Source organism: Streptomyces sp. S186 (assembly GCF_051603415.1).
Taxonomy (GTDB): domain Bacteria; phylum Actinomycetota; class Actinomycetes; order Streptomycetales; family Streptomycetaceae; genus Streptomyces.
The window spans coordinates 56,611-112,880 of sequence record NZ_CP193932.1 but is presented as its reverse complement, the minus strand read 5'-3'; the positions used below and the strand labels follow the sequence as shown (position 1 = coordinate 112,880).

The window sequence follows — 56,270 nt, the reverse complement described above, 5'->3', positions numbered from 1 at the left end:
CCCCGCTGGGGCGGTTCACGGTCGGCGACAGCGGCACCGTCCGGCGCGACGGCGAGACGGTCGCCGAACTCGGCAGCTGCTGCAACTTCGTCCTCCCCGTCGCGGGCACGGTCGTCAGCGGCGGCCAGCTCGGCGCCCTGTACGACGCGACCACCGGCACGATGCTGTACCAGCACCGCTCCCCGCTCAACTGCGCCGCCGTGCACGCGACTTCGGACGGCGAGACACTGGTCGTCGGCACCTACACCGGTGAGGCGCTGGTGCTGCGCGACGAGGCGGGGGCCGGGCTGAAGCTGGTCGGCGAGCACCACATCCAGGACAACGCCATCAAGGGCCTGGCCATCCAGGGCGAGGTGCTCTTCAGCGTGTGCGCCACGGGAGCCGCACGGTGGCACTCGCTGCCGGATCTCGCACTCGTCGCCGGCAACGACGAGGCACACGCGCGCATCGCCAACGGCGCGGCGGCACTACCGGACGGACGGTTCGTCAGCGTGAGCCGCGATCTGACCCTGCGGATCTGGACCGCGTCCGGGGAACGCCAGGCAGTGGTGCCGACTCCGCACCGCAACAGCATCAAGTGCGTCGCGGTCGACCCGCACACCAGCCTGATCGCGACCGGCGGCTACCACGGCCGGGTCGCCGTCTACGACCCCGCCTCAGGACAGTGGGTGCGCGACGAGCGGCCGACGACCGCCGGCATCTCGGCCCTGACCGCGGCCGGCGCGCCCGGGCGGTTCCTGGCCTCCTCCTACGACGGCCGCGTGTACGAGATCGCCGCGCCGGCCGCCGTGAACTCCCGCCGGAGCAGGTGAGCCACCCGATGACGCCCTCTGAGGAGACCGCGAAGGAGACCGTTGTGGCACGCCTCGCCAGTGCCCCCGTCCCGGTCGGCTCCACCCTCATGCAGCTGACGGTCTTCGGACACGTCGGGGCGGACGGCCGGGAGACCGAAGAAGTGGTCACCCTGCGAACCCTCGCCCCGCGGAGCGAATCCGCCGCCCCGCCGCTGGCACGGATCCACAGTGCCTGTTTCACCGGAGACGTCCTCGGCTCCGAGAAGTGTGACTGCGGTCCCCAGCTGTCCGCGGCCCTGAACGCCATCGTCCAGTCCTCCAACGGCGTTCTCGTCTACATGCTCCGCCAGGAAGGCCGGGGCATCGGCCTGGCGAACAAGATCCGTGCCTATGCGCTGCAGTCGGCCGGGCACGACACCATCAGCGCCAACCTCGCCCTCGGCTTCCCCGCGGAAGGCCGGAACTTCCGGACGGCCGCCGACTGCCTGCGGCATCTGGGCATCACCCGGGTCCGGCTGATGACGAACAACCCCGACAAGGTCGGACAGCTCACCGCCGAGGGGATCGTCGTCGAGGACCGCGTCCCGCTCGGAGGCTTCCGCACCCCCTTCAACGAGTCCTATCTCGAAGTCAAGGACCGGCTGATGGGCCACCTCGACGCACTGGGCACCACGCGTCCGCTCACCGGACTGCCGCTGGGCGTCGCGCCGCAGGGGGCACCGTGACGGCCGACGCGTCCGAGGACGCACCGACCTTCACCCAGGGGGAGCGGGCCGCGATGCGCCGCGCGGTCTCGCTGGCCCGGCGCGGGCTGGGCACCGTGGCACCGAACCCCGTCGTCGGGGCGGTGATCCTCGACCGGGAGGGCCGGCCGGCCGGCGACGGCTGGCATCGACAGGCCGGCGGTCCGCACGCCGAGATCCACGCGCTGCGCGCCGCAGGGCCACTGGCCGCGGGCGGCACCGCCGTGGTCACCCTGGAGCCCTGCAGCCGGCAGGGACGCACCGGCCCCTGCACCCGGGCCCTGCTCGACGCCGGGATCCGCCGGGTCGTCTACGCCGTCGCCGATCCCACCCTGGCGGGCCAGGGCGCGGCAGTGCTGCGCCGGGCCGGAGTCGAGGTCCGGTCCGGGCTGCTGGCCGAGCAGGCCGCGGAGGTCAACCATGCCTGGCTGGCCGCCGCGGTCACCAAGCGGCCGCACGTCACCCTGAAACTCGCGGCCACCCTCGACGGGCGGATCGCGGCACGCGACGGAAGCAGCCGATGGATCACCGGTCCCGCGGCCCGCCGGGACACCCATCTGCTGCGGGACCGGACCGACGCGATCGCCGTCGGCAGCACCACGGTCCTGGCCGACGATCCCCAGCTCACCGCCCGCGACACGGCCGGCCGCCCGCGGCCGCGGCAACCGGTCCGGGTGGTCTTCGACCGCCGGCTGCGCACCCCCGCCGACGCACGCCTCGCCTCCGACGGCGCCGCCCCCACCTGGATCCTCACCACACGCACCGCGGGGGAGGAGCGCCATGGCACGGCCGAGCTGATCACGGCCGATCCCGGGGAGCGCTTCCTCACCGCGTCCCTGCACGCGCTGTACGACAGGGGGATCCGGTCGCTCCTCGTCGAGGGCGGAGCCACACTGGCCGGTGCCCTGCTGGGCGAGGCGCTGGTGGACCGCATCATCTGGTACAGCGCCGCCCGACTCCTCGGACCGGACGGCGCGCCCGCCGTGCGCGGCCTCGACATCCCGACCTGCGCCGCAGCGCCGAACTTCCGCATCATCGCCGCCCGCCGGCTCGGCGACGACCTGCGCACCGTACTGGAACCGGAAACCGCCCGCGGCAAGTAGGAGCGACGTGACGTCCCACATCGCGCACACCAACCTGGTCGACGCCGACATCAACTCCCTCACCGACAGAGCGGCGATGGGGCTGCCCGAAGGCTATGTGGAACCCAGAGCGGAACGCCTGGCACACTTCGCACAGGTCGCCGGCGATCCGCCCGCCCGACTGGCCGACCTCGTCGAGGATCCGGCACTCCCGCTCGAACACCGCCTGGCGGCCGGCACCGCCCTCGCCCTCGCGGGCGACCCGCGGATCCACTGGGACGCCCCGGAGATGCTGCCGGTCCCCGCCGGCCGCGCGCTCCTGGGCACACCGGACAGCGAGGTCGACGCACTGCACGCCGACTCGGCGCAGTTCGGCGTGCAGCGGTCCTGGGTGGCGAAGGAATGCCCCCGCCACACGCTGCCGATCGCGGCCTTTAACATCGCCAAGTACCCGGTAACCAACGGGGAGTTCGCGGTCTTCCTCAAGAACACCGGCCACCCGGAGCTGCCGAGCAACTGGAACTACGGCCGCTTCGACCCCGCCGCCGCCAACCACCCCGTCTACACGGTCACGGCCGAAAGCGCCGACGCCTACGCGCACTGGCTCAGCCGCCGCACCGGCCGTCGCTTCCGGCTCCCCACCGAACAGGAATGGGAGTACGCCGCGGCCGGACCGGAAGGACTGCGCCACCCCTGGGGCGACACCTTCAGCGCACAGGCGGCCAACACCCTGGAGACCGGCCTGCTGATGACCAGCCCCGTCGGCGCCTTCCCCGAAGGCCGGTCGTGGTGCGGGGCCCTGGACATGGCCGGCAACGTCGAGGAGTACACCAGCAGCACCTACGGCCCCTACCCGGGCGGGGAAATCGTCCACGACGACCTGTACCGCAGACTGGGCGCCTACCGCATCGCCCGCGGCGGGGCCTTCAACCGCTTCCGCGACCTGGCCAGATGCCAGCGCCGGCACGGCCCCTACCCGCGCTCGCTGTACGCGATGGGCTTCCGGCTGGCCGAGGACACCCAGGCATCCGGAAAGGAGTGACGGGCGGTGCGCATCCTCCATGTCCACTGGACCGGACTGCCGGTCACCGGCGGCGTCGAAACCCATCTGCACGCCGTTGTCCGCCAGCTCGGCGCCCTGACCCGCGAGGTCCGGGCCGTGACCGGCACCCGCCGGTCACCCGGCTGCGACTACGACCCCGCCCTCGACATCGCCGAGCCCTTCGCCCCCGACCGCGCCGCCGCACTCGCCGAACGGTGCCTGGAAGCGGACCTCGTGCACTGGCACAACCCCCAGTGGCACAAACCCGAGGTCGTGACCGCCGTCGTGGCACGGCTGCGGGAGCGCCGATGGCGCGGTCGCCTCGTCCTGGACCTGCACAACATCGACGAACAGCCGGAACAGTGGGAGTTCCTCGCCACACTCCCCGGGCCGGTCATCACCCACTCAGCCTTCGTCGCCGACGAGGTCCGCAACCGGCTGCCCGACGCCGACGTCACCACCCTCGCGCTCGCCCTGCCCCTGGAGGAAGAACCGTTCCGGCTCCCCGGCGAAGGACACCCGACCGTACTGCAACCCAGCCGCATGACCCGCTGGAAGGGCTCCCACCTGAGCCTGGAGGCGTCGATGACCCTGCTGGACGAGGGCTCCGAGCTGCACTTCGTCCACGCCGGAACCCAACACCTCGTCTGGCCCCCGGGCATCCCCCGTGCCCTCCTCGAACGGGCCGAAGTCTGGCAGGAGAAGGGACGCGTGCACTTCACCCACTACCGTCCCCCGCAGAGCTGGGCCGCGATCCGCGCCAGCGACCTCGTCATCCACCCCACCATCGACCGGGGCGCACACGGAGAGCCCTTCTCGCTGTCCGTCGCCCAGGCCGTCATCTGCGGACGGCGCATCCTCGCCAGCGACTCCGGCAACCTGCCGCTGCTGTTGGCCGACTACTCGGCCGCCACGCTCGTCCCCGCCGGCGACGTCCAGGCACTGACCGGCGCACTCAGGGACGCCCTACACCGGCCCCCGGTCGTCCCGACGCCCGGCGACCGCGCACTGGCACAACGCCTCCGCGACGACTTCGCCACCGCCGGCCACCGCCACCTCGCCTACTACCGCACCCTCACCGACAAGGCGTGACGAAGCCCCCGCGCCCCCGCGACACCGGTACCCACCCGCCACAGTCTCCCGACCGCACACCTGGAGCCCCCATGCCCACCCCCATCATCCTGGACTGCGACCCCGGCCACGACGACGCGATGGCCATCCTGCTCGCCGTCGGCGACCCCCGCGTCGAGCTGAAGGCCGTCACCACCAGCGCCGGCAACCAGACCGTCGAGAAGACGGCCCTGAACGCACGACGCATGTGCTCCCTGGCCAAGGCATTCGACGTGCCGGTCGCCGCCGGATACCCCAAGCCGCTCACCGGCAAGCTGCTGATCGGCGACGACGTCCACGGCGAAACCGGCCTGGACGGCTGGGACTTCCCCGAACCGGAGGTGCCGCTGCGCTCCGCACACGCCGTGGACCTGATCCACCACCTGCTCTCCGACAGCCCCGAACCCCTCACCCTCGTCGTCACCGGACCCCAGACCAACATCGCCGGACTCCTCGCCCGCCACCCGCAGGACAAGGAAAAGATCAGGGAAATCGTGTGCATGGGAGGCGCCACCCACCGCGGCAACACCCAGCCCTACGCGGAGTACAACATCCTCGTCGACCCCGAGGCCGCCCACGAAGTGCTCGCCAGCGGCGTCCCCCTGACGTACTGCGGCCTCAACGTCACACACCAGGCACCCGTCACCCGCGACGTGCTTCAGCGGATCACTGACGTGGGCACCCACATCAGCAAGGCGTCCGCGGCCCTCCTCGGGTTCCGTTCCAGCACCTACGACCAGATCTGGGACCTGCCCGACGCGCCCCTGCACGACCCCGTCGCCGTCGCCCGCGTCCTCGACCCGACCCTCGTGGAATGCGTCGAAGCCCCCGTCTCCATCGAACTCCACGGTGAGTTCACCCGCGGCGCCACCGTGATCGACCTCTACGGTGTCACCGGAAGGACCCCCAACGCCCGGGTGGCGACGCGCCTGGACACCGAACGGTTCTGGGACGTGTTCATGACGGCGCTCACCGCCCTGGGCTGACCCGCCGACCTACGGAGGCTGACCGACCGTGCCTGTTTCCCCCGCTCCGACGCCCGGTGCCCGCTTACTGACGGCACTGGCCGGGGCACAACTCCTGGTGGCGCTCGACTTCTCCATCATCTACGTCGCGCTGCCCGGCATCGGGACGGGCCTCCACTTCTCCGCCGTCGCCCTCCAGTGGATCGTGAGCGCCTACGCCATCTTCTTCGCCGGATTCCTGCTGCTCGGCGGGCAGTTGGCGGACGTCTTCGGCGCCGGCCGGATCTACCTCACCGCCCAACTGCTCTTCGCCGTCTCCTCGACCGGTGCCGCACTCTCGACCTCCGCCGCGGTGCTGATCGCGGCACGCGTCGGCCAGGGCGTGGCCGCGGCCCTGCTGGTACCCGCGACACTGGGGCTGCTCAGCTCCGCCTACCCGGCAGGGCCGCGGCGCGACCGGGCGGTGAGCGTCTGGGGCACCACGGGCGCCGTCGGCCTCGCCCTCGGCGTCACGGCCGGCGGCGCCCTCCTCGCGGTCGCCTCCTGGCAGTGGATCTTCTGGCTCAACCTCCCCATCGTGGCGATCTGCCTGCTCACCGCAGGGAACGCACTCCGTTCCCGCGCGGCCGGAGCACGCACCCCCGTCGCCACCGCCGCCACCCTCTCCGCCTGCGCCACGGTCGTCGCCCTCGTCCTCGCCTGCACCGAACTCTCCCGCATCCACCCCGCCCTCCCCGTCGTCGCCACCGCGCTGGCCGTCGCGGTCCTGGCCGGCGGCCTCCTCGCCCTCAGCCAGACCAGGCGCCGGCCGCTCGTCCCCCGGCCCCTGCTGCGCGTACGGACCCTCCAAGTCGCCTGCCTGGTCGCCGCGTTGTACATGGCCAGCTTCGGCGCCGAGTTCTACCTCGTCACCCTCTACCTCCAGGAAGTCCGCGCCTACCCCGCGCTCGCCGCCGGTCTGGCCTTCCTCCCCCTGGCCGGCGCCATCACCGTCGGGAACACGGTGGCCGGCCGGCTCGCCGGCCGGATCCCGCTGCGGCGGCTGCTGTCCACGGCCTTCCTCACCGGCGCGGCCGGCCTGCTGGCACTCGCCCCGGCCGTCGGATTCGACGCCGGATACCTGCCCGGCATACTGCCTGGCCTGCTGCTCAGCGGCTTCGGCCAGGGCATGGCGTTCACCGGCCTGTTCATCACCGGGACCCGCGACCTCCCGCAGGCGAGCAACGCGACCGGGAGCGCCCTGGTGACCACGGCGCAGTACATCGGCGGCTCCCTCGGCCTGGCACTGCTGGTCCTGCTCCACGGGGAGCACCCGACGGCCCCGGACTTCGTCCTGACGTTCTGCGTCACCGCGGTCATCGCCACGGCGGCCGCGCTGTCGGCGCTGTCCCTCCTCATCCGCACCGGGCGGGCCCCCGCCCCGATCTCCCGATCAGACCAGACTCCAGAGCCCAGGACCGGAGGCCGCCGATGACCGCTGCCCGCCTACTCGACCGAACAGAGCTCCGCCCGCAGGCCCGGCGCATGGTGGACGACTTCGAGAAACACCACGACACCTGCTTCAGCCACCTGGTCCACTTCGACCCCCACCTGCTGGAGTCGCTGCACGTCCCGGGCACGCTGCCGGACACCGTACGCATCGCCTCCACCGGCCGTCCCGGAGTGATCGAGCGGATGGCCGCCGTCACCGCGGTCGCCAACCTCCCGCAACAGCGCGACGCCGACCGCAGCCGCTATCTCCGGGCGCTGCTCGACATCTACGGAATGCTTCCCGTCCAGGCACAGCACAGCGCATCCGCCCCCGGAACGACCGTCCTCGCACCCGAACGCGAGGGCCGCATACTTGCCGAGCGCCTCGGCGTCCTTCCCCACAGGCGGGGCTGGACACCGCACGCCAAACGCATGCCGGTGGACGGCGGGCTGCTCGTCGGCGTCGATGCCTGGCTGCCCTCGCCGACGGACCGACTGGTCATCGTCGACGGCGTGGTGGCCAGCGGCGTCACCCTCATGGCGATGCTCCAGCTGACCCTCGCACCCGGAGCCCACGCCGAGATCTTCACCTGCCACGCCACCCGACAGGGCGCACTCGCTCTGGCCAGGTACGCCGAACAACTGGAGGTCACCCTCACCCTCCACGTCGGCCACGTCTCGGGGACACTGAACGGAAAGTTCTACGCCGTCCAGCCCGACGACCCCGACCAGGTGCTGCTCGGCGACGTCGGAGACACCATCAGCCCCCTCACCCCCGCCTTCCCGCCCCGCGGACCGCGACGTGACCACGCCTGAACAGCCAGGACTGCGCCCCGAACTGCCCCCGCTCGCCCCCGAGTTCGCTGCCGGAGCCGTCGACCGGTACTTCTCCCTGAGCGCGCGGGGCTCGACCTGGCGCCGCGAGATCGTCGCCGGCATATCGACCTTCCTGGCACTCTCCTACATCGTCGTCGTCAACCCGGCCGTCCTCGGTCAGGCAGGCATTCCGCACGCCGCCGCCTTCTTCGCCACGGCGGCCGTCGGCGGCCTCGCCACCACGACCATGGGCCTGTGGGCCAGGCTCCCCTTCGCGGTGGCACCCGGCATGGAGATGAACGCGATGATCGCCTTCTCCGTGGTCGGCACCCTCGCCTACACCTGGCCCCAGGCACTGGGCATGGTGTTCTGGTCCGGCATCGCCATGCTCGCGGTATCCCTGCTACGGCTGCGCGAAGCCGTGATCAACGCCATTCCGCCACCGATGCGTTCGGCACTCGCCGCCGCGGTCGGCACCTTCATCGGCCTCATCGGCCTGCAGATCTCCCACCTCGTCACCACCTCCCACGGCCGACTCTCCGGACTGGGCGACTGGACGGCGCCACCGGCCATCGCCCTCTACCTCGGCCTCGCCACCGCCCTGGTCCTGGACGCCCTGGGCGCACGCGCCGCAGCCGTCCTCGGCGGCATCACAGCCGCCGCCGTCTACTGCGCCTTCGCCGGCATCCGCGCCCAGGCACTCCACGAGAGCATCCACGGCAGCGGGGCCGCACTGCTCCGCTTCGACCTCACCGTGATCGCCGACCCCAGGGCCTGGAGCGTGGTCCTGGTGCTGTTCGCCCTCGACTTCTTCGGCAGCATCGCGAAAGTCGTCGGCCTGTCCGCGCACACCCCCTTGCAGGACGGCAGCGGAAAGGTGCCCGGTATGCGCCAGGCACTGCTCGTCGACGCCGGCGCCACCGTCGCCGGATCCGCAGCCGGATCTACCAGCTTCGTCGCCTTCGTGGAGAGCGCGGTCGGTATCCGCGCCGGCGCCCGCACCGGGATCGCGGCCCTCGTCACCGGACTGCTCCTGCTTTCCTGCCTGTTCCTCAGCCCGCTGCTCGCCCACCTCCCCGTCGAGGCCACCACCGGCGCGCTGGTCTTCGTCGCGGTCAGAATGCTCACCGCACCCCACCCGGACCGAGCGGACCGGCCAGTCCGATCGGGCCGCGCGGACCGCCTGGGCCCGGCCGTCACGGCGACCGCCGTCGGTGTCACCCTCGCCACCCTCGCGATCGACCAGGCCATGGCCGCCGCCTTCCTCGTGACCACGGCCGCGAGCGTCCTCAGCCGCCGCCCACCCCACCCCGCCCTCTGGGTGACGACAACGGTCCTCACCGCAAGCGTCCTCCTCCAGTACCTCAACCACTGAACAGTGCACGCCCGACCCGCCAAGGAGCTCCCCGTGCCCAACGACGACACCGCCCGGCTCGCCGCGTCCGTCACCCAGCCCGACGGCACCCCCGAACGCCTGCGCCGTCAGATCGAGTTCATCATCGAAGTGGACCGGCTCAAGGACGTCTTCCGCCAGAGCCCCCTCCTCGCCGCCAACCGCAAGGAGAACGACGCCGAGCACTCCTGGCACCTCGCCCTGATGACCCTCGTACTCGCCGAATACGCGGACGAGTCCATCGACACCGGCAAGGTCCTCGCCCTCGTCGTCCTCCACGACCTGGTGGAGATCTACGCCGGAGACACCTTCCTGTACGACACCGCGGCCGCCGCCGACCAGGCCGAACGCGAACGAGCCGCGGCGGACAAGCTCTTCGCCCTCCTGCCCCCCGACCAACAGACCCACTTCCGCTCCCTCTGGGACGAGTTCGAAGAACGCCGCACACCCGAAGCCCGCTTCGCCAAGGCCATGGACCGCCTCCAGCCCCTGCTCCTCAATTACGGCAATCGCGGCGGCACTTGGCGCACGCCCGGAGTGACGGAGCAGGACGTCCTCACCCGCAAGTCCGTGATCAAGGACGCCTCCGCGGACCTCTGGCACTACGCACAGGCACTGATCCGCACTGGAGCCGACAACGGCTGGGTCCCGCGCGCCGACCCCACCACCTGACGAGAGCCGGGCCGGGCCCCGGTCACCGGGAGGTGGCTCCGGAACGGGGAACGGTCACCTTCATGACGCGGCCGGAGGCTTCGGAGACGAACAGGGCGTGCTGCGCGGAGTGTTCGCCGAAGCCACGGGCGACCCGCACGCTGGTGGGCATGCGCAGGCCGCCGACGAAAGTGCACGAGCGGCCGGTGGCCGGATCCACCTGGATGAGTTCGCCATCGCGGAAAGACGCCACGAGAAGCCTGCCGTCGTAGGAGGTGAGGTCGTCCAGGAGCTTGGTCCCGAGAAGGTTCGAGCTGAGGTCGGCGACCGTGACGTGGTGTGCCGGGGCGTCGAGGGGGACGCGTACGACCGGGGATGTGGCGCTGACGAGGACGCTCGCGTACAGCTGGTCGCCGACGAGCGCCAGGCCGTTGGCGCCGAAGACGTCCGCGGCCCGGGTCCACCGCTCGTCCTTGGTTCCGTTCGGGCGGATCTTGAGGATGCCGGTGGCCAGTTCACGGCTGACGTAGAAGTTGCCGGCGTGGTCGATGGCCAGCCCGTTGATGCCGGACAGCCCGCTCACGACCGTCCTGGGCCTGGGCGTGGCGGCGGCCGGATCGAAACGCATGATGCCGCCGCCGGAGGCCCACGACGTCAACGGATTCAGGCCGAAGTTGACATACATCATCCCGTCGGGACCGCGCCGGATTCCGCCGGGGCCGTTCACCGGGAAGCTCGTACGGAGCCTTCCGCTGGGCTCGTATCCCTCGACCCTGTGCTGCATGACGTGCGAGACCCACAGCGTGCCGTGCCCATCGAACTCCAGGTTCTCGCGCCAGTCGAGCAGCGGGAGACCACCCTTGTGGAACACCTCCACGCGCGGCTGCCGGCCCGCACACCTTGCCCGGGGCGATGCGGCGGTGGCGGATGACCGGGCCGCCTTCACCACACCCGGTGCGGCGGCCGGCGCTTGGGACGCGGCAGCCGGGTGCGGCGTGGTGGCGAGTGCCAGGGCGGAGACCAGACCTGCTGTACCGGCAATCCGGCGCAGGACCCTCCCCACCCGTGACCGCGGTGCCGCGCCGTGGCGACGACCTGAGACGTTCCGGGACGAAGCCCGGTGCGGTAAGCCGTGGGGGTGGGTCACTGGTTTCCCTTCCGACGTTGTCGCCGGCCCTCGCCTCAGGACCGGTCCTGCGCGCGGGCGATGAGAAGAGCGACATCGTCATGGTTGTCGGGGTGGCGCAGCGCTCGTAGGAGATGGTCGCACGTGTCTTCGATGGAGCGCTGGGGATCGTCGAACAGGCTGAGGAGTTTCTTCAGCCGGTCGTCGAGGTGCTGGTGCCGGGTTTCGACCAGACCGTCGGTGTAGAGGACCAGTTGGTCCCCGGGGGCGAGGTCGAAGGTGGTGGTGCGGAAGGTGACGCCACCCACCCCCAACGGCGCGCCGGTCGGCACCTCAAGCAGCTCCGGATCCCGGCCGGCGCGTACGCGGACGGGCGGCAGGTGCCCGGCGTTGGCGATCTGGCACCGCCGGCGGTGCGGATCGTAGATGACGAACAGACACGTGGCGATGTAGTGGACGAGACGGGCAGTGATCTTGTCGAGCTGTTCGAGCAACCGGTCGGGGGCCAGCTCCAGTTCCGCCAGGGTACTGGTCGCGGTGCGCAGCCGGCCCATGGTCGCGGCGGCGGCTATGCCGCTGCCCATCACATCGCCGACCACGAGTGCGGTCTTGTCGCCGTCCAGCGGAATGACGTCGAACCAGTCACCGCCGACCTCGCTGGCGGCTCCGGCCGGCTGGTAGCGGGAGGCGACCGCCAAGCCCGCGGCGTGCGGCGGGTGTTCGGGCAGCAGGCTGCGCTGGAGGGTGACCGCGGTGTTGCGTGCGTTCTGGTACCAGCGGGCGTTGTCGATCTGCACGGCCGCCCGCGCTGCCAGCTCGCGCGCCAGGACGACGTCGTCCGGGGTGAACGGCAGCGGATTACGGGTGCGTTTGAGATCCAGTGCGCCGAGCACCTCTCCGCGGGCGGTGAGTGGTACCGCGAGATAGGAGTGCAGCCCCGCCCGAGAAAGGAGCGCGGCCTCCTGGTCGTTGCGGGCGATACGGCCCAGGTCCTGCTCCTCCACGTGGCGCACCAGGACGGGGCGGCCGGTGTGCACGCACTGGGCGACGAGGCGATCGGCGGCGTACCGGGCGATGTGTCCGGGCGGATCGGCGGCACGAAGCTCCTCCGTGGGGTGGTCGATCTTGACGGCGAGGGCCCGGATGACGATCGGGCCGGCGGGCGACACCTGGGCACGATCCCCTTGCAGGACGTCGTCGAGCAGGTCCACGGCGGCGATGTCGGCCAGGTCGGGCACGGCGACGTCGGCCAGTTCGCGGGCGGTCCGGTCCAGCTGCAGGGTGGTGCCGATGCGGGCGGAGGCGTCGACGAGGAGGGAGAGCCGGCGGCGGGCGCGGTCGGCCTCGATCTCCGCGAAGTACCGCTCGGTGACGTCCATCACGGAGATGACCACGCCCAGGACCGTTCCGGCGGCATCCTCCAGCCGGTGATAGGAGACCGACCAGGCGTGATCCTCGTCCGGAGCCGCCGGAGTGCGGCCGACGGCGGGCTGGTCGATCAGCGGGGTCCCGGTGTCCAGGACCTGGCGCGCCGCGGACTCGATGACGTCGGCGTCCAGGAACGGCAGGACCTCGCGGACCGTATGGCCGAGGTGTGCCTGGGCGGGGATGCCGTTGATCCGCTCCAGGGCCGGGTTGACCGCGACATACCGCAGATCGGTGTCCATGACCGCCAGGCCGTAGGGCGACTGCGAGACCATCTGCACCGACAGTGCCCGGTCCCGCTCCACCCTCCGCACGGTCGCCCGGTCACTCGCGATGCCCAGCGCGTAGAGATCCCCACGGTCGTCCAGGAGGCGCATGTTGCGGAATTCCACCACCCGCGTGCTGCCGTCCTTGTGCCGGACCGGAAAGGCCCCGGCCCACCCCTGACCGGTCGACATGACCTGGTCGAACAGCTTGATCACCGTGCCGAAATCCCGCTCGTGGACCATGAGCCGCGCCGCGTACTGGCCCAGCGCCTCCTGCGCGGTGTAGCCGAACAGCTCCTCGGCCTGCGGGCTCCACAGCACGATGCGCCCCTCGGCGTCCAGAAGGACCGCCGCCACGCCCAGCACGTCCAGCAGCCCACTGGGCTCGAACGGCCCGGAGGCCGACGCGCCGCCATCCGCCCACAAGGATCCGGCAGTGCTCATCCCAGGCCCGCCTCCGCCGTCCGCTACGAACTGTCCACTCGCCTCGTACCGCTCCGGTCGGCCGCATTCCCCGTCCGCGGTCTTGGCTGACTCCATCGTCGCCCCGGACCGGCCGGTAGCCCAGTCCTTGCATGCCGGTCCACGCGCGACAGGCATAACGCCGAGCAAGTGAAACGTCACGCAAAGTGGCCGCACGCCACGGCCCCCGCGCTGACGAGGACTTGGGCGCCGTGGCGGCGGGAGGGGTGGCCTTCGTGGCCGGGGAGTCAGCAGCCGGCCGGTGTCATGGCGTCAGCCGGGGAGGAACTGCTGGCCCGCGTCGTAGATGAGCACACGGCGTTCGGGCCACAGCCGTGCCTCCGGACTGGGCAGGTGCGGGCGCAGCGTGCCGTCGTGCATCAGGTGCAGCACCTTGACCTGGCGGGCGAGCACCAGGAAGTCGGCGATCATTTTCCGGTGGCAGCGCCACCACACGGTTTCCGCGCACATCACCGCGGTGCGCTCCGCGGCGGCGTCGGCGAGCAGGTCGTCGACTGCGGTGAGGAACTCCGCGGAGCGCATGTGCGCGGCGTACCCGGCGAAGGCCCGGTTGCGCAGTGCGGTATCGGGCGTGTCCGGCCGTGCCGCCCGCCGGCCGCCGAGCCGCTGCTCCCAGCGGTAGGCGATGCCGCCTCGCGGCAGCCACCGCTCCATGGCGTGGCGCCCGGCGTCGGGATTGTGCCGACTGCCGGGCGCCCTGCGCACATCGACCAAGCGGCGCACCTCGGCGCCCTGCAACAACCGCGTCATCTCTGCGGCGTCGGCAGTGCCATGCCCGAAGGTCAACAGGAGCATGGCGGCGCCGGGCCCAGAGGGGAGTGCCGACGCGGTGCCGTCGGCATCGCCAGGCCGGGCTTCGGGTTCGAACTGCGTCATGGACGCAGACTCGGCCGACTTACTTCTCGTCGTGGTCGGACTTGCCGGCTCCGAAGGAGTCGTTGCAGCCCATGTCCGAGCCCATCGTGGTGGACTGGGCGCCGGGGGAGCCCTCGCCGCCGAGCGCGGAGCCCAGCAAGCCGTTGACAATCCCGACTTCACCGAGGACATCGACGTTCAAGTCGTGCGACCGGCACTGGTTTCCCATGCTGACGCCGGATTGACTCTCGCCATGTCCGCCCGCGTAGGCGGTGCCGGCGCCGAAGGCGCCAAGAGTGCCGAGGGTGGCGAGCACGACGGCGGCCTTGTGAAGCTTGCGCATTTCTTCTCCGTAGATTGAGGCGGATGCGATCGACGATTGGTCGACTCCCTGCGCTGCGAAAGATTAGTGGGTCTATCGTTTAACCATGGTGTGACTCGCCGGATTCCGTGATTGTCGGGAAAATGCCCGCCGATGCACCTGCTGAATCGTTTAATATTATCGATCCGATTTATGGCGGGCTGGGCTTCCCGGGATTTGAACTCACGGCTTTCTGCGGGTCGGCGTCCACTCCGATCGCTGCGGAGTGAGTGGCGAAGCTGCGGATGCAATGCTGCAGGCATATGCGTGTCTTTGCCTGCAAGGTGTAAGGCAGGCCCTAGAGTTGGCCTGCGGCCCGGGCTTGGTCGTCGTCCCCATGGGTCGTGAGTGCCTGCTGGACTGTGTACTCGGGGTATATCGCCGGCACAAAGGCACTTATGCAGTCCCCGGCTGGCGCTGGAATCTCCCGAACAGGGCGAGTCGGGGACTGCAGTACCGGAGCAATACCTGACCGGGCCGCTCTCGGCATTGATCGCGCAACGAGGAAGAAATTCCCCCGCGCTGCGCCCGGCGCGCGCCGCCGGAATACGGTGGGCACAGGGCAGTAGGTGGTTCTTCTTCCCGCCCCTCGATCCGATCGCACCGATCGAAGCGTCTCGTCTCCCTGAACCGGAAGTGCCGCGCCCGCTCCGCCGAGCGCACCCACGCCTGAACAGTCCACACAGACACGGCCCGAAGTTGCCGAGTGTGTCGTCCCAGGCAAGGCTGACAAGCGCACGCATCCTTCTCCAGGGTGTTCTCCCCGCCTCCGGCCCCGAACCGCAGGCGGGGAGAACACTGTGCCTGGCTTGGCGATCGCGTGCGGATCACGGGGAGACTGGCGCCCGTTCTCCGTTGTCCACCATGTCGCGCAGCAGCTTCGCGGCCACCGTTGCCCCGTCGGTACGGACGGTGCCGGCCACACGCTTCGCTTGCGCGCTTGTCTGCGGCGAAAGCGCCGTCTTGAGTGCGGCGGACAGGGACTCGAAGGTCAGGGTCGGGCCGTCGTGCGCCGCGCCGATGCCCAACTCGGCCACCCGGGCGGCCCAGTACGGCTGGTCGGCCATCTGCGGTACGACCACCTGAGGCGCGCCGGCCAGGGCGGCCGTCGTCGTGGTGCCTGCGCCGCCGTGGTGCACGACGGCGGCCACCCGGCCGAACAGCGCCTGCTGATTGACCTCACCGACGACGAAGCAGTCGTCCCCTTCATCGGCCAGTGCCAGATCGGCCCAGCCTCGGGAGACCAGTGCGCGGCGGCCCTGTGCGCGGACTGCGTGGATGGCCGCTTGGGCGACATCCCGTGCATCGCGTATGGGCATGCTGCCGAAACCCACGTACACCGGCGGTGTGCCGGCGTTCAGGAACGCCTCCAGGTCGGCCGGCAGCGGGCGTTCGTCCAGGCGGATCCACGCGCCCGTCTGCACCACGTCAAGGTCCGCCGGCTGCAGCCAGGGGCCCAGGTTCGGGTCCGCTGCCAGCCACGGGCGGTCGGTGAAGATGTGGTCCCGGACGTTGTCCACCGGGGGCAGGTCGATCGATGCGCGGTGGGTGTTGATCGCCTCGCCGAACAGGGCATTCATGTTTTCCGTGTTCAGGCTCCACAGCTCTCGGTTGTCTGTCACGTCCGGCGGGAGCGGCCGGCCCGGCCACACGAGCGGTGGGTGGTGCGGCGACGGCAGGTAGGTCGGGAAGTACGCCACGAACACATAGGGGATGCCGAGCTTCTCGGCCACCGCTCGCGCGGCGGCCGCTGCCGGGATCAAGCCGGTCGCCACCACAGCGTCGCATCCCTCGGCCACCGTGGCGATCTGTTCGTACGTGGCGGCGACCATCTGGGCCGCGCGCTCGGACAGACCAACCGCCGGCGCCGGCTTCGTCGTCCCAGTCACCGCCCTGGTCGCCATCTCGCGCACCGACTGGCCGAGCGGCACCAACGGGAGGCCGAAACCGTCCAGCAGCTCCGCGAAGTCCGGCGGCGCGCACATCTGTACCTCCGCGCCGAGTGCTCGCAGACTCACCGCGAGTCCCACCATGGGTTCAACGTCCCCACGCGACCCGTACGCCAACAACAACACACGCATTTCCCGACTCCCATGCCCTTGCGTTCCGGCTTCGGTCGGTGATTCTGCGGCACCCCCCGGGCCTTGCCGCAAGCCCCCCAGTGCGCTATAGGTTGATCTTGGCAGGGCTCCCTTCGCTTCCTGTGACCGAGGTCAGGACGTCTTCCAGAACGGTGGGGTTCCCGCCTGTTCGGGAGCGCCAGGCAATGAAGCCGTCGGGCCGTACGAGGACCGCGCCGGCGCCCTCAAGTCCCATCGCCGTGGCACTTTGTGCGTCAAGGCATGTCGCACGCAGATCGATGCCGCGCGAGGCGCCGAGCTTCCGTGCGGCTTCGCACCAGTCTTCCCCCGCGGGTCCGGCCAGCACCGCGAAGCGGGAGGCGTTGAGGTGCACCGTGGAGACGTCGGAGCCGTTCAGCCACCGGTGCGGCACGTGCGACCCCGGCGCTCCGTCCAGGCTCGCCGCGACATCCTCCGTCGACGGGATGTCCGCGACCGGGTCGTACACCGCCGAGGAGTCGTACCGGTAGCCCATGGTGACCATCGGGGCGTTCCATGCGCCTGCGGCCCGGCGCTCGTCCGCGGCCGTCGGGTCCCAGTGCAGCCGCGGATTCTCCCAGCGCAACAACGCCTGACGCGTCACCAGTTCGGCGACCGCGTGACGCTCTTCGTGGTAGCTGTCGAGCAGGCGGTCGCCGGCCTGTCCGGCCAGTACCATGGCCAACTTCCAGGCCAGGTTGTGCGCGTCGGCCATCCCGGTGTTCAGACCGAACGCTCCGAGGGGCGTCACGGCCCGTGCGGCGTCGCCCACCAGGAAGGCCCGCCCGGACCGGAAGCGGTCCGCCATCCGCAGGGTCCCGCGCCACGGCAGCACGCTGAGGATCTCCACCGGTGTGTCGGCTGCTCCGACCGCCATGTGCACCGCTTCCCTGCAGCGTTCCGCTGACTGGCTTCCGTCGGAGAACGGACGGGTGTGCAACACCCAGCGCCGCTCGCCCACGGCCAGCAGCATGCCTGTCACATCGGGATGGTTGATCTGTGTCATGGCGGGCACCGCCCCGAAGCGGCCGACGAGGTCGGCGGTGAACAGGATGTTCAAGGTGACATCGCCGATGGCGCCCGGGCCCGTGGTGCCGATCCCATGCGGCGTATCGCGTCCCAACTTCGCTCCGGCGCAACGTCGTTGTACCGCCACATCGCCGGCAAGGACGAGCTGATCGAGCTTGGCGCAGCAGGGATCCCGATACCGAACTGGCCGAGCTGGAGGCTCACCACAGCACAGGCATGACCGAGGAACAGTGGCAGGCGTCTGTCGGCGCCTATGTCCAGCAGGTGGTGGACTCCGGGCGGTACCCCCCACTTCAACCGGCGCATCCTGGAAGCGGACGACCCCGACGCCGACGCCCGCTTTGCATTCGGCCTGAACTGCCTGCTCAACGGCCTCGCCGCAGCCGTCGAGAGCCGATAGGTACAGGTTGTCTCGTGGGCGAGTGCAACATCCACGATAGTTTCGGCAACTTCGACACCCTCGACAGCAAGCATTGCAGCATCCGAACCAACGGAAAGGCGAGGCATGCACCACATACGCCGGGCCCGCGCGGCTGACTACCCCACTCTCGTGGAGTGTGTCCAGCAGTGGTGGGGTGACTCCCGCACCCCCGAACAGGCACGGGAGCTGTCACTTCTTCTGCCGCGGCTGTTCCTCCAGCACTTCGCCGCGACCAGCCTGGTCCTGGAGGACGAGACCGGCATCCGCGCGTTCCTGGTCGGCTTCCACTCGGCCGACGACAACCGCCAGGCATACATCCACTTCGTCGGCGTCGACCCGCAACTGCGCCAACAGGGCATCGCCCGCAGGCTCTACACCCTGTTCTTCGACCGTGCCGCAGCGGCCGGCCGCACCGAGGTACGTGCCATCACGGCACCGCGGAACACCGGCTCCATCGCCTTCCACCGGGCCATGGGCTTCGAGTTGGACCCCGGCGACCACGAGTCCGACGGCCTGCCCGTCCACCGCGACTACGACGGCCCCGGCCAGCACCGCGTCGTCTTCCGCAGACAACTCGCTGCCCCGACCCAAGGTGACACACTGCGGCCCTTCACGATCCGCCGCGCGAAGCCCGAGGACTTCGACGCCATTCTGGCAGTGGTCGACGACTGGTGGGGCCGCCCCGCCTCCCGCGGCCTGACGCGCGTCTTCGTCAACCACTTCTTCGCGACCAGCCTGATCGCCGAGCGCGACGGTGAACTGGCCGGCTTCGTCGTCGGCTTCCTCTCACCGTCCAAGCCCGACGAGGCGTACATCCACTTCGCCGGCGTCGCCCCTGCCTGGCGCCGCTCCGGCCTCGGCCGCCACCTCTACCAACGCTTCTTCGAGATGGCCCGTGCCAACGGCCGCAGCCTCGTCAAGGCCATCACGTCCCCCCAGAACGCCCGCTCCATCGCCTTCCACAACGCCATGGGCTTCACCGACTCCACCCCGATCCCCAACTACGACGGCCCCTCCCTCGACCGCGTCACCTTCACCCGTCCCCTCTGAGCAGCAAATGCCTGGCGATCCTAGGGGCCCTAGGATATAACTAGAGCCCCTAGGAGATTGCGGGAGGACGTATGGCGCGGGCCGGGCTGACGGCGCAGCGGGTGACGATCGCGGGTGCCGAGCTGGCGGACGAGGTCGGCCTCGACCGGGTGACCATGTCGCAGGTGGCGCGGCGGCTCGGCGTCAAGGACGCGAGTCTCTACTCGCATGTGCGGAATCTGACGGACCTGCGCGGACGGATCGCCCTGCTGGCGGCGGACGAGAAGACCATCCGCATCGCCGAGGCAACCGCCGGACGGGCAGGCAAGGACGCGCTGGTCGCGTTCGCCAATGCCTGGCGGGACTACGCCCATGAGCATCCGGGCCGCTACACCGCGACGCAGACACCGATCCAGATCGACCCCGAGCTGGCCGCACAGGCACCCGGGCCGCGGCGCGCGATCGAGCTGACCTACGGCATGCTGCGCGGCTACGGACTGGCCGAACCCGACCTGACCGACGCGGTCCGACTGCTGCGCAGCACCTTCCACGGGTTCGTCGCCCTGGAGGCCGTCGGCGGATTCGCGCACGAGCGTACGCCGCAGCAGTCCTGGGACCGCGCCCTCGACGCCCTGCACAACCTCCTGGAGCACTGGCCCCCGTCCCGAGAAGGAGACCCCTCATGACCACCCCGACCATCGGCAGCCTGCCTGTGTCCGGCGCGACCCTGCACTACCAAGTGCGCGGCCACGGACCGCTGTTGCTCCTGATACCCGGAGGTGCGGGCGGCGCCGCCGCCTTCGACGGCATCGTGGACGACCTGGCCGCCGAATACACGGTCGCTACGTACGACCCGCGCGGCATGTCCCGCAGCACGCTGGACGACCCCGACGCCGAGCAGCGCGTGGCCGTGCACGCCGACGATGCGTTCCGGATGTTGGAACTGCTGTCGCCCGACGAGCCCGCCCGGGTGTTCGGCGCCAGCTCGGGCGCGATCACTGCCCTCCATCTGCTCACCGCCCACCCCGAACGCGTCGAGCGTCTCGTCGCACACGAGCCGCCGGTGGTGGAGGTCCTGCCGGACGCTGCCGAACACCGCGCGCTCATCGGTCGCGTGCAGGAGACGTTCCGCGCCGAGGGGCTCATGCCGGCGATGGCCGTGTTCGCCGCGGGATTGAAGAAGGGGGACGCGGACACCGCCGAACCGGAACCGGAGCCGCAGGCAGAACTCAAGCTGCCGCCGCAGGCAGCGGCACGGGCCGAGCAGACGATGGCCAACCTGCCGTTCTTCGTCAGTCGCATCGTGCCCAGCTTCATGCCCTACTCCCCGGACATCGACCGGCTGCGGACACTGTCGGGCCGGCTCGTGTTCGCCGGCGGCCAGGACTCGCGCGGTGAGCTGCCGTACCGCACGGCCGCTGCCCTGGCCGAGCGTCTCGGCGCGCCGCTTCTGCACTTCCCGGGCGGGCACACCGGCACGACCACACACCCCGTCGAGTTCGCCGAGCGCCTTCGCACGGCCTTCCGTGCCTGAACATGGGCCCCTCACCTGCACTGAGACGGGGGAGAGGGTGTGGTGGCGGCCGGGGTCAACTACCCATCTGGCGAAGGGTGTTGGGCGGCCCTGACGACGGCCGCCAGGTCCGTGCCCGCTTCGAGCAGTGCCACGGTCCGCGCCGCGATCTGGTCCAGGCGTTGCTGCAGGACGCCTTCGGTCTCTCCCAGGCCGGTGAGACTGCGCAGGCTGCCGATGATCTCGCGCACTGCGGGAATACCGTAACCGGCGTTGCGCAGCGCCACGACGATACGGGCCGCTCTGATATCGGACAGTCCATAGCGGCGCGCTCGCAGTGAGGTCACTCGTTCGGGACTGACCAGCCCTTCCTGCTCCCAGAACCGCAGGGTCGAGGGACGCACACCGAGCGCACCGGCGAGCTCCGTGATCGTCATTGTGTCGCGCCCCGTGGCACCCTCCGTGGCACTCCTCGCGTCACTCACTGACCGGGACGTGGGCGCGTGTTCCTCTGCCTGTATCGCGCGCAGTGCCTGCTGGGCGCGCAGGGCCTCGTCGCGTTCCCGTGCGAGCCGGACATGGACCGCACTGACCGCCGAGGCCGCCTCCGCGATCGTCGCGGTCCGCAACTCCGTCAGCAGCTGCCTGGCCGCGACGGGGCCGACGGCACGTGCGAGTCCTCGATAGGCGCGAAGGGCCTGCACGTGAAGGGGCGTGTAGGCGCGGTAGCCGTTGCTCGACCGGGCGGTCGGCGGGATGACCCCCAGCCGCTCCAGGTCGCGAACCTGTTGCAGTGAGTACCCCGACGCCACGGCGACATCCACCGTGCGGAGCGATGCCTGTTGCGCACGGCCCATCTGCTCGTCCAACGCCAACCCCACATGAGCACTTGAAGATGATGCTTGAACCATGAGTATGGAACAGATCATCGCGACCGTGCGAGGCTTCGACGGTGCACTCGTGGTTGTCCCCGAGCCGGGAGGCGCCTTCCCGGAGCTGGTGTGGGGAGACGCGTTCTTCTACTACGCACCGGACGGGAAGGTCCCCCGGAACGTCCAGCCCTACGGGACGATCGTCACCAAGAACTACCCCGGCGACGACGCGTCCGACCTGGACGCTCCAGGCCGCTGGCGGGTCAACATCCACGTCGACCGCGCGACGTTCGCCGAACTCACCGGGGAGCAGCCGCGCCACCGCACCCTCCACCGCGACCACGCAAGCACCGACACCGTGCTGCCGCACCCGGTATACGGCGACCTCGGCTGGGTCTGTGTCGTCAGTCCCGGTGAGAGGACGAAGGACATGGTCGGGCAGTTGCTGCGCGGTGCCCATGACGCCGCCCGGGCCCGCTTCGAGCGGCGGCAGGGATACGGGAAGGGCACTGGAGACTGACGCCTGCCGACCGCTCAGGCCCGGGTGGGTATTCCGGCGACCAGGCTCGATCGGATTGATGCCGCGGTCTGAAGCAGCAGGAGACGGTAGCGGATGGATTCGGGAACAGCCGGGTCAAGGAGGTCGGACGGCCCGGTCACGCTCAGTGCGGCGGCGCACTCCGGTGCTTCCGGGCACGGCACGACGGTCGCCAACTCGGCGGTGCGCGCGTTCGGTTGGCGTACGAACGCGCAGCGCCCGTCGTGCGGTGCGGTCAGCACCCGCGCGGCCGCGGAGTCGCGCGGCAGTACGTCACCGGTGGCCAGTCGTTGTGGACTGTTGTCGGGTCGGAAGACGTGGTGGATGAGCTGCACGCCGCGCGGATGAGCCACCGCGAGCTGCGCGCTCATGCCGCTGAGTGCGGCCAGCTCGTCGGTCCAGATCATGGCTGCGGCCCGCAGGCAGTTGAAGTCCTGTGATGGGGCGGCGGTCCGTTCGTCGATGTGCTGGGGCGCCAGTCGCAGGGACGAAAGGGCGCGGTGCAGCACGGTGGAGGTGCGATCCATGGCAACAAGCTCCTCACCTGGGATCAAGGGGGATTCCGTTTGTTGACCGGCCTGCCCTGTCAACAGTACAAAACGGACAGCGTTTGCGTGTCGGCTGTGTGGTGGGTCCAGAGGAGGACCAAAGGGAGGAGAGCGGCGGCCAGGCGGTCCGCTGATCGGTGGAGGCGCGGGTCCACCGGACCGCCCGCACCGGGTTGACCGGGCCCGACGCCGGTCGCGGCCCACCGAAAGCCGCGCCAGTCATCGGGCGCGGCTCGCGGCGGGCCACAGCCGGCGATGCGCCAGCACGGCGAGCAGACCGCCCAGCAGGTTGAGCGCCACCCGCACCACCGCCGCGTACCAGGGCATCGGCTTGTCGAAGTCGCTCAGCAGCAGGAGCAGCACGGGCGAGGCCAGTGCCCAGTAGGCGTAGTTGGCAGGTCGGAAGGCGTAGGCCACCGCGCCGGCGACGCCGACGATGGCCGTCACCGCGTACGCGCCCGGACGAGCCAGCAGCAGTACGGCCGCGACGACTCCGCCCAGGCTGTTGCCCAGCACCCGCTTCTCGGACTTGCTGCGGGTGCCCTCGGGAGTGGGCTGCAACGACAACAACAGCGAGGTCACCAGCCAGTGGCCCTCGCCCCACAGCGAGCCCTGCCAGCCGGTGGCCACGGTGGCAGCCCCACTGAGCAGCGCCAGCCGACCGGCATGTCGGACGGCAACGGCAGATGAGCCGACCGTGTGTGCCTGGCCGGGAGCGTCGCTCCGGTCCGCCTCCGGCAGCAGTGGCAACAGCAGGGCGGTCGTCCACAGACATCCCACCAGCTGGGGCAGTCCCGGCAGCAGCGCGGGATGCCCACGGTCACCCGTGATGCCCACCAGCAGCACGGCCAAGGCGGCGGTGGTCCCCATCCGGGGCACCAGTGCGCCTATGAAGGCCGCCATCGCCACCCCAGGCGCCAGAGCCGCCACCGCGCTCCCCGCCAGGGCCACATAGATCCCGGCCACGGTCACGCCCATCGTACGGACCGCCAGGCAGCGAGCCCGTTCGGCGCGGCTCGCGCCGGCCGGGAAGGGCATTGCCACCAGCACCGCGGGCACGGCGACGGACGCTCCCGTGGCCGCATGACCGGCCCAGGCACCCACCGCGAGCGGGCCGGCCAACGCCACTCCGGCGGCGATCCCGTCGGCATACCGTGGCCGGCCCTCGGGTCTCAGCAGCGCGGTGACCACGTCCGACACCGCGCGAACTCTCGAACGGATCACCACGGCACCACGGTACGAGTACAGTCGCGACACCACCTGGCAGGCGCCTTGCCGGGCGTGGCCACGCCCCGGTCGGCAAAGTCCGTGGCGAGGGCGGGAGCGACACCGCCGCCAACGAACGTCCCGGTCACATACAGTGACACCATCGTTCCCCGCACGTGCGGCAGCACGGTGGCTGCCCGGGTGGCGAGCGAGGAGCGGTCACTCCAGCAGATGTCGTCGCATCGCCTCGGCCACGGCGGCTGCCCGGTCGGAGACGCCCAGCTTCTCGTACAGCCGCTGGGTGTGGGTCTTGACGGTGCTCGCCCCCAGGTACAGTTCCGCGGCCAACTGCGGGATGCTCTTGCCCTCGGCGAAACCGCGCAACACCTGCCGTTCACGCTCGGAGAGAACCGGCGCGTTGCGGTCGGCGCGCATCCTGATCTCCTCGGCCAGGCCCCCGGACACGTCCTCCGAGATCACATGACCACCCCGGGCGATCTTCACCACGGCATCCACGATCCGCGAGCGCGGCGCGTCCTTGGCGAGATAGCCGTACGCACCCTCCTCCAGCGCCCGGTACACGACCGCGCTGTCCGTGGTGGCGGTCAGCAGCAGCGCCCGGGACGGCAGCCCGTCCCGGGTCATGGCATGGGTGACCGCGATGCCGTCCATCCGCGGCAGCCGGTAGTCCAGCACGGCAACCTGAGGACGCAGGTCTCGGACGGCCTGGAGAGCCGACTCGCCGTCCGCGCACTCGGCCACCACGTCGACCTGTCCGCTGAGTTGGAATCCCCGGGCGAGTCCCTGGAGGTAGACGGGATGGTCGTCGGCGATCACCACGGTGACCGGCGTACCGGAATCGGTCTCCATGGCGTCCACTCCCGTCAGGTGCGGAAACCGGAAACAAGCCCTCGAAGCACAACGTAACCGTCGGCCATGGTGATCACAAAGGCTGGACGGGGGAGGGGCCGTCGACCGTCGGATGGTCCAGTCGGCCGATCCGCGCGGGGCCGAGCCGTTCCTATCGTGGAGTGCGGCGAGCAAAGGACCCGCTAGGGACCCCCAAGGAACCCGCAAAGAACGAGGAAGGAGCGCCGACGATGAACACGATGACTTCGGTGCGCCGCGTGGTGGTCGGCGTGAACGGCTCGGCCGGAAGCTCCCGCGCCCTGCGGCGGGCCGCCGACGAGGCACGCCGCCACCAGGCACAACTGTGCCCGGTGATGATCTACTCCTCACCGCAGGGCGACTACATCGACATGCTCTGGCCCCCGGACGCCGACATGGAACGCGAACTCGCCAGCGATGCCAGGCACCGTCTGACCTGCATCTGCGACAGCGTCCTCGACGATCAGCACGACTGTGCGTCCTGTGACCCCGTCGTCGCCCGCGGTCTGCCGGGCCCGCTGCTGGTGCGGGCCGCCGACCGGGAAGGCGACCTGCTGGTCATCGGCGGTGGCTCACGGGGCGCGCTCAGCCGCCTGGTCAGCGGCTCGGTGGGACGGTACTGCCTGCGGCACGCGGCGGGACCGGTGCTGGTTGTACCCGACGGGGAATCCGAGCCTGCGGCAACCCAACCCGCCCCGTGAACGCCCGCCCGCACGGGAGCCGGCAGCACGCCGGCCCGGCGCCCGTCCGCTCAGGCGGGAAGGCGCACCTCGATCGTGGTCGGGCCACCCGGCGAACTCTCCACCTGCCACCGCCCGCCCGCGCTCTCCACCCGCGCACAGTGACTCGCCAGGCCGATATGCCCTTCACGCAGCCGCTGTTGGGCCAGTGCCGGGTCGAACCCCGCCCCGTTGTCGTGCACGGAGAGCACCGTCTCACCACCTTGCGTGGTACGCAGGCGCACGGAGACCTCGGTGGCCCGTGCGTGTTTGACGACGTTGGTCAGCAGCTCCCGTGCCACGGAATAGAGGAGTTCCCGGTGGGCGACGGGCTCGGATGCCTGGATGTCATATGCGACGTGGAAACCACCGCGCTGGGCGCATCGCCGGCCCATGGCTTTCAGCGCCGGCCCCAGGCCCTTCGTGGACAGGACCTGCGGGTGGAGGTCGACGATGATGCCCCGGATCTCCCCGATGGTCCCGCGCAGCTGTGACCGCACCGGCGCGAGCAGGTGACCATCGGCCCGTTCGGCCACCTCGTCCAGATCCTGTACCGCGACCGTCAGGGTCTGTACCGGCCCGTCGTGCAGCGCATCCGCAAGGTCGCCCCGCTCGCGGCTTTCTGCCTGCAGTGCGTCCTCCAGCAGCATTTCACGGGTGCGGAGCAGTTCATGGATCCGGTTGGTGCGGCGCCGCAACAGCCTGGCGATGACGATGGATGCCAGCACCGTCCACAGCAGGTACGTCTCGTCCGACACCATCGTGCAGGTCCAGTCGGCGTACCGCGACGGCAGTCCCGGGACCGACATCACGGTGTACCCCACCACACAGATGAGGCCGTACACCGCTGTCACCAGCGGAAGCTGCCACAGGACCGTCGCCATCGGCCACATGAAGTAGGCGTAGCGCACAGCCGAGTTCCGGCCTCCGGACACCGCTGCCAAGGCAGTGATCAGCGTGAGGTCGACAACCAGCGCGGCCGCCGCCCCGCGTATATCGGTGACCGGCCGCCGGTACACCCACAGCAGACGGACCCCGGCCCACAGTCCATAGCCCACCGCCAGCAGGCCGAAGGGGAGCGCCGCGATGGAACGGCCTGCCTGCAGCCCGGCAGGCACGAGCGGCACCAGCATGAGCAGACGGACCCAGGCAACGTGCCGGGAGGCTTCCGCCGCCATGTCACCGGCCGTACCCCGGGACCACGGTGGCGGCAGCGGAACCAGGCGACCATGCGGGCGGTCGCTTCTGCGACGGTGCATGCAGCGACAGTAGCGAACAGCAGCCCCTGGAAATGGCGATGACGGGCCGTCGGTTCTATGGACGCCTGCCGATTCTCTCGGATGCCCCTGCCGTACGACGCGGGCCGGCGTCCGCTGCCCTCCGGGCTTCGCTTGCCCACCGGCATCCGCCGGGGCCCGCCCTCCAGCGCGCAGGCACAACCGGCTACCTCATGGCTCGTAGCGCAGCAACAGTGCCGCGGCATCATCGTCGAGCGAGCCTCCCGTATGCGCCCGGACATCCGCGTGGAGCCGGGCCGGCAGCTGGTCCGGGTCGCCCCTCTGCAGCGTGGCCAGGCGTTGCCGCAGCCCGTAGAACTGCCTGGCGGCGTCGCGGGCCTCGGTGATGCCGTCGGTGTAGAGCAGCACCGTGTCGCCGGGCCGTACCGGATGGTGCAGCACCGGTGGACGCACGTCCTCGGGCAACAGCACGCCCAGCGGTGGCACCGGCTCCGGAGGATCCAACGCCTCCGGTGACTGGCCCGCACGGAGCAGCAGGGGAGCCGGGTGCCCGCAGTTGACCACCTGAAGGTCTGCGGACCGGCCGCTCGGCGAGGACGGCAGGCACAGCACAGCCAGAGTGACGAACTCCTCCGTGCATGGCGAAAGGCTGCGATCCAGCGAGAAGGCGATACGGCGGACGAGCGCCGACGGGCAGCGCTCGTCGTAGGCCGCCTCACGGAAGGCGCCCAGCACCACGGAGGCGGTGGACACCGCCGACAGGCCCTTGCCGCGCACATCACCGATCAGCGCCCGGACACCCCACCGGGTCAGTGCCACGTCGTACAGGTCGCCGCCGATGCGGGCGCAGGCCGCCGCGGCCGAGTAGTCCACCGCGATCCGCGCCGGTCCCAGCTGTTGGGGCGGCGGACGCAGCAGGACCTGCTGGGCCACCTCGGCGGTGACGCGGACTTGGGACAGTTCCCGCTCCTGGCGCGCCCGCGCCCACGCGGTGGCGCAGCCGATGACCGTGGTCAGCGCGATCGCATCCAGCGTGGCCAGATGGCCGACGACGAGGACCCCGCCGCTGCGGGAGGCGCCGATGAAGCTGGCGGCGGCGGTGACCACGCCAAGCTCCACCGGGTACCACACCCGACGTCCCACCGCCGCGGCCAGTGCGGGCACCGCCGCCAGCGCGGGAGCGATGATCACCCAGTCAGGGAGCGCCACGTCGACGGCCACCAGCACCACCAACAGTGCCCAGGGCAGGAAGGGCGCCCATGCCTGGCGCGACAGCACCACGCCGTCCGCGGGCGCCCGGCGTGCAAGCCCGCCGCCGGTGGACAGGCCGCCGCCGAGGTGCCGGCGTTGCGGCCGGCTGATCGTGTCGTCCATCGCACCCTCGGGACCGGCAGGTGAATCGCCTCGCTCCCCGTTCACGCGCGTTCCGTCAGCGGGAGCCATCGCCCGAGGGGACAGGGCCGGCCTCACGGCGGCTCACGTCTCGTCGTCGGTGGAGTGCACCACAAGCACCGGGCAGTGCGCGTGCCGAAGGCAGTAGCGACTGACCGAGCCGTGCAGCAGCTGGTGCACGGGGCCGTGCCTGTTGTCACCCACCACCAGCACATCGGTGTCCTGGGAGGCGTACGCCACCAGGGCCATTCCGGCGGGTGCGCGGACGGTCCTGGGGCGCATGCGTGCCCCGTTTCCAACGGTTCCGAACGCCTCCTGGCAGGCCCGTGCCAGTCGGCCGTCGGCGTCACGTTCCCAGTGCGCGCGCACGTCCGCCGGCGCCGGATAAATGGCGTCCACCGCCTCGCCGCCCGGGGGTGCCCAGGCATGTATCGGACACAGCAGCGCCTTGTGACGTGCGGCTTCCTGGGCACCCTGCCGAAGCGCGGCAATGCTGCCGGGCGAGCCGTCCACGCCGACCACCACGCGCTTGACCACTGTCGACACAGCACTGCACTCCTTCTTCTTCATCGTCTTCTTCCGGCTCGGCATCGTCATCGGGGAATTTCGACACTAGGAGGCCGCGGGGCCCGGCAGCATCAGCCGGATAGCCGATGCAGCGGACGACAGCAGGGTCGACCGGAAGCCGGGGGCTCGGACAGCATCGGCGTGCCAGGGCGGGAGCCGCTATCCGGACGCTCCCGGCTGTGGGCCGCCTGCTCGCCGTATGGTGGCGATGATGGTCCGGGCCCAGTCGGCGGGGGACGGGGTGGTGAGGAGGGCGGCGAGACGTGCGATGTGTGTCTGTCGTTGGGCCGGGGTCATGTCAAGCGCCTGGCGGAGGGTGTCGACCAGGTTCTGTGGACTGCGCGGGTCGGTCAGGAGTGCGGCCGTGCCGAAGTGTTCGGCAGCTCCTGCCTGACTGGACAGAACGAGGGTGCCTGGGCTACCGGTGGCGGACTTGGCGGCGATGTATTCCTGGGCGGTGAGGTTCATGCCGTCGGCGAGAGACGTCACCCAGAACACGTCGGCTGCCAGGTAGTGGCCGACGACTTCGGGGAAGGGCAGGGACTGGGGGCGGTAGTCAACGGGTAACCAGTCTTCCGTCCCCCAGCGGTTGTTGAGTGTGCTGATGGCATCTTCGAGGGCTGCGCGGGTGGTGTCGTAGGCGTGGATGCCTGGTTCGGGTGGTGGGCAGATCAGGCGGAAGCGGAGCCGCCCACGTAACCCGGGGCACTGTTCAAGGAGTGTGGACAGGGCGCGGATCTTCTGGACGGGAGCCTTGGCGTAGTCGAGGCGTTCGACGGAGAGCACGAGCATGGTGTCGCCGCCGGGAGTGGGTCGGTGGGGCCGGCGGGAGCGGGCTATGGCGGCGACGGCCTGGCGGTCGATTCCCAGGGGATGGACGCCGATGCACGGCAGGCGGTCGCAGTCGCCGGAGTGGTCGGAACCGCCGGAGAGAAGATCCTGGAAGTTGCGCGCGGAGGCGGCTGTGTGGAAGCCGACCCAGTCCAACTGGCCGAGGGAAGCGCGCAGTTGTCCGGCCACGGGGAGCCGTCGGAAGGTGTCGGGGTCGGGGAAGGGAGTGTGGTGGAACAGGCCGATGCGCAGGTCGGGCCGTTGGGACCGGAGGATGCCGGGGACCAGCCAGAGGTTGTAGTCGTGCAACCAGACTGTCCCGCCGTGTTCCGCGTGCGCCCCGATGTGGTGGGCGAAGTCCTGGTTGAACGCCTCGTAGGCGGCCCACTGAGGCGTCGTGTGCCGGATCAGCTGCGGCTGGGACATCAGCGCAGGCCACAGGGTCTCCTTGCAGGCACCGTGGAAGTACCGTGCCCACCGTTGGGATGGTACGGGGAGTAGCGCCATGGGGAGGTTGGCGGGAGGCTCGGGGACACCGGCCGGGCTGTCGTGGACGAGGGCGGCGGCCCAGACCGCGGCGGATGCGGGGGCGCTTTCGTCGGTGAGGGCGGAGGTCAGGGCCGGCAGGATTCCGTTGGGGCTCAAGGGGCGATGCCACTGGCCGCGGGACCACTGCGCGGGTGGGCGGTGGTAGGCGATGACCACCGGTGAGGGGGTCCGTAACCACCCCAGGCGTTCCAGGGCGGCGAGGACCCCGGCGGCTCCGTGTCGGACGGTTCGGTGGACGCGGGCGGTCGTGGGCGCTTGGGCGGACAGGCCCGGTTCGGCGTTACCGACGATCACTCCGTGGGTGCCGAGGCGGAACATCGACAGGTCGTTGAGCGAGTCACCGGCCACGAGGATCCCGGAGGCGGGCCATTGGAGTTTGCGGGCGAGTTGCTGGACGGCCGGACCCTTGCCTGCCTGGGGTGGGAGGACATCGAAGAAGCGACCGTCGGAGTACGACCACGAACACCCCAGGTCGTCGACGGCCGCCTTGAGGCGCTCGGTGAGGTGGTGCGGGGACAGGAAGAAGGAGCAGCGGCCGTCCTGTGCCACTCCCTCCTGGTATCTGAGCCGGGGGAAGTGGCGGGAGAGGACCGTGCGGACGTGGTCGTGGCCAGGCCAGCCCGCCCGGAGTTGGGTTTCCAGGACGTCGACGTGGCTCATGTCGGTGGCGTCGACGACGCTCGCCCCGACGTCCGAGATGATCCACCGGGGCGACGGGACGAGGCGATCACGGTCCAGGAGCGCCTGGACGGAGGGCAGGCCGCGTCCGGTTGCGAAGACGACGGTGATTTCCGGGTGGCGGTCCAGTGCCTGGCGTAACCGTCTCCGCCCGTCCTCGTCACCGCCGAGCAGGGTGCCGTCCAGGTCGGTCACCAAGATCTTGATCTGCGTACCCGCCGACCGCACACCGGCGTCGGCCTGGCTCGTTTCGTCGGCCATGGGACCCTTTCGTCGTCGGTGTGTCGTTGTCGGTACGGCCGTCGGGCCTCGCCATCAGGATGCCAGGGCGGAGCGCGGGGGCGACAGACCAGCCCGCATCCGGAGCCATGGCGAGGGGGAAGGCTGAACAGGGGCCGTAGCTGCGCTGCCTGGGATCCAGGCCGGCGAGAGTGAGCTTGCCGACCAGACGTGAACTCCACAGTGCCTGGGTCGGGCGGCATCGACGCCTCAGGCTGAAGGTCTCGCCAGGCACAGGCAGCGTACTGCTCCACCGCGTCGTCGAGTCCGTACCGGCCGGCTGCCTGCCGAGCAGCCCGGCCTCCAGCAGGCGGCGGTAGCGGGACGGTGACCGACAGTCCTATTGCTGTGTGAGGTGAAAATTTCCCTGAAGCGAGCTGGGCAGCGCTGCGCTTCATCTGGAGGGAGGGGAGCCCTTGGAGCTCTTGGAGTCCCTGCGCAGGTCAAGAGGAAGCAGCGCTATTGGCAACGCCGGATGTCCAGTTCGCCACCCGATCCGAAACCGATCCGAAGTGCTTCAGTGTTGCTCGCCTCAGGGTCGGCACACTCGGCGAGGAAGCCCACCAGGGCGCTTGTAACCGCGTGTTCTTCACGGTCTCTCTCCTTTGGAAGGAATACGTTGAGGGCCTTGGCAGGTGTTGAACATCGGCGAGTTGCTCCACGCGGTTTCCACGGACGCCCCATCCTGAGCTGCTCAAACCACTGCGGGACGGCTGGGCCGAGGGAGGAATAACGCGATGGGCCGTGACCTCGGTACTACGCACGCCGTCACCCTCAGCGGTGTCCCGGAAACGCTGATGTGGAACCTGTATCAGCGTGCGTGGGAAGCGAGCCGCCCCCGACCGGTACTCCACGACCCCAAAGCAGTGGAACTGGTCGACACGCTCGACTTCCCCTTCGAGCGGCGCTTCGGGCGTCCCAACAGCCTCATCGCCCAAGGCCATGCATTGCGCGTCAGCATGTTCGACGAAGTAGTGAGAGACTTCCTCGCCGCCCATCCCCACGGCACCGTCGTTCAACTGGCCGAAGGGCTGGAAACGCAGTTCTGGCGCTGTGACAACGGCCATGCCCAGTGGCTCGGCGTCGAACTCCCCGAAATCGCCGCACTGCGTCGCTCTTTGTTCCCGGACAGCGATCGCCGACGCACCCTCGCGTGTTCCGCACTCGACCTGTCCTGGCGTGACGAGGTCGACCGTTCGCGAGGAGTGCTCATCACCGCCCAGGGGCTGCTGATGTACCTGCGGCCCCGCCAAGTACGTGACCTGCTCGCAGGCTGCGCCGAAGCTTTTCCCGGGGGCGCGCTCGTCTTCGACACCGTGCCACGCTGGTTCAGCGCCCATACCTTTACCGGCGCCGTCCGCACGGCACGAGGATATCCGGCACCACCCATGCCGTGGGCGATCAACCGGAGTGAGCTTCCGCGGCTGGTCACCGCGCATCCCGCGATTACCTCGGTCCGTCAGCTCCTGCCGTCCGTAGGGCGGGGTCTCTACCATGGCGCGGTAGCTCCCCTCCTGAGTCACCTTGGGGTCCGTAACGCTCTGGTACTGGTTTCTGCGGTGGCGCAATTCGCGAATATGGATTCTTCGAGGTGGATTCTGCCGGCTGAAGCCGGTTGATGTGACGGGACATTGCCGAGCGGCCGGTAACTGGGAGGATCGCTGCGATGAAGGTCTTGCTGGTGTCCCATGGCACGCGCGGTGATGTCCAGCCGTATGTGGCCCTGGCCTGCCGCCTGATGGCGGTCGGACACGACGCGACACTGATGGGCCCGAACGCCTTCCGGGAATTGGCTCGCTCGGCAGGAGTGCCCTACGTTCCGGTGGTGGACGGGCCCCTTGAGCTCCTTGCCGATCCTGTAGTCCTGAGAGCCAACGAGGATTGCCGCGGGCTTCGCGGCGCGGTACGGGGCATGCGCTGGTTCAGAAGAAACCGGCCGTACTACGTGAAGCTGCTGGAAGACCTGACTGCCAAGGTCAAAGGACTGCCTCGTCCCGACGTCGTGGTCTTCGCGCCCTGGGTGCAGGCGCATCACCTCGCCGAGTGGCTCAAGGTGCCTGCTGTGCCGGTGTGTTTGCAGCCTGGTTGGGTGCCCACGCCCGACTTCGTCAATCCATTGGTACCCGTGAGCCTGCCCGCCTCGCTGAGCGGGGCTTCCTATGCCTACGCCGAGTGGCTGGTCCGTTTCCTGTACGGCTCGTCGGTGACGCGATTGCGGCGCGAATCGCTGGGATTGTCGATTAGGGCGCGTGGCCCCGGCATTCTGTCCTGCCCCGATGGAGGGCCGGCCACCGTATTGCAGGCATTCGACCCCGATGTATTGCCCGGTGCACCTCGGTACCCTCCGACCACGCACACCACGGGTTTTTGGCATCTGCCGAACACAGGCGAGTGGCGCATGCCTGCGGACCTTCGCTCGTTTCTGGAGGCGGGTGATCGGCCCGTGTACATCGGATTCGGCAGTATGGTCGTGAGCCGTTCTGCCGCGAGAAGCGGGGCCGTCCTCGCGGCGGTGCGCAAATCCGGGGTCCGGGCTGTGATTGCTGCCGACTGGGGTGGGGAAATGGCCTCTGAACGGGAGCGGTGCCGGGGCTCCGACGATGTCTTCTTCGCCGACGAGGTACCGCACGACCGTCTCTTTCCCCACATGGCCGCCATCGTTCACCACGGCGGCGCCGGAACCACGGCGTCGGCCCTGCGATCGGGCCGCGCGCAAGTCGTGTGCCCGTTCACCTTCGACCAGCCGTTCTGGGCACGACGTATGCATGCCCTCGGCCTCGCGCCAGCGCCTCTGCCGCAGAACGATCTCACGGCGGATCGTCTGGCCGCCGCACTCTGCCGAGCAGTCAGTGACCTCCAACTGACAGAAAAAGCCGAACAGTTCGGACTCCGCACTCTCGCCCGAGATGGGGTGGGGAAGGCCGTCGAGGTCCTGGAGAGCGTGGTGGAGTCCTCCTGACGGCCGGTCCGGCGATACGTAGCGGCAGCTCAGCCCTTCAGCGAACGCGAATGGCGGCCGAGTGGCCGAGTGCTGGTACGAAGGCGATGTCGCGTCAACGCTCGCGGCGTAGGAAGTCGCGTGCGCCGCGCAGTGTGGTGCGCAAGGTGCCTTGCGTCCGAGTGCTGTCCAAGCGGACGTCCAACGCTCCCGGGGAACCGGTGCCGGCGCGGCGGCCGGCAACCAGCCGCGAGGCGTCCAATGCGTCGCGTTCGGCGATCAGGGCACCGAGCTCATGACGGCTGATCGCATCCGATCCGGCAAGGTGGCACACGCCGGCGTGCTCGGAGGCGGCCAGTTCGAGGACGGCCTGCGCGAGGTCGGTGACATGGACGGGGCACCGGATGTCATCGGTGAACAGCATGCCCTCGCGGCGCCCCGTGGCCAGATCGTGGACGAGTGTCTCGTGTACGGAGCCGCCGTCACCGATGATCAGCGAGGTACGAGCGATGACGGCGGCCGGGGCGACCAGGCGGATCGCCGTTTCGGCCGCGGCCTTCGCGGCCCCGTACGGGGTGACCGGATCGGGCATCGCCGATTCGTCGTAGCGGACGTCGGCACCGGAGAAGACGGCGTCACTGGATACATGCATCAGTCGTGCTCCGTACTCAGTGGCGGCCATGGCCAGGCGGATCGCGCCGTCGGCCGTCGTCGCCCAGTCGGCTTTGCGATACGCCGCGTTGATGACCACGTCCGGCCCGGACTCCCTGAGCACCGGTGCGATCTCCGCACTGTCACGGAGGTCCATGGGCAGCCGGCGGATCCCGGCGATGCCGCCGGCGCGGGTTGCGAAAGTCGCCGTCACGGTGTGCCCGGCCGTCTGTGCCTGCTGGGCCAACTCGCGGCCCAGGAAGCCACTGCCGCCTACGATCAGGATGTTCATGACCGATGAGGTTAACCCGTGCCCAACCGGATCGGGCCTCGTCGTCCGTGCGGCGGTCGGCAGGTGAGGCGGGTAGCCCGACCGTCGCCTCGGAGACCTCGGATTCATCCAACGGCGGGTTGCGGATTCGCCGCGGCGAGGGCGACGGATTCCCTGACGGTTTCCAGCGCAACTGCCCTTTCCTGGTCGGTCATGTGGGCCGGTCCGTAGGTGATCACGGGGTCGAGGGTCCGGTAGCCGACGAACTCCAGCATGCCGCGGTGGATATGGAAGAGAAAGTCGTCGATCGCGCCCAGGGTGCCACCCGACTGGAACGACGTGCCGGCCCCGCCGGTCGTTATCAGGAGCATCGCTCGCTTCCCGGCGAGGGCGGCGTCGTCGAAGAGCCCGTAGTCCCCGCCGAAGACCCCACCCATCACGAATACCCGGTCCACCCATCCCTTGAGGATGGCCGGCAGCGAGAACCACCACAACGGGAACGAGAGCACCAGCAGATCGGCGGCGAGCAACCGATCGAGATGGTCCTTGACTGTGGCGTCGAGCGTCCCGTCCTTCACTGCGCGCATCTGCTCGGCCTGCGGCTTGAAGTGGCCTTCCACCGGCGCGAATTCATCGCGGCCGAGGACTGGGGCCCAGGCGTCGGAGTAGAGGTCGAGGACGTCGACCCGGTACCCGGCGTCACGCAGGGTCTGGGCCGCGGCGGTCATCTGGGCGGTGCTGAACGACTGGGGCTCGGGGTGAGCGTGAACGATCAGGGCGGTGGGAGCAGCATCGAAGGTCGACATGAGGAGATCGTATCGACGTATTGCGATGTGTCAATGGGGTGGTCGGGGTCGATTGCTCGTGCCGGCCACGTCGACTGCGTCGGCTGCGCTTCGTGGCCGTCGAAGTCGAGTGCCGGGGTGGCTGTCAACGACCCCTCGTGTAAAGGGCGTTGAAGAGAAGTGGCCTCATGTAACCGGGAGAGTGGTTTAGCGTTCCCGTCCGGGTGAAGGCACTGGCTCCGCGTCGTGCGTACGCCAAATGTGATGAGCGATCAATTCACACGACAGGAGTACACCGAACGTGGCCGTTCCCCACCCGAATCCCCACCCGAAGAAGCCAGGCACGTCGAGCGACGAGCGCCGCGCCTCAGATGCTTCATCCGCCTCGCAGCCTGTGCCCCAGCCGCACGACGCCCAGCCCTCGCGACGCGCCGTGGTCGCGGCGACCGGTGCCTCGGTGCTCGCCGCCGGTCTGACCGCCGCCTCCGGCACGCCCGCCATCGCACTGAGCCCCGCCACCGCACCCGCGACGGCGCCGACCGCAGTACCGCCCGGCACCGATCCCGCGGCGTACACCACCGTCGCCCGCGCCATCGCCGTCTACGACGAGCATGACAAACCCCTCGTCCCGACGTACCTGAAGGCCGTCGAACACGGTCTGCCCACCAGTCGGGCCAAGGCAACCAAGCGGGTCCTCATCGTCGGAGCCGGCCCGGCCGGCCTGCTCGCCGCCAACCTGCTCCACCGTGCGGGCCACGACGTCGTCGTCATCGAGGCCAACGGCAACCGCGTCGGCGGCCGTATCAAGACGTTCCGCAAGGGCGGCCACGAGAACGGGGAGCAGCCCTTCGCCGACCCCAGGCAGTACGCCGAAGCCGGTGCCATGCGGCTGCCCGACAGTCATCCCCTCCTCATGGCACTGCTCAAGAAGCTCGAACTCCCGCTGCAGGAGTTCTACCTGGTGGATGTCGACGTCGAGAGCCCGACGAAGCGGGCCAACCGTGCCTGGATCCACGTCAACGGCGTCCATATGCGCCGGGCCGACTACGAGAAGGACCCTGGAAAGATCAACGCCACCTTCGGCGTCACGGGCCCCAACCGCACAAAGACCGCATCCGCCATCCTCGCCGACGCCCTCGAACCCGCCATGCGGCTCATCCGGGGCAAGAAAGGCACAGCGCTGGTCGACGGGTGGGTGGAGATCCTCAAACGGTACGGCCACTGGTCCATGTACCGGTACCTCACCGAAGTCGGCGAACTCGACACCCGGACCATCGACCTCGTCGGCACCATCCAGAACGTGACCTCGCGACTGCACCTCTCCTTCACCCACAGCTTCCTGTCCAGTGCGCTGATCGACCCCAAGACCAAGTTCTGGGAGATCAAGGGCGGCACCGCACTGCTCACCGATGCCCTCTACAAGCCTGTGCAGGGAAAGGTGAAACTCAACCGGCGCGCCGTACGCATCGAACACCACGCCGGCAAAGTCAAGGTGCACACCGTTTCCGAGGACTGCCGGACCGGCCAGAGCGGTGTCGGTGTCACGGAGGTCTTCGAGGGCGACGAGGCGATCATCACCGTCCCCTTCTCCGGACTGCGCCATGTCGCCTTCAACCCGCCACTCGGCTACGGCAAACGCCGGGCCATCACGGAACTGCATTACGACGCCGCCACCAAGGTGCTGTTGGAATTCTCCCAGCGCTGGTGGGAATTCACCGAGGCACAGTGGGAAACGGCGCTGAACTCCATCGAGGACAAGCTCTACGACAGATACAAGACGGGCAAGGTCGACTCCGGCAAGTACCTCGGTGCGCACAAGTCCGTAAAGGCGCTGGGGGTGACGATCCCCGACCACGTCAAGAAGTGCTTCACCGCCTTCCGGCCCGACATGAGCAGCGAACCGGACGCCGCTCGTCTCCGCGGTGGCGGCAACGTCAGTGACAACACCAACCGCTTCATGTACTTCGAGCACGCGCAGCCCATGGCGGGCAGCGACGGAGGCATCATGCTCGCCTCCTACAGCTGGTCGGACGACGCCCTCAAGTGGGACGCCTTCGCCGACGACGAGCGGTATCTACGGGCGCTCGCCGGGGTGCAGGAGGTCTTCGGTCGCCGATGCGAGGTCTTCTTCACCAACAAGTGCAAGACCCAGTCGTGGATGCGCGACCACTACGCCTACGGTGAGGCTTCCGTGCTCTTCCCCGGTCAGCACACGGAACTGTTCCCCGACGTCCCCACATCCGAGGGCGCGCTGCACTTCGCGGGGGACCACACCTCCATCAAGCCTGCCTGGATCGAAGGCGCGCTTGAGTCCGCCGTCCGGACGGCACTGAAGGTCCACACCGGCTGACGGGGAAGGGAGCGGGGCGCGGGACATGGTGATAAACCTCGCTCCGGCGCCCCACGCACCAGGACACCGGGCCAGCCGACCTCTTCGTCTGCTCAACGACTGTGTAATCGTAGAGAGGTTGGCCGTTCCAGTTGCCATTGCCGGCACGGCAGACGCCGGCAAACCTCACGAGGGCAGAGCCGACGCCTCCTCCAGATGTGCCTTGAGGCGGTCGAGTGTGGTGCTGATGTGGGAGCCGTTGGCGCCCATCCGATCGCGCACACCGGTGATGAGGATGGCGGCGGGGATGAACCACAAGGGCACGCGCATCCAGTTGGTCTCGGTGACGACGCAGCCCTCCTCGGCGGGCGCGATGTCGTACTGCCAGCGTGCGATGGGGAGGGCGAGCGGTGTCGCCGTGACCTCGTAGGCGAAGCGCAGGGAGGGGGTTGCGTCGGTGACGCGGCACTGGGTGGTCCAGCGGCGCCGGCCGTTGCGGTTCCAGCCCTGGAAGCGCGCGCCCACCGCGGCTCCCGTGGCGCCGTCCAGACAGTGGACGCGATACGCCTCCTCGGTGAAGCGCACCATGGCGATCGGATCGCTGACGACCGCATATGCCTCGGCCGGAGTGGCGCGGACCGTTACGGATCCGACCGCGGCGGGCTCGGGGAAGCGGGGTATGCGCATCGGTGTCTCCTCGGCTGACGTACTCGGCGATGACATCAGCGGGGGAGACACCCGTCAAGGTTTCGCAGCAGCCGATGCCGGGCTCGAACCTCCGGGGCGGATTCCCCGATGGATGTCCGCCTGTGGGGGCAGCACTTCCTGCTCGGCGAGCGTGTCGGTGTCGGCTGGCAGGTGCTGCTGCCTGGGGCGGTGGCGACCATACTGGGCCTGACCGGCCTGCGCTGGTTCTCCTACCAGATCTTCTCCCCGCTCATCGTCACCAACGCGATCACCTACGGTGCCGTGGGCGCCGTGCTCGTCGTGCAGTCCTGGCTGGCTCATCGGGATCGGATTCGTGGTCTTCGGGGCGCACCTGATGAGTCAGATCCTTCGCTCTCGCCGTGTTGATCGGCGGTCTGTCGGTCCTGTGTCGGCGGCTTGTCGGAGGGGCCTGGCACCGTTCCGGAGATCCTGCCGAGTGCCCACCGGCAGGCACGCGACACGCAAGGAATCACCATGACCACTGACGTCACGATCATCGGCGCCGGACTCGGCGGCCTCACGCTCGCCCGCGTCCTGCACGTCCACGGAATCCCGGCCACCGTCTACGAGGCGGAACTCTCCCCGACGGCGCGCAGGCAGGGCGGGATGCTCGACATCCATGACGACACCGGCCAACCGGCCCTGCAAGCGGCCGGATTGATCGACGAGTTCCGCGGCCTCGTCCTGGAGGGCCGCCAGCAGTACCGGGTGCTCGACCGGGACGGGACCGTGCTGCTCGACATCGCCGACGACGGCACGGGCGGACGCCCCGAGGTGCAGCGCGGCGAGCTCCGAGGGATCCTGCTCGACTCGCTCCCGGCCGGCACCGTCCGGTGGGGGCACAAGGCCGCCGGCGTCCGTGCCCTCGGCGAGGGCCGGCACGAGGTGGCCTTCGCCGACGGCACCACCGCCGTCACCAGTCTGCTGGTCGGCGCGGACGGCGCGTGGTCACGGGTCCGTCCGCTGCTCTCCGGCGCGGCACCCGAGTACGTCGGCGCGTCGTTCGTCGAGACCTACCTCTACGACAGCGATATCCGCCACCCTGCCAGCGCCCGCGCGGTCGGCGGTGGGTCGCTGTTCGCGCCCGCGCCGGGGAAGGCGATCCAGGCGCACCGGGAGAGCGGCGGGACCCTCCACACCTATGTGTCGCTCTTCCGGCCGCAGGAGTGGTTCGCCGGGATCGGCTTCACCGATCCCGCCGCCGCGACCGCGCGGATCGCGGCGGAGTTCGACGGCTGGGCGCCGGAACTCACCGCGCTGATCACCGACGGCGACACCGCACCGGTCCTGCGGCCCCTCAACGCCCTGCCGATCGGGCACCGGTGGGATCGGGTGCGGGGAGCGACCCTGATCGGTGACGCCGCCCATCTCTCGGCACCGAACGGCGAAGGCGCCAACCTCGCCATGTACGACGGCGCCGAACTCGGCAAGGCCCTCGCCGCGCACCCCGACGACGTCGAGGCCGCGCTCACCGCATACGAGCAGGCCATGTTCCCCCGCAGCGCCGCGGCCGCCACCGAGGGCGCCCTCTTCTACGAGCCCTCCTTCGTCGACAACGCGCCCCACAGCCTGATCACCCTGCTCACCGGGCATGAGCAGGGCCAGCAGGTCGTCGCTCAAGTGCCTGCGAGCCGGTAGCCGGCGGCGAACTGCATACCGATCGGGAGTCCCGTCGCGGCGTCGGCCGTCACAGGCACGGACATGACGGGCGTGCCCCGCCACAGTGAACGCCGCGGTGAACGGCGAGAGGTCGAAGAGGCGGTGGCGCGCTGCCGGGGCCGGGCTCGCATTGATTCCGCGGTCAGCTGCTCCAATCCGGGCGGATATCCGGCACCTGCCACGGTGCGTACGGACATCAGCGACGTCACCGACACCGTCGACGTCACCCGCCACGCCTGCGCGCTGATCAGCGCAGAGCGTTGGCCCTCCGGCCAACAAACGACGCCCCCGACCAACAACGGGAACCAGCCAACGCCCCCGAAGCGTCCCACAGTTGCCGAACAGTGAGTGAGCCCTGAGTCCATCGAATGGCGAGTGAGTGAATCAGCCAGCCGGCGAAGGTCAAGTCGCCGATAAATCGGCCCTGTTGAGGAGGAATGTGTGGCCAAGCGTCGGAAGATATCCCGCCGGTTGAAGTACGGTCCCGGTCGCTCACGCCCCGAGCTCAGCCCGGACGACATCACCGACGAGGGCAACGATGAGGGTGGCTCGGCTGGAGTGCGTGAACCACGAACACCACTGCCCAACGCCCCGGGCCCGGTGGCCGTGGAACCTCCCACAGACTGAGCCTGCGGTGGCGTTGGCGGGGGCCTCGCCTCACCACGAGCGGACCCGGTGCTCGGCATGACTGTCAGGTTTTGGGCCCGCCCCTGGAAGCCGGACAGGGCACAAGAGGCCCACCGGTGGTGATCGATGGGCCTCAAAGGAGGGGCTGTGGTGTGCGCGGCGTATCAGAGAGGAATTCCGAGGATGCTCCAGTTGACCGGAGTGCCGTTCTCAGTGAGGAGGCCGCTCAAGGGCATCTTGACATGCGGTTGAATCGGGGTGCCGTCTCTGGACGTGGCCACGGCCGACACCGGCATGGAGCCGAGAAGCACAGTCACAAGCGCGAGACCGAAGAGTGTACGACGCGTATTTTTCATGTCGTGCCAACGATTCGACGACAACGACGTCACCGTAAGGTGCCTCCACCTTAGGCCGGGTGGGCGATCGCCGCTGCTTGGTTGGCCGCCCTCGAGCCGTCCTGACCGCCGTGGCAGGTGGGGGCCCGGAGCAGCGCCTGGGCAGACTGTGCATGGCATCATCGCTGATGGCCCGACATGCCTGTGACCGGCGGCACGGGGCCCGTGGAAAGCCTCACTGCACCCGCGGTTCAGCGTTCGCGGTGGGCACGGTCTGGGCCTCGGTGTCTGTGCGCCTGCGGACCTGGGACGCCGAACCCGAACACCATGCCAGGCCAGTCGGTGTCCGGCGCTCTGTCGTCGAGCGCTTTGCTGATTGCTCGTTCTTCGTAACTGAAGTGGGATTCCATGATGGCCGCCAAACCGTCGAGCTCACGTCCGATCGATTGCAATGCCGTGCCTTGCAACCCGGTGGCTTTCTCGGCGAGTTCGCCCACCTGGGACAAGATCGAGGCGATCACTTCGTGATCCTCGACCAGTTTCGCAATCGTTGTGGTGAGATCCGGGCGCGCCCGCAGCAACTGGGAGAACATTCCGTCGTCCTCACCCTTGTGGTGCGTGGTCAATGAAGCACAGAAGGCCAGGCAGTGGGTGAGAAGTGTGTCGTCCTTCAACCGGCGGTGTCCGAGACTGTTTCTGATCTCGTCGAGCTGGCGGAGGAGTTCTTGATGTGCCTGTGCGAGTTGTCGGCTCAAGGCGACTGTGCGGTCGCCGTCGTGGGAGGCCATGGATGGCGGTTCCTTCGGTTTCGCACCTCCATGCCTGACGTAGTCCGTCACCGGCACGCGATGCTGGCATTATCTGACCACGTGGAAGGCGCGACGGCAAGCACGGCCGCTGAGGCTGGGCCGCACGATGGGAGTCGGGTGTCCATGGCAGTTCGTGAGGGTGGTGTCGGGGGCTTTCAGGTCTGTACGGGGGTGGAGCCTCCCGAATGGTGGGAGAACGAGGAGCGGGCGGAGCAGTTGGAAGCCGCTGTGGAGGGACTGCGGCAAATCCGCCGTCTGGCCAACGTCGGTGTGTCCGAGCCTGCGGCACTACCCGCCGAGTGGGAGCGCCGCCAGCCGCTGCGTGTCGTCAGTCTCCTGCTGGAGGCGGGCAGGATCGTCCCGGCTGCCGTCGATCGGTCCGGTGCGGTGACCAGAACGGGTTACCGGACGAGCCTGGCGGCCGATGGTGGGGAGGGAGGGGGCAGAGGGGAGGGAGGGGTGCGCGTGGAGTGGGCCGGCCCGCGGGGGAGCGGAGCCCGCTACGAGGAACATGAGCAACTGGGGTGCTGCGCTTCGGTGTTGCGTCCATGGGGGTTCGACGCACTGATGGTCAAGGGCCCCGGGCACCGCTGGCACTTGGAAGTCGAGCCTCGTCCGCGCGGGTGCTGAGTCGAGACGCGTGCCAGTTGGCTGCACGATAATTTCGGCGAATTAGCCTATAGCTGCACCGGGGGCGAGGTGTCGCCGTTCCGGCTTGGGTTGCGGTGGCCGATGGTCGATGTCCGGTGGCAGTGGGTCGGGGCGCGCCAGTCGATCCACCTTCACCTTCACGCTCAACTTCGGGAATCCGTACGGGGATAGATAGGGACCTCCGGCTGGCCAGGGCTGAGGCGAGCGCGTCTTCCGTGCCTGAGTTGCCTGGGGCAGGCTGGTCGCGGCCGCACTTGGGAAGCCCTCCCTAGGCGTGTCCGGTGGGCTACTGACCAGGTCTGCCCGTATTGTCAACCGCGGACCAGAGAGTGGTCGGTTCATCGCATCCACCGGGTGGATTCGCTCTTGCAGACATGTCGCTGCGGGCCAGACGCGGCGGCGTACCCAGCACCCCGTTACGTTACCTGTCGTAGGAGGAACGCCATGTCCCGTAGCACTCGCCGAGCCGTCTCCGTCGTTATCGGAGCTGTTGCGCTCGTCGGACTCGTGGCCCCTCAAGCCAGCGCCGAGGAAGCCGCCAGTCCGGTCAAGAGGGTCATCACGAAGCTGGGCTTCCCGACGGCGAACGTCGACAATCTCGTGATCGATGCCGCCGGCGCAGCCAACGATCTCGTCTAGCCGCGTCCCCGTGAGGGCGTGAACAACCGCGGGGCGGGGCAGTGGACTGCCCCGCCCCGCGTGAACGACGGTTGTTGGTCAGTGTCTGCGGCCGCTGAGCAGTTTCAGCCGCTTTCCTGGGAACCGTTGACGGAAGCCACGATCATGCGAGACCGCGACGACCGCCCCTGGGTACGCCGCGAGCGCGGCCTCCAGCTCTTCGACCAGGTCGAGCGCGATGTGGTTGGTCGGCTCGTCCAGTACGAGCAGGTCCGCGGGCCGGGTTATCAGGTGCGCGATCTGCAGTCGCCGTTGCTGCCCCGTGGAGAGGGACGCGACCGGGACATGTAGGTCCTCCTCGCGGAACAGGCCCAGTGTCAGCAGTTGTTCGGCGTGCTCCTCAGGCAACCCGGGCCGGCCGGCGGCGAACGCCGAGAGCAGCGGCAGGTGTGTGCAGCGCGTGGGCAGTTCCTGCGGCAGGTATCCGATCCTGGCAGCGCGGCGTACCGTACCCGCATCCGGTTCCAGGTCGCCCGCCAGGACGCGCAGCAGGGTTGTCTTGCCGGCGCCGTTCTCGCCCGTGACCAGGAGCCGCTGCCCGTGCCTGATTGCCAGAGGCCCGTCCAGGCACAAGCGCCGACCGACCGCAACGCCGTCGAGCTCGGCGAGCGGGCGGTCGACGGGATGCTCGCCGCCTGCTGCTGACAGTGTGGCCGTGAACCGCAGCGGTTCCGGCGGCGGCGCCACCGGATTGCGCTGCAGATGGGCCAGTCGTTCCCGGACGGCCCGCACCTGACCGCCGAGCTTCGCCTCGTGCGACCGGCGGTGCTTGCCGAAGCCCTGGCGCGGGTCCTTGCCGGTGATGGCCAGTCGCTTCCCAGCGGCCTGGAGCAACTCCTCGCTACGGGCAACCTCCTGAAGCCAGTCCGTGTATGCCTGTTCCGCGCGGCGCCGGGCAGCGGCCTTGGCGGTGCGGTAGCCGGCCCATCCGTCACCGTACCGACGCACCGTGCGCGCATCCCGGTCGACCTCAAGGATCGCGGTGGCGATCCGTTCGAGGAAGCCGCGGTCGTGGGTGACTGCGACGACGGTGCCACGGTGCGCACGCAGGTGCTCCTCGAGCCAGCGCACGGCCGATGCGTCGAGGTGGTTCGTCGGTTCGTCGAGCAGCAGCAGCTCGGGGGCGGCGGCCAGGACACAGGCGAGTGCGAGCCGCGACTGCTCACCGCCGGAGAGTGATCCGAGTACGCGGTCGCGAGTGATCCCGGACAGGCCGAGCCCGTGCATGGCGGCGTCGACCCGGGCGTCCGCCTCGTATCCACCACGGTCCTGATAAACCGTCAGCAGCTCGCCGTACGCGGTGAGTTCGTCCGGGGACGCCTCGCCCAGGCGCTGCTCCACCGCACGGATCCGGCGTTCCATGTCGCGCAGTTCGCTCAGGGCGCGGTCGACGGCGTCCTGCACGGTGCGGTCCGGGCCGAGGCCGAGGGTCTGGGCGAGATGGCCGGAGCCGCCTGGAAAGCTGACGGTGATCTCCCCGGCGTCCGGCGACTCGGCCGCGGCGAGCAACCGCAGCAGGGTGGACTTGCCGGAACCGTTCTCACCGATGACGGCGGCCTTCTCGCCCGGGCGGACGGTGAAGGAGACCTGGTCGAGGACGGTCCGGGTGCCGTAGGACTTGGTGACGTGCTTGACGGACAGCTGCGCCACGGCAGCGGGCACAGCGGTATGGGCGCGTTCGCGCATGTGACTTTCCCTGAGAGTGCGAAGTGTCTACGGGCAGCAGAAACGGCGGTGTTGGCCGTGCCCGGACTCAGAGGAAGTAGAAGAAAGTCATGCCCTCACCATAACAGAACGATTCGTCTCGTCTCTGCTTCTCGAATGCCCTGACGGGTACGGCGGGTCAGCGCGATGGCCGCGGCCGACATCGCGGGCGCCGTGCTCTCCGGCCGGCCGAGCGCCTAAGCGGCGCATGGTTGCATCGGTCGGCTTGTGACGGGCGGAAGGCTTCCGTCCGGTCGGATATATCTTCCGTGGTACTCCGACCGGACCGCGTGGGTGGCAGCATGGCGGGGTCATGCCCGCAGCATCGCTGTCGAGAGGGGTGCGCGCCGCGCTGTTCGCCGCGGTGTGCGTCGTGCTGTCCGCGGCCGGCCATGCGCTGATGTCCGGTTCCGACGTCGCGTGGTGGGCGCTGGCCGCCGCGTTCCTGGTGACGGGGGCGGGTGCGTGGGGGGCAGCCGGTCGGCAGCGTGGTCCGGTGGCGATCGTGGGCGGGCTGCTGGGTGCACAGGTGTTGTTGCACCATCTCTTTGCGTGGGCGCAACGAGGGTCCGACGAGGCCACGTCCATGCACACGTCCATGCACACGTCCATGAACGCGTCGATGAACACGTCCATGCACATGTCCGTGAATGTGCCCTCCACGGCGCATTGCGGGCACGGTTCTCTCGGGATGGTTGTTGCGCACGGGCTGGCCGCCGTGGTGTGCGGGTTGTGGCTGTGGTGGGGGGAGAGCGCCTTCTTCCGTCTGTTGCGCTGCCTGGGCATGTTGGCCGTACGAGCCGTCGGGTCGTTCAGGCTGCTGATCGTCTGCTGCGTCCGTCCCGTACAGCGGACGAGCGTGTGGGCCCTGGCACGGGCGGAGCTTCCCGTCGACCGGTTGCGGGCGGCGTTGCTGTGTCATGTGGTGTCGCGGCGTGGGCCGCCGCCGGGGTCGGTCTACGTGGCTGTTGCTGAGTGTCCGTCGCGGCTGCCCGTGATCTCTGTGGTCGAGGGCGCGCGGCGGGATCTTTGCTGCCTTGCGGCCGCTTGTCCCGGTCCGGCACCCCTGCGGTGGTGACTGTCATCGGGCGGCGGTCGTCCATCTGCCGTGCCCTGGTGCGTTGGGCACCGGTGCGGCCGTATGACGAGGACCGAACCCCGAATGACACGCATACATTCTTGGCGTACGCGTGCGCTTGATCGCGCCGTGGTTCGCCGGCTGAGGGCCCCGTTTCGATTTCCGTGTCGCTTCCTGCCCGAGCCGAGGAACTCAGTTGCCGGCCGGGCCGTCCCGGTGGGCCGTCAGCGACTTCAGCAACCGGTCCGTCCAATCGGTGGCGGGGCCGGGTGTCGTATCGCTCATGGTGCGCAGCCGTTCGGCATCGGCGGCCCAGCGGCGGCAGGCCGCGCACCGGGCGAGATGCCGGTCGAGGGCCTCCGACTCAGGGGCGTCGCAGTCGAGTTCGCCGTCGAGGCGGGCGGAGAGGGCGGCGCGGTGGGGGGCGCAGATCATGGCTCCATTGTCGCTCCTACGAAGCCCCCCGTGGGTATATGTGCCGTCGTTTTCCCGGAGCCGGGGGCGGGGCCGGGGGCGTGCGATGGACGATGAGCAGGTGACCGCCCTGGCGTTGGCAGCCCGTGCCGGCGACTCGGCGGCAGTGGAGGCGTTCGTCCGGGCCACGCAGCGGGACGTGTGGCGGTTCGTTGCCCATCTGACCGATCCGCAGTCGGCGGACGACCTCGCGCAGGAGACGTTTCTGCGTGCGCTGGGCAGCCTGTCGCGTTTCGCCGGGCGTTCCTCGGCCCGTACGTGGCTGCTCTCGATCGCCCGTCGGGTGGTGGTGGACCGGTATCGGGCCGCCTCCGCCCGGCCGAAGAAGGCGGATGTGGCGGACTGGGAGGCGAGCGCGGAGCACTGTCAGCCGCATGGCCTGCCGGGTTTCGAGGAGCGGGTGGCGCTCGACGAACTGCTCGCCGGCATCCCGGACGACCGGCGGGAGGCGTTCGTACTCACGCAGGTGGTGGGCCTGCCGTATGCGGAGGCGGCGCAGGTGGTCGGCTGCCCGGTGGGCACGGTGCGCTCGCGCGTCGCCCGGGCGCGGGACCAGCTGATCACCCTGTTGCGGGCCGCCGAGGCTCCCGCGGAACGGACCCGCGCGGGCCGCGGCGAAAAAGGCCGGGAACCGAAGGCGTTCGGCGTCCGACAGCTCTCCATGGCCGGGGCGTACGCCCCCGGGACGCGGCACGCGATGAGTGCGGGGAGGAGGGTGTGATGGACGGGCTCGGAGTACGCATGGCCGAGGTCTGCTGCCGTCACGGCCGGCAGGAGGTGGTGCGCGAGGTGGATCTCGACATCGCCGCCGGTGAGCGGGTGGCGCTGACCGGAACCAACGGGTCCGGCAAGACGACGTTGCTGCGTGCGGTACTGGGGCTGCATCGCCATGTCGACGGCCGGATCGCGGTGGGCGGCAGGCCGGCCGGGACGGCGGCCGAGTGGGCGTGGCGGCGGCGGGCCTGTGCCTGGATCCCGCAACGTCCGGCCGTCGGCCACTTCCCGCTGCTGGTACGGGAGTTGCTGGCCAGCAGCGGGGCGGCGCGGGAGGCGGCGGAGGCAGCAGGGCGGCTGGGCGTCGGTGAACTCGCCGACCGGCCTCTGCACACGCTCTCCGGCGGCCAGCTCCAACGGGTCCATCTGGCCAGGGCGGTCGGGTGTGTGGCGGCCGGCGCGGGAGTGCTGCTGGCCGACGAGCCCACGGCCGCGCTGGACTTCGACGGGCAGTCGGAGGCGGCCGAGGTGCTCACCGGCCTGCCGGTGACGCTGATCGTGGTGACCCATGACCGGGGGCTGGCACAGCGGTGCGACCGGGTCCTGGAGATGGCCGCCGGGCGGCTCCGGGAGGTCCGGTGAACGGTATCGGGTTCGCGCACCTCGGCGATCTGCTGAGCCTGGTGCCGGTGCAGCGCGCGGGGCTCGCGCTGCTGCTGGCGGCAATCGGGCTGCCGGTGGTGGGTGTGGTGATCGTGGGGCTGGACATCATGCCGGTTCGCTTCGCGATGATGCATGTGGCGCTGCTGGGGATCGCGATCGGGATGCTGACCGGGCTCGACCCGGCGGTCTGCGCCATCGTCACCTGCGCCCTGGCCGGCGCCGGGATCAGCCCACTGGCCCGTACACCCGACGGCCTGTCAGGAGCGATGGGGCTGCTGATGAGCCTGGCCATCGCCGCGGCGCTGCTCGTCCTGGCGGTCTCGGGCGTCAACGCCGCCGGGGCCTTCGCGCTGCTGTGGGGATCGATCCTGTCGGTGGGCGACGGGGACGTGGCCGTCCTCGCCGTCCTCGCGGCGGTCGTCCCCGGGCTGTTCTGGTGGCGGCGGCGCCAGGTGGCGCTGCTGCTGCACGACCGCGAACTCGCTGTCTGTGCCGGGGTACCGGCGCAGCGGCTGACCCTGATCCTGCTGGTGCTCGTCGCGGTGGCGGTGGCCGGCGCTATCCGGCTCACCGGCGCACTGCTGGTGGACGCCCTCACCCTGCTGCCCGCGCTGGCCGCCCGCCGCCTGGGCCGTTCCCTGGGCTCGATCGTCGGCTGGGCGATCGGCATCGGCACGGCCGTCAACCTCGTCGGCTTCGTGCTGGCCCTGGTCCTGGACCTGCCGCCCGGACCGATTCTCGTCCTCGTGGCCGGGGCGACCGCCCTGGTCGCCCACCTCGTCCCCGAACGGAGGAACCGCTCATGGCACACGTCCGCGTCTCCTTCCTCTCCGCCGTCGCACTGACGGCGGGACTGTCCCTGCTCACCGCCTGCTCCGGCGGCGGCAGCACCGACGACTCCGCGCACGCCGGGGCCGACGGCAAGAAGAACGGCGGGCCGGTGGTCGTGGCCACCACCACCTGGGAGGCGGCCTTCGCGCACGCCGCCGGTGCGCAGGACGTCAAGGTCATCGTGCCGTCGACCGCGCAGCACGCCCCTGACTACGAGCCCAAGCCCTCCGACCTCGCCGCGGTCGCCGGCGCCGACTACGTGCTCTACGCCTCGTTCGAACCCTTCGCGGGGAAGATCAAGGAGGCCGCGGGGTCGAAGGCCGAACTCGTCGAGGTGAACCTCGACAACACCGCCGACAAGGCCACCGCCCAAGTGGCCTCGCTCGGAAGGAAGTTCGGCACCGAGAAGGCGGCCGCGGCCTGGACGAAGTCGTTCCGAACCGAGTACGGAAAGCTGTCCGCCGAGGTGAAGAAGGCGTGGCCGGGCGGTCGCCGTCCTGCGGTGGTGGCCCAGACGTTCTCCACCTGGGCCGCGCAGCTCGCGGGTGCCAACCTGGTCGGTACGTACGGGCCGGACCCGGTGAGCCCCGGCCAGGTGTCCGAGCTGTCGGCGAAGAAGCCGTCGCTGATACTGGACAACGTCCATATGTCCACCGGCACCGTCCTGCCGGACTCCGGCGCCAGGCAGGTGGAGATCGCCAACTACCCGGGCAAGGACCTGGATTTGTTGAAGGTGTATCGCGAGGCTGCGTCGGCGATCGAGAGAGGGCTGTCGACGTCCTGAGAGAGGGTCGGGGGCGTGGTCGACAGGTCGTCAGGTCGGTAGGGCGATGGGGTTGTGGAGGGCCGCGGATCTTCGCCGCGGCCCTCTCGCCTGCCTGTCCGGTCCAGTGGGTGTGCGCCTACTCCGCGTTGGCGCCACCGGTCTCGGTCAGCCGTTCACGCAGCGCCGCCCGGTCCGGTTTGCCCGCCGGGGTCAGCGGCAGCTCGTTCAGGAGCAGCAGCGCCTCGGGGTGCTTACGGCGCTCCAGGCCGCGCTCGTCGAGGTGCTGGCACAGCTCCTTCAACGTCAGCTCCTTCAATGCCATTTCCGGCGACGGCGGTTCCGGGACCGGTGGTGCCTGGCCCTGTTTCGGCACCACGCAGGCGCCGAGCCGTTCACCCATCAGCTGGTCCGGTACGCCCACGCAGACCACCTCCCGAACCTGAGGGTGCGTCAGGAGATGCTGTTCCACCTCGTTGGGACTGATGTTGACGCCACCCCGGATCACGATGTCCTTCAGGCGCCCCATGAGGCGCAGCGTGCCGCTCTCGTCCAGTATGCCGAGGTCGCCGGTACGGACCCAGCCGCCGGGGGTCCGGTAGCGGGCGTCGAGCTCGGGGGAGCCCACGTACGACAGCGGGGTCATCGGGCCACGGGCGACGATCTCACCCGTGACACCCGGCGGCGCCGGTACGACCTCGCCGTGCGGGGCGTCCAGGTCGGCGATCAGGATGTCGGCCACCCGGGGATCGGGGCGTCCGGCCGCGATGCCGGGCCGGTCGTCGGGCTCCGTTCGCCCGGCGAGCCCCGTATGGCAGTTCACGCCGTCGGCCGACCCGTAGAGGTTCACCACCGCGCAGCCGAAGGCGCGCCGGGCCTCGGCCGCGGTTCCCGCGTCGAGCGGAGCGCCTCCCAGCACCATCGCGGTGAGGGAGGAGGTGTCGGTCGGTGTGCGGTGGAGGCGATCGAGGAGCATACGGATCATGGTCGGTACGGCGAAGAGGTGCGTGGGGCGATGCCGGGCGATCGCGGTGAGGGCGGTGCCGGCGTCGAAGCGGTCGAGGAGGATCAGGGTGCCGCCGTGGCGGGCGAGGGTGACGGCGGTGCCGCTGCTGCCGAATGCCGAGGCCAGCGGCACCAGGTAGAGATTGCGCGGCGGTTGGCCGCTGTCCAGCAGGGACGCCATGACGTTGCCGCGCCCGCCGGCCAGCGCGTTGTGCGAGTAGGCCACCATCTTGGGTTCGGCCTCGGAGCCGGAGGAAACCAGGATGCGCACGGCCGCGTCGGGATCCGGGCGAGCGGGCGTGAAGGTGGCGCCATCGGCCTCCAGCAGCTCGTCGAAGGAGGCGGCGCCGGGCGGGGGCTGTCCGGGGCCGGCCGCGAACACCGTGTGAAGCGCCGGGAGTTCGGCGGAGAGCGTGACCAGGTCCTCGGCGTGGCGGCTGCCCCGGTGCTCGGTGGCGGCGATGACGGCGACCGCACCGGAGCGGCCGAGCAGCGAGGCCGCCTCGCATCTGCCGCGACCGACCGGAAAGGGCAGGACGACCGCACCGAGGGCCGCCAGGGCGAGATCGGCGACGACGGCCCGGCGCCCGCTGGGCAGCTGGACCCCGACGATGTCGCCGGAGCGCACGCCGGCGGCGGCGAGGCCGGCGGCCAGACATCGCGCCAGCCGGTCCAGTTCGGCGTAACTCACCTCTCCCTGTGGGTCGATGACGGCTCCGCGGTGCGGGTCGGCGCAGCGCCGGGCGCGGAAGAGCGCGTACAGATCGAGGTCGGGGCAGCTGCCGTCGGCCGCCCAGGAGCGGCGCAGCGCGGCCGGCACCAGATCGCGGATCGGTTCGCGCACCTCGGTCCGCTCCGAGGCGGCGGGCGCCCCGCGGGCGGCGGTCGAGTCGGTCACGGTCATTGTCGTCCGGGTCACGAAAGACTCCAAGGGGACGGGACGGCGGGTGCGCCGTGGGCGTCGCGGGTCAGGGCGCCGGCGAGCCGGGGATCGCCCGGGAGGCCGGCGAGTTCGGTGCTGACAGCGGTGGCGGCCAGCCCGCGGGTGCGCAGTTCGACGAGGGCTTCGGCGGTGGGCAGCCGTCGTAGGCGCGCCGCGTGGCCGGCGGCTTCGGCAGCGTGGACATCGGCCGGGGCCAGCCAGCCGTCCGCGGTCCGCAGTGGACGGCGGAAACCCGCCGGACGCCGAGGGTTGCGGCCGGCCTCCGCGCGGCGCAGGGCCGGCGCGGTGAGCATGTCGGCGGCGCCCAGCAGTGAGGAGTCGACGCGGATGCCGTGCCCGGTGCGTTCACGGGCGAGCAGACCGGCCAGCACGGCCTCCGCGCCCAGCAGCCCGCCCAGTAAGTCCAACAACGTCATCAGGGAGGGCGCCGGCGGCTCACCGGCGGGGCGGGCGGCCTCGCCGACGCCCGTTCTGGCCTGCATCATGAAGTCGGTGCCCACCGGCGCACCAGGCAGTTCCCGGCCGGCGAAACCACTGGTGTAGGCGTAGACCAGACCGGGGTTGGCGGCGGACAGTGCCTCGGTGTCCAGGCTCAGCTGCTCGGCCTTCCCCGGCGCCCAGTTGTGGAGGAACACATCCGCCCCGGCCGCCATCTCGCGCAGCCGGCCGCGCCCGGACGCGGACTTGATGTCGATCTCCACGGCCTTCTTGCCCCGGTTGAGGGCCAGCCACCGCGCGGAGAGGCCGGAGCACGTGGGCGGCATACCGCGCAACGGGTCACCACCCGGAGGCTCTATACGGATCACCTCCGCGCCGAGCAGACCCAGCAGGTGCGCGGCGAGCGGCGCCTGGATCCGGCGTCCGGCCTCCAGGACGACCAGGCCCGCCAGCGGACCGGCAGCCGACGGAATGCGAACGCGGGCGGCAGGTGGGGCGGCTCGGCCGGGCGCGAGCGCCCACGGCACACCCGCCGCACCGCCCTCCGCCGCCCGCTCCGCCAGTGTGTGGAGCCGGCAGACGTCCGCCCCCGAGATGTCCGCGGCGCGGCGGACCTCCGCCCAGCTACGGGCGCGGGTGACGGCGTGCAACGCGTCGGGCAGCGGGGCACAGCCCGTCGCGTACCGGAACTGGAACGGCCGCCAGCCCGCCCGTATCGCCTCCCGCGGCGCGCCCACCGCACGCCAGAAGGCCGCCCACACCGCGGGCTCCAGCGCCTCCAGCTCGAAGCGCGTCCCGTCGGCAGTGGTGAACGGCGGCCCACCCGGCCCCGTCGGCGCCGCTTCCCCCTCCTCCGCCCCGGCAGCGGCTATGTACTGGGAGACCGTCAGCAGCGCCGCCCTGTCCACCGCGGTGGAGACCGAGCCGTACGCGCCGCCGCGCGCCTGACCGATCAGTGCGGCGAGCAGCCCCTGCACCGCGAGGACGCCGGCGGCGGTCGCCGCGTAGTCGACGGCCAGACCGCGCGGGCCGCCCTCGCGCTGCCCGTGGACGGCCATCACCCCACAGACCGCCTGTGCGGTGGCCTCGTCGCACACCTCCTGCGGAGGGCATACGTCCGCCCAGCCCACGCGCGCCACCACGGGCGGATGCCCCCGTCCCGCCAGGATCAGTCGGGCACGGTCGGCCGGACCGCGGTCGGCGACCGGTGCGGGGCGGGCCCCCAGCGCCCGCAGATGACCGACGGCCGTACCGGCCGGACCGGGCGGGCCCGAAGCGCTCAACTCCAGCCCGTCGAGCGGCAGAGCCGTCCCCGCCGTCGTGGTGTGTGCCATGGCTGAACCTCCTCCGGCGGCGATGGCCGCCGCTTCGGCACCGGACTCGGCGCGGGAACCCGATGGCGGTCGGGGCCGACATCTGTCCCGCGAGTCGAGCAGTCGGATGGCGGCAACGCCTGGTTCCCGAAAGGAACGGAGAAAGCTGATGGAGATTCCGCGATCTGCCCGCGGGGACCGGACCCGGAACGGTGGCGGGGGCGCCGTGCCGTCCGCCCCGGCACCCGTCGCAGAACTACGGGAACGCGTAACGGAATTCGTCACGCAACACGTCATCCCTCAGGAGCCCGCACTCGACGCGGGCGGTCCGACGGCGGCGCGGACCCTCGCCGCGCTCCAGGAGGCGGCGAAACGGGAAGGACTGTGGGCCTTGCCCCTACCGGTCGAACTGGGCGGTCAGGGGCTGCCGTTGACCTCGTACGCCCCTCTCGCCGAGGCCGAAGGTGCCAGCGACCACGGCCCGGCCGCACTCGGCTCCGCCACCCTCCTGGACGCTCTCATGCTCCACCGGCATGCCACGCCCCGCGTCCGCACGCGCTTTCTGCACCGGCTGACGGCCGGGAAACTTCGCTCCGCCTACGCGATGACCGAGCCCGAATCACCGGGCAGCGACCCGCTCCTGACCAGAACCCGGGCCGAATCCGGGGCCGACGGCTCCTGGAAGGTGCACGGCCGTAAGTGGTTCACGACCGCGGCCGCGGAGGCCGACATCGTGACCGTCCTCGCCCGCACCGACGGCGAGCCGCCCGACCGACACGGTCTGTCCCTGCTCCTGGTGCCCACCGACGCCCCGGGCTTCCGTCTCGTCCGGGAGCTGCCCGTACTGGGCATCGGAGGCCAGTGGGAGATCGAACTCGACGACGTACGCGTCCCTGCCGACCACCTCATCGGTGAACGCGGCCAGGCCCTGGCCGTCGCCGCGCAACGTCTCCAACTCGGCCGCACACTGCGCTGCCTGCGGTGGCTCGGCCAGGCCGAACGGGCCTTCGCCCTCATGCGCACCCGCGCCCGGGAACGGACCCTGCGCGACGGGGCACTCGGCAACCACCAGCTCGTCCAACAGCAGCTCTTCGAAGCACTGCTGGCCATCCGCTCCACCCGGCCGCTGGTCCACGAAGCCGCCCGGCTCATCGAGGCAGGCCACGACGCCCGCATCGAGGTCGGACTGGCCAAGGTCGCGGCGGCACGCATGCTCCAGTACGTCGCGGACGCTGCCATCCAGATCCATGGAGCCGCCGGCCTCGGCCCGGACACGCCGCTCCCCGCGCTCTTTCGCATGGGCCGCCTGGCGCGCCTTCTCGACGGCCCGGACGAATTGCACATCACCTCCGTGGCGCGACGGGTGTTGCGGGACGAGTGAGCGACAAGTGCGGGGGCGGGGGAGGGTTGGGAGCTTGGGGGCGGTGCTCCGGCGGGGGTGTGGATGCCGTGGGCACCGCCCGTCGCGCACGTCACACGTCGTCGGCGTCCACCAACCCGGTGACCAGCGCGAGCCCGAGGGCGAGAAAGAAATCTCCCCACACCAACTCGTGCCGGACGGCAATGCCCTGATCCAGGTCGTAACAGCCATGGAGCAGCATCCCGGGCGGTCGGCCCGCGCCCGGAGCCGTCAGATGCGCGGTGACCAGATGCCGCAGGATCGTGGTCGCCCGCCCTCGCAACCCTTCCGCTTCGGACGCCGTGACCGTCGCCGCGAGCTTCAACAACGCGACCGCCTCGATCGCGGCGGCGGATGTGTCCACCGGCCCTTGATGCATCAACTTGCCAGCTGAGAAGTGAGTTTGATATGGCGTCATGTCTGCTGACGGAACGAGGTCGCCAGTCATTCCCCGGTCCCGTCCGAGCATCTCCCGGGCGACTTGCGCGTACGAACCGTCGTCCAGAAACACGGCGGCGTCGGCGAGGGCCAGCAGCAACCACGCCCGCCCGCGACTCCAACCCGGCGCCGGACGTGAGCAGCCGACCCACCGTCCCGCCTCGGTCCATTCCCACGCCGGCCGCAGCGGCTCCGCACCGAGGCACAGCGCGAGATGCCGATCGATATGGGACCGGGCGGCGCGTAGCCCCTCGGCCGTTCCGGCGGTCGCGAGCAGCGGCACCATCCCGGCCGCCCCGTCCACCCGCGCCACCAGGCGAGGCCCACCGAAGGCGGCGCCCCACGGCACGATGCCGAGCACGGCGTCGAAGGCGTCCTCCAGGCATACGCGAGCCGCCCGGTCCCGCAGATCCACCGCACCGCGATCCCCACCGGGCCCCGCGCCCAACGCGGTGCCATACCAGAAGATCAGCCCCCGCGTCGCCGTATCGACACCCAGCCAACCCGCCAGTCGCCCGGTGCAGTCAGCCGCCCCCGCGCGATCCCGTACGTCCCCGGAGTGCAGCGCCCGCAGCCACCGCAACCCCGCCCAGAAGCCCCCGGCCCACGAGCCGCGCGCAGTCGTCGTCCACCGCCCGCTCGCCGGGTCCGCATACAACGGGAACCGTTCACCGACCTCCGCGGCCGTTACGGCCACACGGTCCAGGACGAGGGCGAGAGCATCCCGCGCCCATGGCAGCACCCTGGGACCGTCGGCCCGGGGTGCGTTCCCCGACCGCGGGGTCATGGCCGCACCCCGCTGCCGGTCCGGCGCCGCTCCCGCACCGCCCACACCGCCGCGACCAGGCACGCCGCCGCGAACTCCACCGCCACCAGCAGCCACCCCGACCCGTACCCGGACGACTCCACCAGCGCACCGAACGCCGGTGGCCCGACGGCGAACCCCGCGAAGAATCCCGCGGACACCAGAGCGGAGTCCCGCCCGGCCCGACCAGGCGCCGCCCGCTGGATCACTACCACCATCGACACCGCATTACCGGCGACCGCGAACACCCCGACCGCCACCGCCGACGCCCACACCAGCACCG

General features: G+C 70.2%; 51 protein-coding genes and 1 pseudogene (2 of these 52 only partly in view). 28 read left to right on the top strand and 24 right to left on the bottom strand.

Going from position 1 to position 56,270, the window contains the following annotated elements; translation table 11 throughout:
- From ACRAS8_RS00505 to ACRAS8_RS00460, 10 genes are all read left to right on the top strand, one after another.
- Positions 1–812: the 3' end of a WD40 repeat domain-containing protein gene (locus tag ACRAS8_RS00505; protein WP_438483720.1), read on the top strand. Its footprint begins 907 nt before the window's first position; only the last 812 of its 1,719 coding nucleotides appear in the window; its start codon lies off the left edge, out of view; its stop codon occupies positions 810–812.
- Between the two features lie 8 nt (positions 813–820).
- Positions 821–1,519, top strand: a complete 699-nt coding sequence (gene ribA, locus ACRAS8_RS00500) for a GTP cyclohydrolase II RibA (protein WP_438483719.1) — start codon at positions 821–823, stop codon at positions 1,517–1,519.
- Positions 1,516–2,640, top strand: coding sequence for a bifunctional diaminohydroxyphosphoribosylaminopyrimidine deaminase/5-amino-6-(5-phosphoribosylamino)uracil reductase RibD (gene ribD, locus ACRAS8_RS00495; RefSeq protein ID WP_438483718.1), 1,125 nt, complete (start codon positions 1,516–1,518; stop codon positions 2,638–2,640). The genes ribA and ribD overlap by 4 nt, the downstream gene beginning before the upstream one ends.
- Positions 2,641–2,647: 7 nt before the next feature.
- A complete protein-coding gene (locus ACRAS8_RS00490; RefSeq protein ID WP_438483717.1) occupies positions 2,648–3,661 on the top strand; it encodes a formylglycine-generating enzyme family protein in 1,014 nt (337 codons plus the stop codon).
- Positions 3,662–3,667: 6 nt separating this feature from the next.
- Positions 3,668–4,753, top strand: coding sequence for a glycosyltransferase family 4 protein (locus tag ACRAS8_RS00485; RefSeq protein ID WP_438483716.1), 1,086 nt, complete (start codon positions 3,668–3,670; stop codon positions 4,751–4,753).
- 71 nt (positions 4,754–4,824) lie between these two features.
- A complete protein-coding gene (locus ACRAS8_RS00480) occupies positions 4,825–5,757 on the top strand; it encodes a nucleoside hydrolase (RefSeq protein ID WP_438483715.1) in 933 nt (310 codons plus the stop codon).
- Positions 5,758–5,785: 28 nt separating this feature from the next.
- Positions 5,786–7,210 (top strand): MFS transporter, encoded by a 1,425-nt coding sequence (locus ACRAS8_RS00475; protein ID WP_438483714.1) that lies wholly within the window; start codon positions 5,786–5,788, stop codon positions 7,208–7,210.
- Positions 7,207–8,022, top strand: coding sequence for a hypothetical protein (locus ACRAS8_RS00470; RefSeq protein WP_438483712.1), 816 nt, complete (start codon positions 7,207–7,209; stop codon positions 8,020–8,022). The genes ACRAS8_RS00475 and ACRAS8_RS00470 overlap by 4 nt, the downstream gene beginning before the upstream one ends.
- Positions 8,009–9,397, top strand: a complete 1,389-nt coding sequence (locus tag ACRAS8_RS00465; protein ID WP_438483710.1) for a solute carrier family 23 protein — start codon at positions 8,009–8,011, stop codon at positions 9,395–9,397. Before ACRAS8_RS00470 ends, ACRAS8_RS00465 begins: the two co-directional genes overlap by 14 nt.
- A 33-nt stretch (positions 9,398–9,430) precedes the next feature.
- Positions 9,431–10,087 carry an HD domain-containing protein gene (locus ACRAS8_RS00460; RefSeq protein ID WP_438483708.1) on the top strand — a complete coding sequence of 219 codons (657 nt, stop codon included), beginning with the start codon at positions 9,431–9,433 and terminating at the stop codon, positions 10,085–10,087.
- A 22-nt stretch (positions 10,088–10,109) separates the two neighbouring features.
- On the opposite strand, the gene ACRAS8_RS00455 is transcribed toward ACRAS8_RS00460, so the two are convergent.
- The 6 genes from ACRAS8_RS00455 to ACRAS8_RS00430 form a co-directional block, all read right to left on the bottom strand.
- The gene (locus ACRAS8_RS00455) at positions 10,110–10,943 is read right to left on the bottom strand and encodes an SMP-30/gluconolactonase/LRE family protein (protein ID WP_438483706.1); all 834 of its coding nucleotides are present in this window, start codon (positions 10,941–10,943) and stop codon (positions 10,110–10,112) included.
- 305 nt (positions 10,944–11,248) lie between these two features.
- Positions 11,249–13,327 carry a SpoIIE family protein phosphatase gene (locus tag ACRAS8_RS00450; RefSeq protein ID WP_438483705.1) on the bottom strand — a complete coding sequence of 693 codons (2,079 nt, stop codon included), beginning with the start codon at positions 13,325–13,327 and terminating at the stop codon, positions 11,249–11,251.
- 291 nt (positions 13,328–13,618) lie between these two features.
- Positions 13,619–14,242, bottom strand: coding sequence for a DUF488 domain-containing protein (locus ACRAS8_RS00445; RefSeq protein WP_438483703.1), 624 nt, complete (start codon positions 14,240–14,242; stop codon positions 13,619–13,621).
- 19 nt (positions 14,243–14,261) lie between these two features.
- Positions 14,262–14,564: a hypothetical protein gene (locus ACRAS8_RS00440; RefSeq protein WP_438483701.1), complete on the bottom strand. Its 303-nt coding sequence runs from the start codon at positions 14,562–14,564 to the stop codon at positions 14,262–14,264.
- Between the two features lie 845 nt (positions 14,565–15,409).
- Positions 15,410–16,663, bottom strand: coding sequence for a glycosyltransferase (locus ACRAS8_RS00435; protein ID WP_438483699.1), 1,254 nt, complete (start codon positions 16,661–16,663; stop codon positions 15,410–15,412).
- 85 nt (positions 16,664–16,748) lie between these two features.
- Positions 16,749–17,804 carry an FAD-dependent monooxygenase gene (locus ACRAS8_RS00430; RefSeq protein ID WP_438483697.1) on the bottom strand — a complete coding sequence of 352 codons (1,056 nt, stop codon included), beginning with the start codon at positions 17,802–17,804 and terminating at the stop codon, positions 16,749–16,751.
- 159 nt (positions 17,805–17,963) lie between these two features.
- Here ACRAS8_RS00430 and ACRAS8_RS00425 point away from each other — a divergent pair, with 159 nt between their 5' ends.
- The 4 genes from ACRAS8_RS00425 to ACRAS8_RS00410 all read left to right on the top strand — a co-directional run bounded on the left by ACRAS8_RS00425 (position 17,964) and on the right by ACRAS8_RS00410 (position 20,694).
- Complete coding sequence (locus ACRAS8_RS00425; protein WP_438483695.1) at positions 17,964–18,110, top strand: hypothetical protein; 147 nt, start codon at positions 17,964–17,966, stop codon at positions 18,108–18,110.
- Between the two features lie 105 nt (positions 18,111–18,215).
- On the top strand, positions 18,216–19,181 hold the full coding sequence (locus ACRAS8_RS00420; RefSeq protein WP_438483693.1) for a GNAT family N-acetyltransferase: 966 nt from the start codon (positions 18,216–18,218) through the stop codon (positions 19,179–19,181).
- 71 nt (positions 19,182–19,252) lie between these two features.
- Positions 19,253–19,846: a TetR/AcrR family transcriptional regulator gene (locus ACRAS8_RS00415; RefSeq protein ID WP_438483691.1), complete on the top strand. Its 594-nt coding sequence runs from the start codon at positions 19,253–19,255 to the stop codon at positions 19,844–19,846.
- On the top strand, positions 19,843–20,694 hold the full coding sequence (locus tag ACRAS8_RS00410; RefSeq protein ID WP_438483689.1) for an alpha/beta fold hydrolase: 852 nt from the start codon (positions 19,843–19,845) through the stop codon (positions 20,692–20,694). Before ACRAS8_RS00415 ends, ACRAS8_RS00410 begins: the two co-directional genes overlap by 4 nt.
- A gap of 59 nt (positions 20,695–20,753) precedes the next feature.
- Here ACRAS8_RS00410 and ACRAS8_RS00405 read toward each other — a convergent pair whose 3' ends face one another.
- On the bottom strand, positions 20,754–21,530 hold the full coding sequence (locus tag ACRAS8_RS00405; protein ID WP_438490301.1) for a MerR family transcriptional regulator: 777 nt from the start codon (positions 21,528–21,530) through the stop codon (positions 20,754–20,756).
- A gap of 58 nt (positions 21,531–21,588) precedes the next feature.
- On the opposite strand from ACRAS8_RS00405, the gene ACRAS8_RS00400 reads away from it, so the two are divergent.
- A complete protein-coding gene (locus ACRAS8_RS00400) occupies positions 21,589–22,065 on the top strand; it encodes a DUF6194 family protein (protein ID WP_438490300.1) in 477 nt (158 codons plus the stop codon).
- A gap of 14 nt (positions 22,066–22,079) precedes the next feature.
- On the opposite strand, the gene ACRAS8_RS00395 is transcribed toward ACRAS8_RS00400, so the two are convergent.
- The 3 genes from ACRAS8_RS00395 to ACRAS8_RS00385 form a co-directional block, all read right to left on the bottom strand.
- Complete coding sequence (locus ACRAS8_RS00395) at positions 22,080–22,610, bottom strand: IclR family transcriptional regulator (RefSeq protein ID WP_438483687.1); 531 nt, start codon at positions 22,608–22,610, stop codon at positions 22,080–22,082.
- A gap of 240 nt (positions 22,611–22,850) precedes the next feature.
- Complete coding sequence (locus ACRAS8_RS00390) at positions 22,851–23,858, bottom strand: FUSC family protein (protein WP_438483685.1); 1,008 nt, start codon at positions 23,856–23,858, stop codon at positions 22,851–22,853.
- A 198-nt stretch (positions 23,859–24,056) separates the two neighbouring features.
- The gene (locus ACRAS8_RS00385; protein WP_438483683.1) at positions 24,057–24,707 is read right to left on the bottom strand and encodes a response regulator; all 651 of its coding nucleotides are present in this window, start codon (positions 24,705–24,707) and stop codon (positions 24,057–24,059) included.
- A gap of 230 nt (positions 24,708–24,937) precedes the next feature.
- On the opposite strand from ACRAS8_RS00385, the gene ACRAS8_RS00380 reads away from it, so the two are divergent.
- Positions 24,938–25,426: a universal stress protein gene (locus ACRAS8_RS00380; RefSeq protein ID WP_438483681.1), complete on the top strand. Its 489-nt coding sequence runs from the start codon at positions 24,938–24,940 to the stop codon at positions 25,424–25,426.
- Positions 25,427–25,476: 50 nt separating this feature from the next.
- On the opposite strand, the gene ACRAS8_RS00375 is transcribed toward ACRAS8_RS00380, so the two are convergent.
- From ACRAS8_RS00375 to ACRAS8_RS00360, 4 genes are all read right to left on the bottom strand, one after another.
- Positions 25,477–26,622 carry a sensor histidine kinase gene (locus tag ACRAS8_RS00375; protein ID WP_438483679.1) on the bottom strand — a complete coding sequence of 382 codons (1,146 nt, stop codon included), beginning with the start codon at positions 26,620–26,622 and terminating at the stop codon, positions 25,477–25,479.
- A gap of 270 nt (positions 26,623–26,892) precedes the next feature.
- The gene (locus tag ACRAS8_RS00370; RefSeq protein WP_438483677.1) at positions 26,893–28,056 is read right to left on the bottom strand and encodes a PP2C family protein-serine/threonine phosphatase; all 1,164 of its coding nucleotides are present in this window, start codon (positions 28,054–28,056) and stop codon (positions 26,893–26,895) included.
- Positions 28,057–28,158: 102 nt separating this feature from the next.
- Positions 28,159–28,671: a universal stress protein gene (locus ACRAS8_RS00365; RefSeq protein WP_438483675.1), complete on the bottom strand. Its 513-nt coding sequence runs from the start codon at positions 28,669–28,671 to the stop codon at positions 28,159–28,161.
- 129 nt (positions 28,672–28,800) lie between these two features.
- Positions 28,801–30,960, bottom strand: a complete 2,160-nt coding sequence (locus ACRAS8_RS00360) for an HAD-IIB family hydrolase (protein ID WP_438483673.1) — start codon at positions 30,958–30,960, stop codon at positions 28,801–28,803.
- A gap of 755 nt (positions 30,961–31,715) precedes the next feature.
- On the opposite strand from ACRAS8_RS00360, the gene ACRAS8_RS00355 reads away from it, so the two are divergent.
- The gene (locus ACRAS8_RS00355) at positions 31,716–32,597 is read left to right on the top strand and encodes a class I SAM-dependent methyltransferase (protein WP_438483671.1); all 882 of its coding nucleotides are present in this window, start codon (positions 31,716–31,718) and stop codon (positions 32,595–32,597) included.
- A 47-nt stretch (positions 32,598–32,644) separates the two neighbouring features.
- The gene (locus ACRAS8_RS00350) at positions 32,645–33,937 is read left to right on the top strand and encodes a glycosyltransferase (protein WP_438483669.1); all 1,293 of its coding nucleotides are present in this window, start codon (positions 32,645–32,647) and stop codon (positions 33,935–33,937) included.
- Positions 33,938–34,031: 94 nt separating this feature from the next.
- On the opposite strand, the gene ACRAS8_RS00345 is transcribed toward ACRAS8_RS00350, so the two are convergent.
- Together ACRAS8_RS00345 and ACRAS8_RS00340 are read right to left on the bottom strand one after the other, a co-directional pair.
- On the bottom strand, positions 34,032–34,859 hold the full coding sequence (locus ACRAS8_RS00345; RefSeq protein WP_438483667.1) for an SDR family oxidoreductase: 828 nt from the start codon (positions 34,857–34,859) through the stop codon (positions 34,032–34,034).
- A gap of 104 nt (positions 34,860–34,963) precedes the next feature.
- Positions 34,964–35,644: an NAD(P)H-dependent oxidoreductase gene (locus ACRAS8_RS00340; RefSeq protein ID WP_438483665.1), complete on the bottom strand. Its 681-nt coding sequence runs from the start codon at positions 35,642–35,644 to the stop codon at positions 34,964–34,966.
- A gap of 373 nt (positions 35,645–36,017) precedes the next feature.
- On the opposite strand from ACRAS8_RS00340, the gene ACRAS8_RS00335 reads away from it, so the two are divergent.
- Entirely contained in the window at positions 36,018–37,973 is a 1,956-nt protein-coding gene (locus tag ACRAS8_RS00335; RefSeq protein WP_438483663.1) for an FAD-dependent oxidoreductase, read from the top strand.
- A gap of 165 nt (positions 37,974–38,138) precedes the next feature.
- On the opposite strand, the gene ACRAS8_RS00330 is transcribed toward ACRAS8_RS00335, so the two are convergent.
- Entirely contained in the window at positions 38,139–38,639 is a 501-nt protein-coding gene (locus ACRAS8_RS00330; protein WP_438483661.1) for an SRPBCC family protein, read from the bottom strand.
- A gap of 123 nt (positions 38,640–38,762) precedes the next feature.
- Here ACRAS8_RS00330 and ACRAS8_RS00325 point away from each other — a divergent pair.
- Positions 38,763–39,138, top strand: a pseudogene (locus tag ACRAS8_RS00325) (hypothetical protein); the annotation flags it as partial.
- Complete coding sequence (locus tag ACRAS8_RS00320; RefSeq protein WP_438483659.1) at positions 39,135–40,298, top strand: FAD-dependent oxidoreductase; 1,164 nt, start codon at positions 39,135–39,137, stop codon at positions 40,296–40,298. The pseudogene ACRAS8_RS00325 and the gene ACRAS8_RS00320, both read left to right, overlap by 4 nt.
- 1,234 nt (positions 40,299–41,532) lie before the next feature.
- Here the strand turns inward: ACRAS8_RS00320 and ACRAS8_RS00315 are convergent.
- A complete protein-coding gene (locus ACRAS8_RS00315; RefSeq protein WP_438483657.1) occupies positions 41,533–42,069 on the bottom strand; it encodes a hemerythrin domain-containing protein in 537 nt (178 codons plus the stop codon).
- 1,116 nt (positions 42,070–43,185) lie between these two features.
- Between ACRAS8_RS00315 and ACRAS8_RS00310 the strand changes: the two genes are divergently transcribed.
- Positions 43,186–43,380 (top strand): hypothetical protein, encoded by a 195-nt coding sequence (locus ACRAS8_RS00310; RefSeq protein ID WP_438483655.1) that lies wholly within the window; start codon positions 43,186–43,188, stop codon positions 43,378–43,380.
- Positions 43,381–43,458: 78 nt separating this feature from the next.
- Here the strand turns inward: ACRAS8_RS00310 and abc-f are convergent, their stop codons facing one another.
- On the bottom strand, positions 43,459–45,105 hold the full coding sequence (gene abc-f / locus ACRAS8_RS00305) for a ribosomal protection-like ABC-F family protein (RefSeq protein ID WP_438483653.1): 1,647 nt from the start codon (positions 45,103–45,105) through the stop codon (positions 43,459–43,461).
- 331 nt (positions 45,106–45,436) lie between these two features.
- On the opposite strand from abc-f, the gene ACRAS8_RS00300 reads away from it, so the two are divergent.
- On the top strand, positions 45,437–46,201 hold the full coding sequence (locus tag ACRAS8_RS00300) for a hypothetical protein (protein ID WP_438483651.1): 765 nt from the start codon (positions 45,437–45,439) through the stop codon (positions 46,199–46,201).
- Positions 46,202–46,393: 192 nt separating this feature from the next.
- Here the strand turns inward: ACRAS8_RS00300 and ACRAS8_RS00295 are convergent, their stop codons facing one another.
- Positions 46,394–46,636 carry a zf-HC2 domain-containing protein gene (locus ACRAS8_RS00295; protein WP_438483649.1) on the bottom strand — a complete coding sequence of 81 codons (243 nt, stop codon included), beginning with the start codon at positions 46,634–46,636 and terminating at the stop codon, positions 46,394–46,396.
- Between the two features lie 85 nt (positions 46,637–46,721).
- On the opposite strand from ACRAS8_RS00295, the gene ACRAS8_RS00290 reads away from it, so the two are divergent.
- Genes ACRAS8_RS00290 through ACRAS8_RS00275 form a run of 4 tightly spaced genes read left to right on the top strand, consistent with a single transcriptional unit; the run spans position 46,722 to position 49,667 of the window.
- Positions 46,722–47,396, top strand: coding sequence for a sigma-70 family RNA polymerase sigma factor (locus tag ACRAS8_RS00290; protein WP_438483647.1), 675 nt, complete (start codon positions 46,722–46,724; stop codon positions 47,394–47,396).
- Entirely contained in the window at positions 47,396–48,031 is a 636-nt protein-coding gene (locus ACRAS8_RS00285) for a metal ABC transporter ATP-binding protein (protein WP_438483645.1), read from the top strand. The genes ACRAS8_RS00290 and ACRAS8_RS00285 overlap by 1 nt, the downstream gene beginning before the upstream one ends.
- Complete coding sequence (locus ACRAS8_RS00280; protein ID WP_438483643.1) at positions 48,028–48,897, top strand: metal ABC transporter permease; 870 nt, start codon at positions 48,028–48,030, stop codon at positions 48,895–48,897. Before ACRAS8_RS00285 ends, ACRAS8_RS00280 begins: the two co-directional genes overlap by 4 nt.
- On the top strand, positions 48,855–49,667 hold the full coding sequence (locus ACRAS8_RS00275) for a metal ABC transporter solute-binding protein, Zn/Mn family (protein ID WP_438483640.1): 813 nt from the start codon (positions 48,855–48,857) through the stop codon (positions 49,665–49,667). The genes ACRAS8_RS00280 and ACRAS8_RS00275 overlap by 43 nt, the downstream gene beginning before the upstream one ends.
- Before the next feature lie 118 nt (positions 49,668–49,785).
- Here ACRAS8_RS00275 and ACRAS8_RS00270 read toward each other — a convergent pair whose 3' ends face one another.
- Together ACRAS8_RS00270 and ACRAS8_RS00265 are read right to left on the bottom strand one after the other, a co-directional pair.
- Positions 49,786–51,555 carry a class I adenylate-forming enzyme family protein gene (locus ACRAS8_RS00270; RefSeq protein ID WP_438490299.1) on the bottom strand — a complete coding sequence of 590 codons (1,770 nt, stop codon included), beginning with the start codon at positions 51,553–51,555 and terminating at the stop codon, positions 49,786–49,788.
- A gap of 11 nt (positions 51,556–51,566) precedes the next feature.
- Positions 51,567–53,366 carry a CoA transferase gene (locus tag ACRAS8_RS00265; RefSeq protein ID WP_438483638.1) on the bottom strand — a complete coding sequence of 600 codons (1,800 nt, stop codon included), beginning with the start codon at positions 53,364–53,366 and terminating at the stop codon, positions 51,567–51,569.
- Positions 53,367–53,514: 148 nt separating this feature from the next.
- Here ACRAS8_RS00265 and ACRAS8_RS00260 point away from each other — a divergent pair, with 148 nt between their 5' ends.
- Positions 53,515–54,726, top strand: coding sequence for an acyl-CoA dehydrogenase family protein (locus ACRAS8_RS00260; RefSeq protein ID WP_438483636.1), 1,212 nt, complete (start codon positions 53,515–53,517; stop codon positions 54,724–54,726).
- Positions 54,727–54,817: 91 nt separating this feature from the next.
- Here ACRAS8_RS00260 and ACRAS8_RS00255 read toward each other — a convergent pair whose 3' ends face one another.
- Together ACRAS8_RS00255 and ACRAS8_RS00250 are read right to left on the bottom strand one after the other, a co-directional pair.
- On the bottom strand, positions 54,818–55,597 hold the full coding sequence (locus ACRAS8_RS00255; protein ID WP_438483634.1) for a hypothetical protein: 780 nt from the start codon (positions 55,595–55,597) through the stop codon (positions 54,818–54,820).
- A gap of 368 nt (positions 55,598–55,965) precedes the next feature.
- Positions 55,966–56,270: the 3' end of an MFS transporter gene (locus tag ACRAS8_RS00250; protein ID WP_438483632.1), read on the bottom strand. The gene runs 838 nt beyond the window's last position; only the last 305 of its 1,143 coding nucleotides appear in the window; its start codon lies off the right edge, out of view; the stop codon is at positions 55,966–55,968.

What these genes read in the sequence shown, in the direction of transcription:
- ribA (WP_438483719.1), top strand. Translation starts at nt 821, where the DNA reads ATGACGCCCTCTGAGGAGACCGCGAAGGAGACCGTTGTGGCACGCCTC.
- ACRAS8_RS00480 (WP_438483715.1), top strand. Translation starts at nt 4,825, where the DNA reads ATGCCCACCCCCATCATCCTGGACTGCGACCCCGGCCACGACGACGCG.
- ACRAS8_RS00470 (WP_438483712.1), top strand. Translation starts at nt 7,207, where the DNA reads ATGACCGCTGCCCGCCTACTCGACCGAACAGAGCTCCGCCCGCAGGCC.
- ACRAS8_RS00450 (WP_438483705.1), bottom strand. Translation starts at nt 13,327, where the DNA reads ATGAGCACTGCCGGATCCTTGTGGGCGGATGGCGGCGCGTCGGCCTCC.
- ACRAS8_RS00445 (WP_438483703.1), bottom strand. Translation starts at nt 14,242, where the DNA reads ATGACGCAGTTCGAACCCGAAGCCCGGCCTGGCGATGCCGACGGCACC.
- ACRAS8_RS00440 (WP_438483701.1), bottom strand. Translation starts at nt 14,564, where the DNA reads ATGCGCAAGCTTCACAAGGCCGCCGTCGTGCTCGCCACCCTCGGCACT.
- ACRAS8_RS00435 (WP_438483699.1), bottom strand. Translation starts at nt 16,663, where the DNA reads ATGCGTGTGTTGTTGTTGGCGTACGGGTCGCGTGGGGACGTTGAACCC.
- ACRAS8_RS00425 (WP_438483695.1), top strand. Translation starts at nt 17,964, where the DNA reads ATGTCCAGCAGGTGGTGGACTCCGGGCGGTACCCCCCACTTCAACCGG.
- ACRAS8_RS00420 (WP_438483693.1), top strand. Translation starts at nt 18,216, where the DNA reads ATGCACCACATACGCCGGGCCCGCGCGGCTGACTACCCCACTCTCGTG.
- ACRAS8_RS00415 (WP_438483691.1), top strand. Translation starts at nt 19,253, where the DNA reads ATGGCGCGGGCCGGGCTGACGGCGCAGCGGGTGACGATCGCGGGTGCC.
- ACRAS8_RS00410 (WP_438483689.1), top strand. Translation starts at nt 19,843, where the DNA reads ATGACCACCCCGACCATCGGCAGCCTGCCTGTGTCCGGCGCGACCCTG.
- ACRAS8_RS00405 (WP_438490301.1), bottom strand. Translation starts at nt 21,530, where the DNA reads ATGGGCCGTGCGCAACAGGCATCGCTCCGCACGGTGGATGTCGCCGTG.
- ACRAS8_RS00400 (WP_438490300.1), top strand. Translation starts at nt 21,589, where the DNA reads ATGGAACAGATCATCGCGACCGTGCGAGGCTTCGACGGTGCACTCGTG.
- ACRAS8_RS00395 (WP_438483687.1), bottom strand. Translation starts at nt 22,610, where the DNA reads ATGGATCGCACCTCCACCGTGCTGCACCGCGCCCTTTCGTCCCTGCGA.
- ACRAS8_RS00385 (WP_438483683.1), bottom strand. Translation starts at nt 24,707, where the DNA reads ATGGAGACCGATTCCGGTACGCCGGTCACCGTGGTGATCGCCGACGAC.
- ACRAS8_RS00380 (WP_438483681.1), top strand. Translation starts at nt 24,938, where the DNA reads ATGAACACGATGACTTCGGTGCGCCGCGTGGTGGTCGGCGTGAACGGC.
- ACRAS8_RS00375 (WP_438483679.1), bottom strand. Translation starts at nt 26,622, where the DNA reads ATGGCGGCGGAAGCCTCCCGGCACGTTGCCTGGGTCCGTCTGCTCATG.
- ACRAS8_RS00370 (WP_438483677.1), bottom strand. Translation starts at nt 28,056, where the DNA reads ATGGACGACACGATCAGCCGGCCGCAACGCCGGCACCTCGGCGGCGGC.
- ACRAS8_RS00365 (WP_438483675.1), bottom strand. Translation starts at nt 28,671, where the DNA reads ATGACGATGCCGAGCCGGAAGAAGACGATGAAGAAGAAGGAGTGCAGT.
- ACRAS8_RS00360 (WP_438483673.1), bottom strand. Translation starts at nt 30,960, where the DNA reads ATGGCCGACGAAACGAGCCAGGCCGACGCCGGTGTGCGGTCGGCGGGT.
- ACRAS8_RS00355 (WP_438483671.1), top strand. Translation starts at nt 31,716, where the DNA reads ATGGGCCGTGACCTCGGTACTACGCACGCCGTCACCCTCAGCGGTGTC.
- ACRAS8_RS00350 (WP_438483669.1), top strand. Translation starts at nt 32,645, where the DNA reads ATGAAGGTCTTGCTGGTGTCCCATGGCACGCGCGGTGATGTCCAGCCG.
- ACRAS8_RS00345 (WP_438483667.1), bottom strand. Translation starts at nt 34,859, where the DNA reads ATGAACATCCTGATCGTAGGCGGCAGTGGCTTCCTGGGCCGCGAGTTG.
- ACRAS8_RS00340 (WP_438483665.1), bottom strand. Translation starts at nt 35,644, where the DNA reads ATGTCGACCTTCGATGCTGCTCCCACCGCCCTGATCGTTCACGCTCAC.
- ACRAS8_RS00330 (WP_438483661.1), bottom strand. Translation starts at nt 38,639, where the DNA reads ATGCGCATACCCCGCTTCCCCGAGCCCGCCGCGGTCGGATCCGTAACG.
- ACRAS8_RS00320 (WP_438483659.1), top strand. Translation starts at nt 39,135, where the DNA reads ATGACCACTGACGTCACGATCATCGGCGCCGGACTCGGCGGCCTCACG.
- ACRAS8_RS00315 (WP_438483657.1), bottom strand. Translation starts at nt 42,069, where the DNA reads ATGGCCTCCCACGACGGCGACCGCACAGTCGCCTTGAGCCGACAACTC.
- ACRAS8_RS00310 (WP_438483655.1), top strand. Translation starts at nt 43,186, where the DNA reads ATGTCCCGTAGCACTCGCCGAGCCGTCTCCGTCGTTATCGGAGCTGTT.
- abc-f (WP_438483653.1), bottom strand. Translation starts at nt 45,105, where the DNA reads ATGCGCGAACGCGCCCATACCGCTGTGCCCGCTGCCGTGGCGCAGCTG.
- ACRAS8_RS00300 (WP_438483651.1), top strand. Translation starts at nt 45,437, where the DNA reads ATGCCCGCAGCATCGCTGTCGAGAGGGGTGCGCGCCGCGCTGTTCGCC.
- ACRAS8_RS00295 (WP_438483649.1), bottom strand. Translation starts at nt 46,636, where the DNA reads ATGATCTGCGCCCCCCACCGCGCCGCCCTCTCCGCCCGCCTCGACGGC.
- ACRAS8_RS00290 (WP_438483647.1), top strand. Translation starts at nt 46,722, where the DNA reads ATGGACGATGAGCAGGTGACCGCCCTGGCGTTGGCAGCCCGTGCCGGC.
- ACRAS8_RS00285 (WP_438483645.1), top strand. Translation starts at nt 47,396, where the DNA reads ATGGACGGGCTCGGAGTACGCATGGCCGAGGTCTGCTGCCGTCACGGC.
- ACRAS8_RS00275 (WP_438483640.1), top strand. Translation starts at nt 48,855, where the DNA reads ATGGCACACGTCCGCGTCTCCTTCCTCTCCGCCGTCGCACTGACGGCG.
- ACRAS8_RS00270 (WP_438490299.1), bottom strand. Translation starts at nt 51,555, where the DNA reads ATGACCGTGACCGACTCGACCGCCGCCCGCGGGGCGCCCGCCGCCTCG.
- ACRAS8_RS00265 (WP_438483638.1), bottom strand. Translation starts at nt 53,366, where the DNA reads ATGGCACACACCACGACGGCGGGGACGGCTCTGCCGCTCGACGGGCTG.
- ACRAS8_RS00260 (WP_438483636.1), top strand. Translation starts at nt 53,515, where the DNA reads ATGGAGATTCCGCGATCTGCCCGCGGGGACCGGACCCGGAACGGTGGC.